The sequence below is a fragment of the Microbulbifer sp. ABE4_465 genome (assembly GCF_056160765.1).
This window is the reverse complement of record NZ_JBSWXV010000010.1, coordinates 1-57,671: the sequence shown is the minus strand read 5'-3', so window position 1 is coordinate 57,671 and position 57,671 is coordinate 1. Positions and strand designations below refer to the sequence as shown.

General features: G+C 58.0%; 47 protein-coding genes and 1 riboswitch (1 of these 48 running past the window's edge). Of the genes, 14 read left to right on the top strand and 33 right to left on the bottom strand.

From position 1 onward, the window contains the following. Positions 1–834: the 5' portion of a DUF2066 domain-containing protein gene (locus ACXAG1_RS14715; RefSeq protein ID WP_475120113.1), read on the bottom strand. The gene continues 273 nt to the left of window position 1, outside the view; the window shows 834 of its 1,107 coding nt (coding positions 1–834); it begins with the start codon at positions 832–834; its stop codon lies off the left edge, out of view. Between the two features lie 247 nt (positions 835–1,081). On the opposite strand from ACXAG1_RS14715, the gene purM reads away from it, so the two are divergent. From purM to ACXAG1_RS14670, 9 genes are all read left to right on the top strand, one after another. After that, positions 1,082–2,140 (top strand): phosphoribosylformylglycinamidine cyclo-ligase, encoded by a 1,059-nt coding sequence (gene purM, locus ACXAG1_RS14710; RefSeq protein WP_475093534.1) that lies wholly within the window; start codon positions 1,082–1,084, stop codon positions 2,138–2,140. A 6-nt stretch (positions 2,141–2,146) separates the two neighbouring features. Beyond that, positions 2,147–2,830: a phosphoribosylglycinamide formyltransferase gene (gene purN, locus ACXAG1_RS14705; RefSeq protein WP_475120112.1), complete on the top strand. Its 684-nt coding sequence runs from the start codon at positions 2,147–2,149 to the stop codon at positions 2,828–2,830. 142 nt (positions 2,831–2,972) lie between these two features. Beyond that, entirely contained in the window at positions 2,973–3,668 is a 696-nt protein-coding gene (locus ACXAG1_RS14700; protein ID WP_475120111.1) for a DUF3108 domain-containing protein, read from the top strand. A gap of 228 nt (positions 3,669–3,896) precedes the next feature. Beyond that, positions 3,897–5,312: an OmpP1/FadL family transporter gene (locus ACXAG1_RS14695; RefSeq protein WP_475093537.1), complete on the top strand. Its 1,416-nt coding sequence runs from the start codon at positions 3,897–3,899 to the stop codon at positions 5,310–5,312. Positions 5,313–6,021: 709 nt separating this feature from the next. After that, complete coding sequence (locus ACXAG1_RS14690; protein WP_475120110.1) at positions 6,022–7,398, top strand: CmpA/NrtA family ABC transporter substrate-binding protein; 1,377 nt, start codon at positions 6,022–6,024, stop codon at positions 7,396–7,398. A 29-nt stretch (positions 7,399–7,427) separates the two neighbouring features. Then, entirely contained in the window at positions 7,428–8,432 is a 1,005-nt protein-coding gene (locus ACXAG1_RS14685) for an ABC transporter permease (RefSeq protein WP_475120109.1), read from the top strand. Between the two features lie 52 nt (positions 8,433–8,484). Further along, positions 8,485–9,366 (top strand): ABC transporter ATP-binding protein, encoded by an 882-nt coding sequence (locus ACXAG1_RS14680; protein WP_475093541.1) that lies wholly within the window; start codon positions 8,485–8,487, stop codon positions 9,364–9,366. Positions 9,367–9,418: 52 nt separating this feature from the next. Further along, a complete protein-coding gene (locus tag ACXAG1_RS14675) occupies positions 9,419–10,642 on the top strand; it encodes an alginate export family protein (RefSeq protein ID WP_475120108.1) in 1,224 nt (407 codons plus the stop codon). Between the two features lie 129 nt (positions 10,643–10,771). Next, positions 10,772–11,602, top strand: a complete 831-nt coding sequence (locus ACXAG1_RS14670) for a type IV pili methyl-accepting chemotaxis transducer N-terminal domain-containing protein (protein WP_475120107.1) — start codon at positions 10,772–10,774, stop codon at positions 11,600–11,602. A 153-nt stretch (positions 11,603–11,755) separates the two neighbouring features. Here ACXAG1_RS14670 and ACXAG1_RS14665 read toward each other — a convergent pair whose 3' ends face one another. The 20 genes from ACXAG1_RS14665 to ACXAG1_RS14570 form a co-directional block, all read right to left on the bottom strand. Beyond that, positions 11,756–12,181: a c-type cytochrome gene (locus tag ACXAG1_RS14665; RefSeq protein ID WP_475093544.1), complete on the bottom strand. Its 426-nt coding sequence runs from the start codon at positions 12,179–12,181 to the stop codon at positions 11,756–11,758. 54 nt (positions 12,182–12,235) lie between these two features. Further along, positions 12,236–13,000, bottom strand: a complete 765-nt coding sequence (locus tag ACXAG1_RS14660; protein WP_475120106.1) for a HesA/MoeB/ThiF family protein — start codon at positions 12,998–13,000, stop codon at positions 12,236–12,238. A 40-nt stretch (positions 13,001–13,040) separates the two neighbouring features. Beyond that, positions 13,041–14,591: a thiamine phosphate synthase gene (gene thiE, locus ACXAG1_RS14655; protein ID WP_475120105.1), complete on the bottom strand. Its 1,551-nt coding sequence runs from the start codon at positions 14,589–14,591 to the stop codon at positions 13,041–13,043. Next, positions 14,588–15,421 carry a thiazole synthase gene (locus ACXAG1_RS14650; RefSeq protein ID WP_475093547.1) on the bottom strand — a complete coding sequence of 278 codons (834 nt, stop codon included), beginning with the start codon at positions 15,419–15,421 and terminating at the stop codon, positions 14,588–14,590. Before ACXAG1_RS14650 ends, thiE begins: the two co-directional genes overlap by 4 nt. A gap of 13 nt (positions 15,422–15,434) precedes the next feature. Further along, complete coding sequence (thiS, locus tag ACXAG1_RS14645; RefSeq protein ID WP_475120104.1) at positions 15,435–15,635, bottom strand: sulfur carrier protein ThiS; 201 nt, start codon at positions 15,633–15,635, stop codon at positions 15,435–15,437. Beyond that, positions 15,635–16,714, bottom strand: coding sequence for a glycine oxidase ThiO (thiO, locus tag ACXAG1_RS14640; RefSeq protein ID WP_475093549.1), 1,080 nt, complete (start codon positions 16,712–16,714; stop codon positions 15,635–15,637). Before thiO ends, thiS begins: the two co-directional genes overlap by 1 nt. Positions 16,715–17,032: 318 nt before the next feature. Continuing rightward, positions 17,033–18,958, bottom strand: coding sequence for a phosphomethylpyrimidine synthase ThiC (thiC, locus tag ACXAG1_RS14635; protein ID WP_475120103.1), 1,926 nt, complete (start codon positions 18,956–18,958; stop codon positions 17,033–17,035). A 114-nt stretch (positions 18,959–19,072) separates the two neighbouring features. Continuing rightward, positions 19,073–19,171: riboswitch (TPP riboswitch) on the bottom strand. A 284-nt stretch (positions 19,172–19,455) separates the two neighbouring features. Then, positions 19,456–20,823 carry a sulfoacetaldehyde dehydrogenase SafD gene (safD, locus tag ACXAG1_RS14630; protein ID WP_475120102.1) on the bottom strand — a complete coding sequence of 456 codons (1,368 nt, stop codon included), beginning with the start codon at positions 20,821–20,823 and terminating at the stop codon, positions 19,456–19,458. A 25-nt stretch (positions 20,824–20,848) separates the two neighbouring features. Further along, positions 20,849–21,628 (bottom strand): sulfite exporter TauE/SafE family protein, encoded by a 780-nt coding sequence (locus ACXAG1_RS14625; protein ID WP_475120101.1) that lies wholly within the window; start codon positions 21,626–21,628, stop codon positions 20,849–20,851. Positions 21,629–21,862: 234 nt separating this feature from the next. Continuing rightward, positions 21,863–22,819, bottom strand: a complete 957-nt coding sequence (locus ACXAG1_RS14620; RefSeq protein ID WP_475120100.1) for an acetyl-CoA carboxylase carboxyltransferase subunit alpha — start codon at positions 22,817–22,819, stop codon at positions 21,863–21,865. A gap of 370 nt (positions 22,820–23,189) precedes the next feature. Continuing rightward, on the bottom strand, positions 23,190–26,720 hold the full coding sequence (gene dnaE, locus ACXAG1_RS14615; RefSeq protein WP_475120099.1) for a DNA polymerase III subunit alpha: 3,531 nt from the start codon (positions 26,718–26,720) through the stop codon (positions 23,190–23,192). Positions 26,721–27,117: 397 nt separating this feature from the next. Further along, a complete protein-coding gene (locus tag ACXAG1_RS14610) occupies positions 27,118–27,360 on the bottom strand; it encodes a DUF1289 domain-containing protein (protein WP_475120098.1) in 243 nt (80 codons plus the stop codon). A gap of 3 nt (positions 27,361–27,363) precedes the next feature. Next, positions 27,364–27,885 carry a gamma carbonic anhydrase family protein gene (locus ACXAG1_RS14605; protein ID WP_475120097.1) on the bottom strand — a complete coding sequence of 174 codons (522 nt, stop codon included), beginning with the start codon at positions 27,883–27,885 and terminating at the stop codon, positions 27,364–27,366. A gap of 116 nt (positions 27,886–28,001) precedes the next feature. Continuing rightward, positions 28,002–28,484 carry a methylated-DNA--[protein]-cysteine S-methyltransferase gene (locus tag ACXAG1_RS14600; RefSeq protein ID WP_475093556.1) on the bottom strand — a complete coding sequence of 161 codons (483 nt, stop codon included), beginning with the start codon at positions 28,482–28,484 and terminating at the stop codon, positions 28,002–28,004. Continuing rightward, positions 28,481–30,007 carry an AlkA N-terminal domain-containing protein gene (locus tag ACXAG1_RS14595; RefSeq protein ID WP_475120096.1) on the bottom strand — a complete coding sequence of 509 codons (1,527 nt, stop codon included), beginning with the start codon at positions 30,005–30,007 and terminating at the stop codon, positions 28,481–28,483. Before ACXAG1_RS14595 ends, ACXAG1_RS14600 begins: the two co-directional genes overlap by 4 nt. A gap of 149 nt (positions 30,008–30,156) precedes the next feature. Beyond that, complete coding sequence (locus ACXAG1_RS14590; protein WP_475093558.1) at positions 30,157–31,896, bottom strand: dipeptidyl-peptidase 3 family protein; 1,740 nt, start codon at positions 31,894–31,896, stop codon at positions 30,157–30,159. 202 nt (positions 31,897–32,098) lie between these two features. Beyond that, positions 32,099–33,919, bottom strand: a complete 1,821-nt coding sequence (locus ACXAG1_RS14585) for an ABCB family ABC transporter ATP-binding protein/permease (RefSeq protein ID WP_475093559.1) — start codon at positions 33,917–33,919, stop codon at positions 32,099–32,101. A gap of 84 nt (positions 33,920–34,003) precedes the next feature. Continuing rightward, on the bottom strand, positions 34,004–34,615 hold the full coding sequence (locus ACXAG1_RS14580) for an NUDIX hydrolase (RefSeq protein ID WP_475093560.1): 612 nt from the start codon (positions 34,613–34,615) through the stop codon (positions 34,004–34,006). Between the two features lie 73 nt (positions 34,616–34,688). Continuing rightward, positions 34,689–37,868, bottom strand: coding sequence for an efflux RND transporter permease subunit (locus tag ACXAG1_RS14575; RefSeq protein WP_475093561.1), 3,180 nt, complete (start codon positions 37,866–37,868; stop codon positions 34,689–34,691). A gap of 33 nt (positions 37,869–37,901) precedes the next feature. Beyond that, complete coding sequence (locus tag ACXAG1_RS14570) at positions 37,902–39,290, bottom strand: efflux RND transporter periplasmic adaptor subunit (RefSeq protein WP_475093562.1); 1,389 nt, start codon at positions 39,288–39,290, stop codon at positions 37,902–37,904. Between the two features lie 75 nt (positions 39,291–39,365). On the opposite strand from ACXAG1_RS14570, the gene ACXAG1_RS14565 reads away from it, so the two are divergent. Further along, positions 39,366–39,902: an NUDIX hydrolase gene (locus ACXAG1_RS14565; RefSeq protein ID WP_475093563.1), complete on the top strand. Its 537-nt coding sequence runs from the start codon at positions 39,366–39,368 to the stop codon at positions 39,900–39,902. Between the two features lie 96 nt (positions 39,903–39,998). On the opposite strand, the gene ACXAG1_RS14560 is transcribed toward ACXAG1_RS14565, so the two are convergent. From ACXAG1_RS14560 to ACXAG1_RS14540, 5 genes are all read right to left on the bottom strand, one after another. Next, entirely contained in the window at positions 39,999–40,316 is a 318-nt protein-coding gene (locus ACXAG1_RS14560; protein ID WP_475093564.1) for a YqfO family protein, read from the bottom strand. 17 nt (positions 40,317–40,333) lie between these two features. After that, a complete protein-coding gene (gene trxA / locus ACXAG1_RS14555) occupies positions 40,334–41,188 on the bottom strand; it encodes a thioredoxin (RefSeq protein ID WP_475120095.1) in 855 nt (284 codons plus the stop codon). A 130-nt stretch (positions 41,189–41,318) separates the two neighbouring features. Beyond that, on the bottom strand, positions 41,319–41,996 hold the full coding sequence (locus ACXAG1_RS14550) for an SOS response-associated peptidase family protein (RefSeq protein WP_475093566.1): 678 nt from the start codon (positions 41,994–41,996) through the stop codon (positions 41,319–41,321). Between the two features lie 16 nt (positions 41,997–42,012). After that, entirely contained in the window at positions 42,013–43,398 is a 1,386-nt protein-coding gene (locus ACXAG1_RS14545) for a hypothetical protein (protein WP_475120094.1), read from the bottom strand. A 6-nt stretch (positions 43,399–43,404) separates the two neighbouring features. Continuing rightward, on the bottom strand, positions 43,405–44,325 hold the full coding sequence (locus ACXAG1_RS14540) for a LysR family transcriptional regulator (RefSeq protein ID WP_475093568.1): 921 nt from the start codon (positions 44,323–44,325) through the stop codon (positions 43,405–43,407). Positions 44,326–44,506: 181 nt separating this feature from the next. Between ACXAG1_RS14540 and ACXAG1_RS14535 the strand changes: the two genes are divergently transcribed. Continuing rightward, positions 44,507–45,106, top strand: coding sequence for an NADPH-dependent FMN reductase (locus tag ACXAG1_RS14535; protein WP_475093569.1), 600 nt, complete (start codon positions 44,507–44,509; stop codon positions 45,104–45,106). Between the two features lie 33 nt (positions 45,107–45,139). Here the strand turns inward: ACXAG1_RS14535 and ACXAG1_RS14530 are convergent, their stop codons facing one another. The 5 genes from ACXAG1_RS14530 to ACXAG1_RS14510 form a co-directional block, all read right to left on the bottom strand. Next, a complete protein-coding gene (locus ACXAG1_RS14530) occupies positions 45,140–45,574 on the bottom strand; it encodes an ion channel (protein WP_475093570.1) in 435 nt (144 codons plus the stop codon). A 1-nt stretch (position 45,575) separates the two neighbouring features. Continuing rightward, a complete protein-coding gene (tadA, locus tag ACXAG1_RS14525; RefSeq protein WP_475120093.1) occupies positions 45,576–46,004 on the bottom strand; it encodes a tRNA adenosine(34) deaminase TadA in 429 nt (142 codons plus the stop codon). Between the two features lie 76 nt (positions 46,005–46,080). Next, positions 46,081–46,920 (bottom strand): 23S rRNA (guanine(745)-N(1))-methyltransferase, encoded by an 840-nt coding sequence (rlmA, locus tag ACXAG1_RS14520; protein ID WP_475120092.1) that lies wholly within the window; start codon positions 46,918–46,920, stop codon positions 46,081–46,083. Beyond that, on the bottom strand, positions 46,917–48,545 hold the full coding sequence (locus tag ACXAG1_RS14515) for a GMC family oxidoreductase (RefSeq protein WP_475120091.1): 1,629 nt from the start codon (positions 48,543–48,545) through the stop codon (positions 46,917–46,919). The genes rlmA and ACXAG1_RS14515 overlap by 4 nt, the downstream gene beginning before the upstream one ends. Positions 48,546–48,955: 410 nt before the next feature. Further along, positions 48,956–51,688 (bottom strand): family 20 glycosylhydrolase, encoded by a 2,733-nt coding sequence (locus ACXAG1_RS14510; RefSeq protein ID WP_475093574.1) that lies wholly within the window; start codon positions 51,686–51,688, stop codon positions 48,956–48,958. A gap of 607 nt (positions 51,689–52,295) precedes the next feature. Here ACXAG1_RS14510 and ACXAG1_RS14505 point away from each other — a divergent pair. Together ACXAG1_RS14505 and ACXAG1_RS14500 are read left to right on the top strand one after the other, a co-directional pair. Further along, a complete protein-coding gene (locus ACXAG1_RS14505) occupies positions 52,296–52,802 on the top strand; it encodes a hypothetical protein (protein ID WP_475120090.1) in 507 nt (168 codons plus the stop codon). Between the two features lie 68 nt (positions 52,803–52,870). Continuing rightward, a complete protein-coding gene (locus ACXAG1_RS14500) occupies positions 52,871–53,368 on the top strand; it encodes an RDD family protein (protein WP_475120089.1) in 498 nt (165 codons plus the stop codon). A 179-nt stretch (positions 53,369–53,547) separates the two neighbouring features. Here ACXAG1_RS14500 and lptG read toward each other — a convergent pair whose 3' ends face one another. Both lptG and lptF read right to left on the bottom strand, forming a co-directional pair. Beyond that, positions 53,548–54,609 (bottom strand): LPS export ABC transporter permease LptG, encoded by a 1,062-nt coding sequence (gene lptG, locus ACXAG1_RS14495; protein WP_475093577.1) that lies wholly within the window; start codon positions 54,607–54,609, stop codon positions 53,548–53,550. After that, entirely contained in the window at positions 54,596–55,735 is a 1,140-nt protein-coding gene (lptF, locus tag ACXAG1_RS14490; RefSeq protein ID WP_475120088.1) for an LPS export ABC transporter permease LptF, read from the bottom strand. Before lptF ends, lptG begins: the two co-directional genes overlap by 14 nt. Positions 55,736–56,037: 302 nt before the next feature. Between lptF and ACXAG1_RS14485 the strand changes: the two genes are divergently transcribed. Continuing rightward, the gene (locus tag ACXAG1_RS14485; protein WP_475093579.1) at positions 56,038–57,507 is read left to right on the top strand and encodes a leucyl aminopeptidase; all 1,470 of its coding nucleotides are present in this window, start codon (positions 56,038–56,040) and stop codon (positions 57,505–57,507) included. Positions 57,508–57,671: the final 164 nt, after the last annotated feature.

The following is a 57,671-nucleotide window of genomic DNA, read 5'->3' as shown; positions in this document are numbered from 1 at the left end:
CACCATAACCGCACTGGCCACCCCGGTATCGGAGCTGTGCACCGCGTAACGCTCTGCCAGCAGGTTCGCTGCCTCGTTCACCCCCCGCAGGGCCACTTCTTCCATGGAGATACCGCTGGCATCAAAAGCGTAGCTGCGGCCACCGTGGATCAGCAGCCAGTTCGCCTGCCAGCGCTGCCCGGAGGTCTGTAACAGGCGGCCCATCAGGGTAGCATCCGGACGATAGCGTACGCCGGCACGCTCCGCCGCACTCTCATCCTGGGCCCACAGGCTGCCCAGGGGCATATTGCGCTGGTCATTCAGGTCCATGACCGGAAAGTCGAGGGGCAGACCCCGCTCCATGGCGAGACCGTCCAGCAGTCCAAAAAGCTCGGGGTAATCTTCCTGACGCAGGGAGTCACGGCCAGATTGCAGGGTGTCCACCGCCATCCACACCAGTGTGCCCGGACGGTTGTTCGGCCACAGTGGCAACTGGAGCTTGTGCACCAGGTCGTTCACCGCCTGCGGATCGAAGGTCAGGTGCAGGTACAACTGGTTGTTGTCGCTGTCGTAACGGTAGCTCTGCACAAACTTCTGGGACTGTGCAAGAACTGGCGCGACCTTGGGGTTGTTGGCGATGTTCTGGTCACCAGTGACTCGCACGAAAACACGCTCGAGGCCACGCACCGTGGCAGCAGTGCGGTCGGTTGTGCCGCGGCTGGCAACGGCCTCACTCACATCGTAGAGATCCGGCATTACCCGCGCACTGGCGGGCGGGGTCATCAGCGTTGCCGACATTACTGCCAACAACAGCGCAAAACAGAGCAGTGCGCGGGGGGTTATGGTCAATGGCATTGGCTCTCAGTCCCCTTTTACCTCTTTTATATGTATCTGACGCCCGGAGAGACCTGGTTCGGCCGGGCATTACGGCCGGCAGCGGTCGATGACACGGTGCGTTCCTGCGCCGGAGACGGACCCCCGACAGTCAATTACCGGCTATTGTATCAGTGTCGGCTGTTTCTCCCAGCCTTCAGTTCGCACATTCAGGTAATTTTCTACTAGAATACGCGCCCTTCCAATTAGGCCCTTATCAGGTTGAACCATGAGCGACTCCAAGCCGAACTCCTCCAGCCCCTCCCTCAGCTACAAAGACGCCGGTGTCGACATCGACGCAGGTAATGCCCTGGTTGAGCGTATCAAGCATGTGGCCAAGCGCACCACGCGCCCGGAAGTCATGGGCGGATTGGGCGGTTTCGGCGCCCTGTGCGAACTGCCCAGCGGCTACAAGCAGCCGGTTCTGGTAAGCGGCACCGATGGTGTGGGCACCAAACTGCGCCTGGCCATGGACCTGGGCATCCACGACACCATCGGAATCGACCTGGTGGCCATGTGTGTGAACGACCTGGTGGTTGCCGGTGCCGAGCCCCTGTTCTTCCTCGACTACTACGCCACCGGCAAGCTGAATGTGGACATCGCCGCCGACGTGGTAACCGGCATCGGCAAAGGCTGTGAGCTGGCGGGTGCGGCCCTGGTGGGCGGTGAGACCGCGGAAATGCCCGGCATGTACGAGGGCGAAGATTACGACCTGGCGGGCTTCTGCGTGGGCGTGGTGGAAAAATCCGAGATCATCGATGGCAGCAAGGTCCAGACCGGCGACAAGCTGATCGGCCTCGGCGCCTCCGGCCCCCACTCCAATGGCTACTCCCTGATCCGCAAGGTTCTGGAGATCAGCGGTGCCGACCTGAACAAAGACCTGGAAGGCAAAACCCTGGCCGAGTCACTGATGGCACCGACCCGCATCTATGTAAAGAGCCTGCTGGCGCTGATGAAGGAAGTGCAGGTCAACGCGCTGAGCCACATCACCGGTGGCGGCCTGCTGGAAAACCTGCCACGGGTACTGCCAGACAACGCCCGTGCAGTGATCGATACCAAGAGCTGGGACTTGCCACCGGTATTCCGCTGGCTCCAGGAAGCAGGCAACATCGAAGGCCGCGAAATGTACCGCACCTTTAACTGCGGTGTGGGCATGGTGATCTGTGTGCCCGCGGCCGAAGCCGACAAAGCCGTGGCCAAACTCAAACAATTGGGCGAAGACGCCTTTATCGTCGGCAGCATTGAAGCCGCTAACGGTGGCGAAGCTGTCGAGCTGGCGGGCCTGTAATCCCCGATGCCCAGCAGCACCATGTCGCCCACCGACAAATCAACTCCACCGCAGAAATGCCGCGCCGTTGTTCTCATCTCCGGCAGCGGCAGCAACCTGCAGACGTTTCTCGATGCCGCGGCCGGCGGTGACGCCGACTATTCCGTGGAAGCCGTCATCAGCAACAAGGCCGACGCTTACGGGCTGACCCGCGCGCAGAACGCCGGTGTACCCACCGAGGTGCTGAGCCACCGGGATTTCAGCGACCGCGACAGCTTTGATCAGGCAATGGTCAAGCTGATTGACGGCTATGCGCCCGATTTGGTGATTCTCGCCGGCTTCATGCGCATTCTGACACCGGAATTTGTTCGTCACTTCAGTGGCCGCCTGTTGAACATTCACCCCTCTTTGTTGCCCAAGTACCAGGGCCTGCACACCCACCAGCGCGCGCTGGACGCCGGCGACGAAGAGCACGGTGCCACCGTGCACTTTGTTACCGAGGAACTGGATGGCGGCCCACCCATTTTGCAGGCCGCAGTCCCCATTGAGGCCGGTGACACCGCGGAAACCCTTGCACAGCGCGTGCTGGTGCAGGAACATAAAATCTATCCGCTGGTAGCAAGCTGGTTTGCCCAGGGGCGCCTGCGCATGGTGGGTGATCGCACCGAGCTGGATGGTGAACTGCTCCCGCGCAGCGGAAAACGGTTGTAGGCCGGACTGCTAGACTTCCGGCCTGACACCCAATCCCGAAAGAATGGAAGTCGAAAATAAGGCCGGAGGTTGTCCCTTGAATCGTATCGCCGCTGTTACTGCTTCAATTTCATTATTTGTTTCTGCCCTTTTTTACAGTCTGTTGAGCCACGCCGAAAGTGGACAGGGTGCCGCCACCCCGCCTGCTCCCCAGGTACTGACTCCCTTTACTGCCATCTACGAAGCCGAGTTCAGCGGCTTTGCCGTTAAAGCCGAGCGCAAGTTAAGCGGTAGTCCACAAAGTTGGCGCCTGGATTTCTCCGCACACTCCATGTTCGCAAAGATCGAAGAGTACTCCCGCTTCGCACAGCAAGGCACACAGCTCTCCCCACAACACTACGACTATCAGAAATCCGGTTTGGGCCGCGATCGTCACACTGCGCTGAGCTTTGAGGACGGTGGCAAACGCATCCTGAACATCTACGACAAATCCCGCAGCATCGAAAATGCCCCGCTCCACACTCAGGACAAAATCAGTTACCAGCTGCAGCTGGCAATGGATGTCGCCGGCGGAAAAACGCCATTGAAATACCAGGTTGCCGATGGCAAGAAAATTCGCGACTACGAGTTTGAGGTGGCGGGCGAAGAAACCATCAACACCCCGATGGGCAAGGTAAGAACGGTGAAGGTTCAGCGAGTGCGTGGCAAAGATGCGGATCGCGTCACCAATATCTGGTTTGCGCCGGAATGGAATTACGCACTGGTAAAACTGATGCAGCGTGAAGAAAATGGCAAAAGCTACCAGATCACCCTGACCAAATTATCCATCGACGGAAAAGAAGTCAGCGCAAAAAAATAATTAGAAAATTTTTTCACATCTCCTAAAAAAATTTACGACAACCCGTAGATTTTTCCGCTACAGGCCACTATAAAGTCGTCGCATTCTCCCCGTGCGTAAAATTCGCACTGCTAGAATCAAGCTACTGGGAATTTGTTTGCTTGAAGCAAAAACTTTCTGGAAAAGCTTCTTCGCCAGTATTGGGCCAAATTCCCGCTGGCATAATTTTCAGCAAAAGAGTGGGATCTCATGACTATCAAAACTCTGCGCAAGGCCGCGTTAGCGGCAGCAATCTGTTCCGCATCCAGCGGCGCCATGGCTGCTGGCTTTGCACTTCAGGAATCCAGTGTCAGCGGCCTTGGCCGCGCTTATGCCGCCGAAAACACCGTCGGCGACAACGCCGCCATTCTCGCCCGTAACCCTGCAGGCTCAGCACTGTTCGACCGTATCACCATCACTGGTGGTTTCAACTACGTTGACCCAAATATCGATGCCGCAGGCTACACCCAGTTTTTCGCCCAAACGCCCAATGGCGAGTTTCCTCTGACTGAACCGCTCTACCAACAGGCCAAAGACTACGCCACCGATGCATTCGTGCCATTCGCTTACATTGCGGTACCTTTTGATGACTGTTGGTCATTCGGTTTTGCAATGAACGCCGATTACGGTCTTGAAACCGACTTCGATTCCGACTGGCTGGTAACGCACATTTCCGACAAAACGGAACTGCTGACCGTTAATCTCGCGCCGTCTGTGGCGTACAACTACCGTGACGTATTCAGCGTGGGCGTATCTGTAAACTTTCTGTACGCGGACGCCACGCTGAACACCAAAGTTCCTAACGATTTTCCTGTGGATCCATCACTTTCCAATGCCAAGATCCTTCATGCCAACGGTAATGACTGGGATACCAGCTGGGCAATCGGTGCTCTATGGAACATTACCGATCGCACCCGCGTCGGAATATCCTATCAAGGCGAGTTCAATCCCAAGCTTGATGCAAATGTCGATTCAGATCTTCTGCCAGCCTTGGACAACGCCGGTAATATTATCGGTACGTTCGACAACGAGCCTGCTGACCTGACCCTGGACCTTCCAGATGTCGCAGAAATTGGTCTTTACCACCGCTTCAACAACGAGTGGGGCCTGGCAGTAGGCGCCACCTGGACCGACTGGGACGACTTCGAACGCCTGGAAGCCTTCTTCCCCGATCAGACCGTTGGCGGCGAGCCCTATCTGCCGTACAACCCACTGCACATCAAGGAAGAAAACTTCAAGAGCGGCTGGCGCTACAGCGTGGGCCTGGAATACTACCCGTGCGAAGAAGTGACCTGGCGCATGGGCTACGCCTATGACGAGGGTGCCGCTCGCGACGGTCTTTACACCGAAGAAAGCGAACTGGTGGGCCGCGACATCACCTGGCGCACCCTCTCCATCCCGGACAATGATCGCCAGTGGGTGACCTTCGGCGGTACTTACGAATTCAACAATCAGTTGAGCATCGACGGTGGTCTCGCCTATATCTGGGGTGACGACGCGCCCATTCAGGAATTCTCCAGCTTGCCGGTACCGGCACTGGGTGGTGCACTCAACACCTACTTTGACGGTGGCACCACCAATCTTGAAGCCTGGATTGCAGGTGTAGGCCTGAACTACAGCTTCTGATCCGAAGCACTGGATTAGAAACGCTGCAGAAAAGGCCGGGTGGCGACACCCGGCCTTTTTTGTTGCTTCACGGTAATGCCTGCGCACCAAAACGAACCCGGTTCGCGCACTGAATGTGCACTCTGGCAGATGCTCGCACTATCGCAACCCGTGCTGATTTGCCATCAGCCGGACGAAATCACCACCCTTCCGGCGTCAAAAACAACTCCTGACAGTAAAGGACTTACCACTGTGTGAAAAACGACAACGGTCACACCTGACACACTTCCTGATACTTCGCACAGAGACAAAAGCACATTGAAATACAACAACTTACATTACCCTCATGTGCTCTTTCCCCCTGCCAACACCTTACATCCCGGACGCGAGATCTACACCGCATCCCACAGCCACGTCAGAAAAGTTGGCACGGACCCTGCAATACGACATTCAACAGCGATCAATTCCGTCAGCACGACGCCGCACCAGGAAAGATCGCCAAAATAGAATAATTTCCGTTGATTGATTAAGCCGGCAACGGCCTTACAGAAAACAGTCTGGCAACGCGTAAGCGTGTGCCCTTGAGCAGAGGCGCTCACCAACCCCGTCATTAGCGACAGGATGTTGGTGAGCGCTTTTTTTTGCGGTGCAATTTTTCACTCGCCGCATCCACTGCTCCAAACGGAAGAAAAAAGACCAAATATCTCGTTAAAACTTGGAGCAAATAATCATGAACTGGAACAAGCCGTTTAAAACACTTGCCGCCTCGCTGGTACTGGCCGTGGGCTTCAGCATTGCACCCGCTACAGCGGAAGAACTGGGCTATCCGGAAAAAGAAGAACTCACCTTCGGTTTTATCAAGCTCACGGACATGGCCCCCATCGCCATCGCCTACGAAAAAGGCTTTTTTGAAGATGAAGGCCTGTACGTCACCATCGAGGCCCAGGCCAACTGGAAAGTGCTACTGGACGGCGTGATCGACGGCCGACTTGACGGCGCACACATGCTCGCGGGCCAGCCCATTGCCGCCACCATGGGCTTCGGCACCAAAGCCGACATCATCACCCCCTTCTCCATGGATCTGAACGGCAATGGCATCACCGTATCCAATGCCATCTGGGAAGAGATGAAGCCGAATATTCCCAAGATGGAAGACGGCCGCCCGGTGCACCCGATCAAGGCCGATGCACTGAAGCCCGTCGTGGAAAAATACAAAGCCGATGGCAAGCCCTTCAAAATGGGCATGGTATTCCCGGTATCCACCCACAACTATGAGCTGCGCTACTGGCTGGCCGCGGGCGGTATCCACCCCGGCTTCTACGCACCGCACAAGGGCGACACCTCAGGACAGATTGATGCCGACGCCCTGCTCTCGGTAACCCCGCCACCGCAAATGCCGGCCACCCTGGAAGCCGGCACCATCTACGGCTACTGCGTGGGCGAACCCTGGAACCAGCAGGCGGTATTCAAGGACATCGGCGTTCCGGTGGTGACCGACTACGAGATCTGGAAAGACAATCCGGAAAAAGTCTTCGGCATCACCAAAGAGTTCGCCGAGAAATACCCCAACACCACCGTACGTGTCACCCGCGCCCTGATCCGCGCCGCCATGTGGCTGGATGAGAACAACAACGCAAACCGTCCGGAAGCCGTGAAGATCCTGTCCCAGTCCAACTATGTGGGTGCGGACTACGACGTGATCGCCAACAGTATGACCGGCACCTTCGAATACGAGAAAGGTGACAAGCGCGAAGTGCCCGACTTCAACGTCTTCTTCCGCTACAACGCCACCTATCCCTACTACTCCGATGCCATCTGGTACCTCACTCAGATGCGTCGCTGGGGCCAGATTTCTGAAGACAAGCCGGACGAGTGGTACAAGGAACTGGCAGCGAAAGTGTACCGCCCGGACATTTATGCCGCCGCCGCCAATTCCCTGATCGAAGAAAAGCTAGCCTCTGCGGAGCAGTTCCCGGACTTCAATACCGAAGACGGCTTCCGCAACCCGCAGACCCACTTTATCGACGGCATCGTCTACAACGGCCAGAAGCCCAATGAATATATCGAGAAGTTCCCCATTGGCCTGAAGTCCGGACAGAAGCTGTAAAACTCAACCTGTGTGCAGAGGGAACAGGAATGAATACCACCACTGTGAATGCCGAAAAATTACCGGGCTTCAAACTGCCGCCGCCGAGCGAAGTCTTTAACGGAACCCTGGTCAGCGGCGCCATTCGGCTGGTCGCGCTACCGCTGGCCGGCATCCTCGCTTTCCTGCTGCTGTGGTCCATTACCGCACAGAATATCGATACCTCCCTGGGTAAATTCCCGGGCCCCGCCGCCGTAATGGAGCAGTTCAACTCCCTGCACGACGAACATCAACGTTCGCGGGAAAAGGAGCAGGCGTTTTACGAGCGTCAGGAAAAACGCAACGCAGAGCGTGTGGCGAAAGACCCGAGCTACAAGCCGAAGATCCGCGCTTACACCGGCAAGGAAACCTTCCTCGACCAGATTTTTACCAGCCTGGTAACCGTGATGAGTGGCTTTCTGCTGGCCGTCGCCATCGCCATCCCACTGGGTATCGCCATCGGTCTCAGCAAAACCCTGAGCAGTGCCATCAATCCGATTATTCAGGTGTTCAAGCCGGTTTCACCTCTGGCCTGGCTGCCGCTGGTCACCATGGTGGTTTCCGCTTTATACGCGACACCTGATCCAGTGGTGGCCAAATCCTTCCTGGTGTCTCTGATCACCGTCACCCTGTGCTGCCTGTGGCCCATGGTGATCAACACCGCGGTGGGTGTAGCCGGTATCGACAAAGACCTGGTGAATGTGAGCAAGGTACTGCGTCTGCCGGCCCTGCGCCATGTGCAGAAAATTGTGTTGCCCGCTTCCGTACCGATGATTTTTACCGGTATGCGCCTGTCCCTGGGCGTGGCCTGGATGGTACTGATCGCTGCAGAAATGCTGGCGCAAAACCCCGGCCTCGGAAAGTTTGTGTGGGACGAATTCCAGAACGGCAGTTCCAATTCCCTCGCCCGCATTATGGCCGCGGTACTGGTAATCGGCTTTATCGGCTTCCTGCTGGACCGCGGCATGCTCGCCCTGCAGAAAGTGGTCTCCTGGGACAAATCGGCCAATCAGTAAGACAGTCCGCGAGCGTAAAACGGAACGAATTTAAATTACGGAGAAAGAACCCATGAGCGTACTTCTCGACATCAGCCACATCGATATGGAATTCCCAACCCCCAAGGGCCCGTTTACCGCCCTGCGGGATGTAGACCTGAAAATCGCCCAGGGGGAATTTGTCTCCCTGATCGGCCACTCCGGCTGCGGCAAATCCACCGTGCTGAATGTGGTTGCCGGCCTCTACCAGGCCACCCGCGGTGGGGTCATCCTGAATGGAAAAGAGGTAATCGAACCGGGACCAGAGCGCGCGGTGGTCTTCCAGAACCATTCCCTGCTGCCCTGGCTCACCGCCTATGAGAATGTGGAGCTGGCGGTCAGGCAGGTGTTTGGTAAAACGCAATCCAAATCGGAAATGCGCGAGTGGATCGAGCACAACCTGGATCTGGTGCATATGAGCCACGCCATGCACAAGCGCCCGGGTGAAATTTCGGGCGGCATGAAACAGCGCGTGGGTATCGCCCGGGCCCTGGCCATGCAACCCAAGGTGCTGCTGATGGACGAGCCGTTTGGCGCTCTGGACGCACTGACCCGTGCGCATATGCAGGACTCCCTGATGGAGATCCAGGCAGAGCTGAACAACACCGTCATCATGATCACCCACGATGTGGATGAGGCCGTATTGTTATCGGACCGCATTGTGATGATGACCAACGGCCCCGCCGCCACCATCGGCGAGATTCTCGACGTTGATCTGGAGCGCCCGCGCCACCGCCTGGAACTGGCAGACGACCCGCTCTACAACCAGTATCGCTCCAAGGTACTGAAGTTTCTGCACGAACGACACAGTAAGCCCGACGTCCCCGTCAAAAAAACCGCTGCCAAAACCGTGCAGACGACAGAAAACACCACAGCAGGCCACACGCAGAAAGAAGCGCTAGAAGACGCCGCCTGATGTTACAGCGCCTTGCTGACTCAACTTTTAATCTCCGCAACAGGAAAACGACATGAAAAACCTAAAGCAATTTTCCCATGCTTCCCTGCGCAAAAACCTGCTGGCACTCACCGTTGGCGCCATTGCCACAGCGCCCGCCTTTGCCCAGGAAATGTCCGGGCAGCAGGCACCCGAAGTCACCAGTATCGCCGACGCACTGTCTCAGGGCGATGTAACCCTGGGCTTCCGCGCCCGCTCGGAATTTGTGGATGTAAACGGTAGCGATGTAGACCTCACCAGCCTGCAAACCCGCCTGACCTTCACCTCCGCCGCCTACGAGGGTTTCAGCACCCTGATCGAAATGGACGACGTTACCCACATCACTGAGTTTGAAGGTGGTGTCGGCGACCCGGAAGGCACCGAAGTGAACCAGGCCTACCTCGCCTACGCCACCGGTGCCACCACCTTCAAATACGGGCGCCAGCGCATTCTGCTGGACAATCAACGCTTCGTCGGTGGTGTCGGCTTCCGCCAGAACGAGCAGACTTACGATGCTTTCAGCGTGACCAATACCAGCCTCGCCGATACCACCCTGTTCCTGGCCCGTGTCAGCAACGTAAACCGCATTTTTGGTGAAGACAGCCCGGTGGGTGATCACACCAACGATACCTACCTGCTGAACGGGAAATACGCCGGTCTTTCCGCCGGTACCCTGAGCAGTTACGCCTACCTGATCGACAACGAAGACGCCGCGGCTTTCTCAACCGACACCTACGGCGTGCGCTTTGCCGGTGGCCAGGGTGGTCTCTCCTACGCGCTGGAATATGCCACACAGTCCTCAGCGGCAAATAACCCTGCAGACTACGATGCGGATTACCTGCTGGCCGAAGGTAGCTACAAGCTGGGCACCGTCACTATCTCCGGTGGCTATGAATTGCTGGGTGCCGACGGCGCAGACGGACAGTTCATTACCCCGCTGGCCACCTTGCACAAATTCCAGGGCTGGACCGACAAGTTCCTCGGCGGCGGTACCGGCAACATTGCCGGCGGTATTGAAGATGTTTACCTGTCTGTAGGCACCAGCCTCGGCGGCGTGAAGTTTGCGTTTAATTACCATCAGCTGAGCTCCGACGACAGCGGGGTATCCGGTATGGATAAACTGGGCAGCGAAGCGGGCTTTCTGGTTGCGGGAGCTCTGGCAGGTGTCAACTTAAGTATGAAATACAGCGCATACAGTGCCGACGACTTCAGCGTGGACACCGACAAACTCTGGCTCACCGCCGTAGCAACATTCTAACGGAAAGAAACCACTCACAGGGTTTAACCTGTATCACTCGTTGAGTATTTACCCGGCCGCAAGGCCGGGGCTTTTTCCTCTTTCCTATCACTTTATTTTCTCATTCATTTCTCAGCCTGGAGAGTGAGTATGAAATACACCTTACCCCTGTTCCTGTTGCTCCTACTCGGCACTTCACAGGTCTTCGCCGCCAAGCCGGAAACAGCAAATGATATTCGTAGCGTCGGCTTCAGTATGGGTGACGCCATCAATATCGCCGGACGTCAGCGCATGCTGTCCCAGCGGATCACCCAATCCTATATCCTGCAGGGGGTGCAACCATCGGTGGAGAAGCACCGTCAGGTTTTCGAGCGCTCCATGGTGGAGTTCGAGCGCAACCTGGGCCAGCTCGCCGATTTTGCGCTCGCGGCGCCGGTCACCAGTACATTGCGACTGGTCCAGGAAGAATGGAAAGCCTTTGCAGAAATTGCCCGGCAGCCAGTGACAAAATTTACCGCGGCCGAATTGTTTCAACGCAGTAACACGCTGCTACCGGCAGCTCACACGTATGTTATGCGCCTGCAGGCACTGGCCAATCACAGCAGTGCCGAGCTGGTAAATGTATCCGGGCGCCAGCGTATGCTGTCCCAGCGCATTGCAAAAAACTATGTGGCCCAGTATTGGGGTGTGGCGGGAAGCGACGGCACGCGCTTGCTGTATGAGGACCTGGCGGAATTCGAGCAGATGCTGACCTTCCTGCTGGAAAGCCCGCTAAACACGCCGGATATCACCCGCAATCTGCAGAAAACCCAGGGACACCTGAGTTACGCCAGTCGGGGCTTCGATGGAGAGATGCAGATGTCGGAGGCCCGGCAGATCCATGTGATCACCGGCACTACCGACATCATGCTGCGCAATATGAATGTGATTACCGGTCAGTATGCGCAGTTACTGAACGCGGTAGAAATTGCAGCCCGCTGATCGCGAGTTCGCAAGCAGGTGCCGAACAAACCACAGTACTCTTGGCGTGGTCTGAAGCGTGCAGCTGTTGTGTCTTGCCTCGACGGACAGGGTGGCCCCCTTTCCTAGAGGCAAGGCGCAGCAGATGTGCGCTTCAGACCACGCCCTACAGGACTATTTTGCGGTGGACATGTAGGTGATCAGCGCGGCGTAGTCCTCATCGGAGCAGTGGAAGCAAAGCCCGGCGGGTGGCATTGCATTGAAGCCATCCCGGGCGTGCTTGACCATGATATCCATTCCCTTGGCCATACGCGGCTTCCAGGCTTCCGCATCACCGGTGATGGGTGCTCCCACAAGACCTTTCTCATGGCAACCGCCACAGGTTTGCTGGTAGGTCTCCAGCAGTTCCGGCGAAATATGTACGGTGTCCACTTCTGTGACCGGTTGCGTCTCCACTTCCTGATCCGTCATTTCCTGAACTGCGACTTCCTGGGCCGGTTGTTCAGGCGTCGCGACTTCTGAAGACTTTTCAGTGCAACCGAAAACCAGTGCGCTAAATACGATCGCGGCAAACGCGCGGGAAAAAGTGTGTGCAGACAAAATATGCCCCTCATTCTTGTTCGATTGTTTATTTCTGGGGGCCAGTTGTACTGATTATCCACAAGCAGGGCAAGTGCTGTTTTTTGGCAGGGTCAGGGCACGCCACTCGAGGCTTGCCGCCTCGAATAGCTGTAATTTATTCAGGCTGCTTACCGGCAAACCCACAATCAGCTTGATCGCTTCCAGCGCCTGGGCGCTGCCCATCATGCCCAGTGCCGGTCCGATCACACCCACGGTGGAGCAGTTCTCGGCTTCCGGTAAATCGCTCTGCCCTGCTGCCGGCGGGAACAGACAGGCGTAACAGGGACTACCTTCCGCTCGAAAATCAAAGCTCACCAGCTGCCCGGAGAACCCTCGCACCGAAGCCATTACCACAGGTACTTTTTGCGTACGACAGGCGCGATTGATAGTGTGACGGATATTGAGGTTATCGGTGCAATCCAGTACCAGGTCGAATGGCTGTTTGGACAGCAAGTCCGTGAGCCAACCTTCGTCGGCCATGCGGCAGTGGGCCTGAATGCGGATTTCCGGATTGGCAGCGGTCAGCTGCTGCGCCGCCACCTGGGCTTTGTCCTTGTCCCGGTGATTGGTTTTGTAGAGTACCTGGCGCTGCAGATTGGAGATTTCCACCTTGTCGCCGTCCACCAGATGCAGCTCACCGATGCCCGCCGCGGCCAGATACAGCCCCGCCGGGCTACCCAAGCCACCGAGGCCAACGATCAGTACCCGCGCAGCACCCAGCTTCTCCTGCCCCGCTTCCCCGATCTGCGGCAACATGATCTGGCGGCTGTAACGCTGTAGCTGTTTACGACTCAACACGGCTCGGCTTCTCTCGGTCGGTATTCTGGCTAATCAATGACTATTGATCGATCACTGCACGCAATTGTGCCACAGCGGCGCGGTAGTCGGGGGCCTGGGTAATCGCCGTCACCACCGCAATACTACCCACACCGCTTGCGGCCACTGCCGGTGCCCGCTCAAGATTGATTCCACCGATGGCCACCAACGGATAATCCGGTAATAGTGCCGCCATACGCGCCAGCTTTTGGGGCCCCTGAAGTTGGCCGCTCATATCCTTGGTATTGGTGGCATAGATGGCGCCGATGGCCAGGTAGCTCGGCCGGTACTGGTAAGCGTACAGCAGCTCGAAAAAGCCGTGGGTGCTGATGCCGAGTTTGAGCCCCGCATGCTGGACCGCCTTGAGGTCTGCAGTTTGCAGATCTTCCTGCCCCAGGTGCACCCCGTAGGCACCGCACTCAATCGCAAGCTGCCAGTAGTCGTTGATAAACAGCCGCAGGTCGTAGCGGCGGCCGATGGCGACGGCGCGCTCAATCTGTGCTTTCAGATCGCTGCCCGGGTGCTTGATACGCAATTGCAGGGTGCGCACGCCCTGTTCCGCCAGTTTCTCGATCCACTCCACGGTTTCCACAACCGGGTACAGTCCGAGCTGATGAGAATCCGGTTGCGCGAACTCGGCGGCATAAGTCGCCGCCGCTTTCTCATCGAAGACTCCGAATGATTTTGCGCGCTCGCTGCCGGCAACCAGCACTTGGGGAAAGTCCTGCAGCTCTGCGGGCCAGCCGCAGTGCCCCACCGGGCCGGGGCCCGCACCGATATGATCGCAGTCGCCCAGGCGCAACCCGCGGCGCACATAGGCGTTGGCCACCACACAGGCGTCTTTCAGTGGATAACCCAACGCCAGTAACGCCGCGATGGCGGAAGACAGGGTGCAACCGGTACCGTGGGCATTGGGCGTATCGATTTTTTTGCCGATCAGCCAGTCATTGCTAGCGCTCTCACCGGCTCCTGAGCACAGCAGGTCTGCGGTGGTGCCGGGTTCTATTTCAAAGTGGCCACCGGTCACCAGCAGTGCAGCGCTGTGATTGCCTCGCACTTTATACGCAGCCTCGAGAACTGCCTCGGCGCTGTCAATGTCAGTTCCCGCGAGCCATTCCAGCTCGATGCTGTTGGGTGTGATCAGGTCGCACAGGGGCAGCAGATCCGTCAGCACGGCCGCGCCGGTGCTGTCTTCGGTCAATTGCGCGCCGCTGGTGGCAACGGCCACCGGGTCGTAGATCACCGGGATGCTCTCGCCTGCGGATTTCAGCGAGCTCAGGAATTTCGCCAGCAGGCGAACCTGCCCGGCGTTTGCGAGCAGGCCAACCTTGATGGCGGCGGGTTTGAGATCGGCGAGTAACGCATCCAGTTGCGATTGCAGCACCTCGTCGGGTACCGCATTGATCGCCGGTACCCCAAGGGTGTTCTGGGCGGTATTGGCGGTGATGGCGCTGCAACCGTGCACACCGAGGTCGTGCATGGTGAGCAGGTCGGCCTGAATGCCCGCGCCGCCGCCGGAATCACTGCCGGCAATGGTCCATACAATCGGACGACTTTGTTCCGTACCGCTCATGCCTTTTCCCCTTCGCCTTTTTTCTCACCATTTTGGGCACTGACAGTCTGTTGCCAGAACGGCATATCCAGCGTCGGTGTGCTGGGGCTGGCGGTCTGGCGCTGGAGCATCAGACCCGCGTTGCGGGCGGCGCGGCCGGACTCTACGGCGAGCTTGAAGGACTGCGCCATCAGTACCGGGTTCTGGGCCTTGGCGATGGCGGTGTTGAGCAGTACCGCATCGAATCCCATTTCCATGGCTTCGCAGGCCTGGGACGGTGCGCCGATACCAGCGTCGATAATCAGCGGGGTATCCGGCAGGCGCTCGCGCAGGGTCTGCAGATTGTATTTGTTCATCAGTCCCCGACCGGTGCCGATGGGTGAACCCCAGGGCATCAGTACTTCGCAGCCCACGTCCAGTAATTTGCGGCACACCACCAGGTCATCGGTGCAGTAAGGCAGAACCTTGAAGCCCCGCTTGACCAGTTCCCGCGCGGCTTCGATCAGGCCGAAGGGATCCGGTTGCAGGTTGTAGTCGTCGCCGATGACTTCCAGCTTGAGCCAGTCGGTGCCGAAAATTTCCCGGCTCATTTCCGCCAGTGCGATGACTTCTTTCGGGGTTTTACAGCCGGCGGTGTTGGGCAGCAACTGGCAGCCGGACTCCTGGATATAATCCCAGATCATTTTGCCCTGCTGCTGTGCCGGATTCTGGCGGCGCAGGGACAGGGTGATGATTTCCGAGCCGGAGGCGGCGACGGATTCGCGCATGATCGCGGGAGACGGATAGAGTGCGGTGCCTACCAGCAAGCGGCTATGGAATTCTTTGCCGTAGAGTTTCAGTTTATCGGCCATGTGCTCTCTCCTTTCAGCCTCCGACTACCGGGGCAACGATATCCAGGCTGTCGCCGGCGTTCAGCGCTGTCTGCTCGTAAGTGGCGCGGGGGACGAAGTCGCCGTTTAAAGCAACGGCGAAGGTCTCACCGCTATAGCCCAGTTGTTGCAGTAAATCTGACAATGATTGATCACTTTCAAAAGTGATGGGTTCGCCGTTGACCAGTAATTGCATCAGATCACCTGTTCTGTCGCTTGGGTTAATTTGGAAATTTCGTTTTCGGCCTGGGTTACCAGTGCGGGAGCTAGCAGGTAGCCGTGGCGGAAGAGTCCGTTGATTCGAATCAGGCCCGGCTCGCTTTCGACTACCGGCAGATTGTCCATGGTTGCCGGACGACAGTTGACGCGGGTTTCGATCACGCGGGCTTCGGCGAAGGCGGGATGAATCGAGTAGAGGGCGCTGGAGAGTTCCATGGTGGAGCGCAGGGATATGGGGCTCATATCTTCGCTTTCGATTTCGGTGGCGCCGATGACGGTCTGGTTGTTGGCTCTGGGTACTGCGTAGAGTTGGTATCTGGGGTGCAGCAGGCGCACGGGGCGGTTTAGTTGCACTTCCGGGGTTTCTACAACCATGACTTCGCCGCGGACGCCACGTAAGTCGCTGATCTGTTTTTTGGCACCGAGGCCGCGGGTATCGATGACCAGGTCGAAGTGTTCGCTGCCGGTTTCGGTTTGGATAGTTTCGGGGGTGCAGTCTACCGGGGTGTTTTCGCGGATTTCTATGTTGTTTTGCTGGAGTGCTTTGTGCAGCGCTGGCAGTAGTTTGCGGTTGTCGATGTCGGCCTCAGAAGAAAGGTAGAGGCCTTGGTCGAAGCGGTCTAGTTCGGGTTCGAGATTTCGCAGGGCGTTATTGTCTAGCCATTGCAGTTGGTCGCGGTTTTCTGGGCCCAGTTTTGCGTTGAGTTCCTGCTGGAATTGCAGGAGTTCGTTGCGGTCTTGTGGGTGGGCAATGAGGATACTGCCCTTCTCGCGGTAATCGACATTGGTGCCGGTGGTTTGTTCCAGTTGCGTTACCCAGCTTGGCCAGTGCTGCAGGCTTTGCATGCCCAATTGGTAGATTGGGAGTGGGCAGTGGAACAGTTCGGAAAGTGGCGAGATCATGCCGGCGGCGGTGTGGCAGGCGCCCGCAGGTTTTTCCAGGCTACCGGATTCGAACAGGGTTACTTGGTGGCTTTTTTCAGACAAACGCCAGGCTAGAAGGCGGCCCATCAGGCCGGCTCCTGCAATTCCAATCTTTAATTTGGCTTGTGCCACGTTTTAATTCCGGGGTTCGTGCTCGGGCAACTCGGGGCGGCAGCGCTACGGGTAAGCCTTTGCCAGACACGCCGTGAACCCATCCATGGGGGCTCTACTGCGAGGTCCCTCTCGCAGAAGGTCTGGCAAAGGCTTACCCGCATCACTGCCTTCGCATCAAGTTCTGCTATTTCGGAAGGAATCGCTGAAAAGCGTAGCGAGCGGGTGGCTGGTGGTGGCCGCCGGAGCGCAGTAACCGGAGCGTACTTGCAGTACGTGAGGATTACGAGCACCGCCGGACGCCGCCAGGCGCACGCGCAGTAGCTTTTCAGTGATTCCTTATCCCTTGTGGTAAATCTCTGCGCCTAGCTCTTTGAACTTGATCGACATTTCTTCCATTCCTTTGTTGGCTTCTGCTTCCTGTTTTGCCGCGTAGTCGCGAACGTCTTGGGTGATTTTCATTGAGCAGAATTTCGGGCCGCACATGGAGCAGAAGTGGGCGACTTTGCCGGATTCTTTGGGCAAGGTTTCGTCGTGGTACATGCGCGCGCGTTCGGGGTCTAGGCCGAGGTTGAACTGGTCTTCCCAGCGGAATTCAAAGCGGGCCTTGGAGAGGGCGTCGTCGCGTTTGTAGGCGCGCGGGTGGCCCTTGGCGAGGTCGGCGGCGTGGGCGGCGATTTTGTAGGCCATGAGGCCTTCTTTTACGTCTTCTTTGTTGGGCAGGCCGAGGTGCTCTTTGGGGGTTACGTAGCAGAGCATGGCGCAGCCCATGCTGCCGATCATGGCGGCGCCGATGCCGGAGGTGATGTGGTCGTAGCCGGGGGCGATGTCGGTGGTCAAGGGGCCCAATGTATAGAAGGGGGCGCCGTGACAGTGTTCGAGCTGCTCGTCCATGTTTTCCTTGATTTTGTGCATGGGCACGTGGCCGGGGCCTTCGATCATGGTCTGGACGTCGTGTTTCCAGGCGATTTCGGTGAGTTCGCCGAGGGTGCGCAGTTCGCCGAACTGGGCTTCGTCGTTGGCGTCGGCGATACAGCCGGGGCGCAGGCCGTCGCCCAGTGAGAAGCTGACATCGTAGGCTTTTAGAATTTCACAGATATCCTCGAAGTGGGTGTAGAGGAAGTTTTCTTTGTGGTGCGCGAGGCACCATTTGGCCATGATGGAGCCGCCGCGGGAGACGATGCCGGTGACGCGTTTGGCGGTCAGCGGTACGTAGCGCAGCAGTACACCTGCATGAATGGTGAAGTAGTCAACGCCCTGCTCGGCCTGTTCGATCAACGTATCGCGGAATACGTCCCAGTTGAGGTCTTCGGCGATGCCGTCGACTTTTTCCAGGGCCTGGTAGATCGGTACGGTGCCGATGGGGACCGGGCTGTTGCGCAGGATCCATTCGCGGGTTTCGTGGATATTCTGGCCAGTGGACAGGTCCATGACAGTGTCGCCGCCCCATTTGATCGACCAGACGAGTTTTTCCACTTCTTCTTCGATAGACGAAGTGATCGCGGAGTTGCCGATATTGGAGTTCACCTTACACAGGAAGTTGCGACCGATAATCATCGGTTCCAGTTCTGTGTGGTTGATGTTCGCGGGAATAATCGCGCGGCCTTCGGCGACTTCGCGGCGGACGAATTCCGGGGTGATTTGCGGCGGGATGTAGATACCTTCGCGGGCTTTTTGGTAGTCCTTGTCCGTTAGCTGTTCGACCAGCTGTGCGCGGCCCATATTCTCGCGAATGGCGATAAATTCCATCTCGGGGGTGATGATGCCCTGGCGGGCGTAGTGCATCTGGGAGACGTTTTTACCGGGCTTGGCTTTGCGCGGGGCGGGCAGGTTGTCGAAGCGGATATGGTCGAGTCCCTGGTCGGCCATGCGTTTCTGGCTGTAGGCGGCCTGACGGGTGTCGAGAATTTCGGTGTCGCCGCGGGCTTCGATCCATTGCTGGCGCAGTTTGGGCAGGCCGTCGCGGACGTTGGGTGTGTAGTCGGGGTCGGAGTATGGGCCGGCGGTATCGTACACTTGCAGGGGTTCGTTGGGCTCGAACACGGGGTTTTCTTCGTCGCCCCCGACGAGGCTCTGGCCGAGGCAGATTTCGCGTACGCCGACTTTTACACCTGCATGCTCGCCTTCCAGATACACCTTACGGGAGTTGGGAAATTGTTGGGCAGTGAGGTTGTCGAGAAACTGTTTTGCACTGTCGCGGCTGGCGGCGCGGCTTTTTTTATCGACTTTGCTGTTTTTATTTTGCGGTTCGGCGACTTGAGACATGCTAACCCCTTGCGTCATTGCTTGACGATCTAATCCATGAGTGGATTGCCGGGGGTACCAGTGAGGAGAGAGGCGTTCGGGCGCAAAGACATTTAACAAGCGCGCGAAAAAGTAGCGAATTCAGATCTTGTTCCCTACGCGGGGGTTACCCCGATCAGGTTCAACGGATCTCGCAACAGCGATCTCAGCCCAAAGGCACTCCGACAAGTTGGGGCCGAGTATAGTGGTAATTTGACCGGAAGAACAAGTCTTAGAGAATTTGAGGTGTGGTTCTGCGCCCTGAATTAGGTTTGTCGCGGCAGGGAGGTCCGTTGTACTTCGTAGCACTTCTAGTGGCGCCCGGCCACTGGGTAGTAGCTTTCAGGACCAGTGTAAATACGTCCCTGTACGCTGCGTCGGCGACGTCCATGTCGCCGACGCTCCTGAAAGCTACTACCCAGCGCCCGACCTTCGATTCAGACTTCTGACTTCGATTTCACCATCTGGCTTCGTAGTGGTTAGATCACCAGTGTTTTCTGGTAGCTCATTTCGCGGATGGCGTAACTCACACCTTCCCGGCCAACACCGCTTTCTTTTACGCCGCCGAAGGGGAAGTGCTCCGCGCGGAAACCCGGGCCGTCATTGACGGCGAGTAGGCCTACGTCCAGCTGGTTGTAGAGACGTTTGGCGAGGGCGAGGTTTTGGGTGAACACACCGGCCTGCAGGCCAAATGGAGAGCTGTTGATCAGCGAGATCAGCTCCGCTTCATCGTCGAATTTCCGCAGCGGCACTACCGGGCCGAAGGTTTCTTCCGCAACCAGTTCGGCGTCGTCGGCGACGTTGTCGAGGATGGTTGGCCAGAGGATATTGCCTTCGCGCTTGTGGCCATAAAGTACCCGTGCGCCTGCTTTCACTGCGGATTCGATGCGTGCTTCCACTTCGTCGGCAGCGGCGGTGTGAATCAGTGGGCCAATAAATGTGTCGTCCTGCATTGGATCGCCGACGTTGAGATTGGAGGTGGCGATAATGAGTTTGTTGCTGAAGGAGTCAAACACGTCGCTGTGCACGAACAACCGTTTGGCGGCGGTGCAGCGCTGACCGGCGGTGGCGAAGCGTTGGTTGATGGTGGCGTTGACGGCGGCGTCGAGGTCGGCGTCGGGCATAACGATCAATGGGTCGTTGCCGCCGAGTTCGAACAGCATTTTTTTGTAGCCGGCATTCTTGGCGATGGCGTTGGCGGCGGCGGTGCCGCCGGTGAAGTTGATGGCCTGGATTTCGCGGTGGGAGACGGCGTAGCTTGTTGCTTCGATATCGGGGATCAGCATCTGCAAAACGGATTTGTCCATGCCGGCGGCGTAGCAGAGTTCTACCAGAAGTTCCGCAGAGCGTTTGTTTTGCGGGCCCGGCTTGAACAGGATGGTGTTGCCGGCGGCGAAGGCCGGGCCAATTTTATGTACGGCGATGTTGATCGGAAAATTGAACGGGGTGATACACAGGACGGTGCCGAGCGGTTTCCACAGGACTACGCCGATTTTCTCGCGCATGGGCGGGAAGGCGTCGGAGTCGAGGGCTTCGCCGTTGATGTTGCGGGCTTCCATGGCGCTGGCGAGCGCGGTGTTGTAAGCACGGTCGATTTCGATGCGGCTGTCGCTGATGGTTTTGCCGGTCTCTTCGCAAATCAGGCGAGCCAGGTCTTCCTTGCGCTCCAGCATCAGCTGGGCAAGTTTCATCAGGATATTGGAGCGCTCGAACGCGGGCGTGGCCTGCTGGATTTTACGACCGGCAACGAGGGTCTGGATGGCCTGCTCCACCTGTTCTTTACTGTGGAAATCGTAGGCTTCGATCTGCTCGCCGTTATACGGGTTGATAATCTGGTAGTCGGCCATGTTGGGTACCTATTTTTTATTCTGCTTAAACTGTGGGGGCAATTAATTGATAGATAATGCGGGCCCCGGCGATCAAGAGTGCCGCGCGCATAAGATTGAAAAAGACTTCGCTTTTAATCCGGTTCAACAGTGCGATACCAATGCGGGTGCCGATCACCGCTGCAACGGTCAGCAGCAGAATCAGCCCCAGGTGTTCGGAAAAGGCGAAGCCAAGATAAATAAATGCAGGCACCTTGAGCGCGTGGCACCAGGCCTGCATTACGGATTTATTCGCCACGATTTCTTTGGGCGTCATATCCTTACGCACAAAGAACGCGGCCAATAGCGGATCTACGGCGCCGGCCACAATACCCAGGGTGCCGGTGGCAAGGCCTACCCAGAAAAAATTGCGCGGATTGAGGCGGATTTCCGGGAGCTTTTTCGGTTTGAACACGGTGTAAAAAATCAAAACCGCCAGCAGCACCAGTGGCAGTTGTTGCCAATCGAGATTTGCCAGTCCCAGGGTCATGGCGGCGGAACCCAGGGTGCAACCGACAAAGAACGGAATGCACTGGTCCCAGCGGATATGCTCGCGCACATAGACCACGCGCGCGAGGTTGTTCATCAGCTGTACGGCTCCGTGGATCGGCACCAGGGCGCGCAGGGGGATCACCACATTGAGCGCGGCGAACATAAGGATACCGCCGGCGCCGCCAGTCACCGCGGAGATAAACGCACTGACCACGCAGACTAGCAGCAGCAACCCGAGGGCAAGGCCGGGGCTCTGGTCTGGCATCAGGCTTAACAGCGAACCCAACTCCGCCAAGGACTACCCCCACGCTTTGAACAGTGATTATTATCGCGCCGACCTCGAGCGCTGCGAGTAATGCAAGCAGTGATTCGACCGGTTTTTGAGCGATGGCCAGTCTAGCCGTAAGGACAGCTTCAAACCCAGTAGTCCCGGGCCCGAAGCTGGTCATTTAAGGACAGGAAAAGGATGCGAGCATAAAAAAACCGGCGTGAATGCCGGTCTTTTTATATCCACAAACAGCGACGGGGTTCAGCTCACCACGTTGCCGTAGCTCATCAGGCGCTGGTAGCGTTTTTCCAGCAGTTCATCCAGAGGAACAGCGGTCAGTTTGTCCAGCTGTTCGGACAGACGATCGCGCAGGCGCCCCGCCATCAGATCCGGATCGCGGTGCGCGCCGCCCAGGGGCTCCGGCAGTGTCTCATCCACAATACCCAGTTCTTCCAACACACTGGAAGTCACCCCCATGGCCTCGGCCGCCAGCGGCGCCTTTTCCACGGTTTTCCAGATGATATTCGCGCAGCCTTCCGGCGAAATCACAAAGTAGGTGGAGTACTGCAACATATTCAGCTGGTCGCCCACACCGATCGCCAGTGCACCACCGGAAGAACCCTCACCAATTACCGTACAGATAATCGGTGTACGCAGGCGGGACATCACCGCCAGGTTCTTGGCAATCGCCTCGGAGATACCGCGCTCCTCACTGTCGATCCCCGGGTAGGCCCCGGGAGTGTCGATCAGGGTCAGCACCGGCATCTTGAAGCGCTCTGCCATCTCCATGACGCGCTGGGCCTTGCGGTAGCCTTCTGGCTTCGGCATACCAAAGTTGCGCTTCACTTTTTCGTTTACGGAGCGCCCCTTCTCCTCACCAATCACCGCTACCGGGCGGCCTTCCAGACGGCCGATACCGGCAATAATCGCCTTGTCGTCGCCGAAGTGACGGTCGCCGTGCAGCTCGTCCCAGTCGGTGAAGATCCGCTCGATATAGTCCTTGGCGTAAGGACGCTGCGGGTGGCGGGCCACCTGCACGATCTGCCAGGGAGAGAGGTCGGAATACAGAGACTCGGTGAGCTTCTCGCTCTTTTCCCGCAGGCGGGTGATCTCTTCCGCAATGTTCAGGTCGTTGTCATCCCCGACGTGCTGAAGTTCCTTGATCTTGCTTTCCAGTTCCGCAATCGGCTGTTCAAACTCGAGAAAACTGAAGTTCATTTAATTCGCGCCTTGATAAATCTGTGGGCCTGCCAAATGTTGGAAAATGCGACCAAACTACCCCGAACGGTCGCAAACAGGCCTCGTCTACTGAAAATGGCGGCTAGCTTACCGGGATAGGACCACTCAGTCGAGTGCATGCGTTCACTTGACTAGATTCCGACAGTACAGAAAGCCTGAATCGGGAGGCTGGTCGCGCAATACAAATCGCTTGGCGTAGCCTCGAGCGAAGGTGGCGATGCCGGGTGCGGTCTTGCGAGACCTTCACCGCCAAGGATGGCGGTGCAGAGCCCCCAGGGATGGGTGCACGGCGTGTCTCGCAAGACCGCACCCGGCAGCGCCACCGCCACCGAATGACTCAAGTGAAAAATTACTGCCGTTGATTGTAGTTGAGCTGCACCCGGTCCCGGCCGATCACCTCCCGCAGGGACTGGATCAGCTGGTCATTTGGCTCCACTTTCCACTCATCCGCCAGGCGAAACGTGCCGCGCGCGTCGCTACGCTCCACTTCCACCAGCACCGGGCAGGAGCCGCCCACATAGGGACGCAGGCAGGCGCTCAAACGCTGCCCCATCTTCGGCAACGCCTGGGCACTGTCGATCTTCAGGGTCACCCCGATCACACTGCCACTGCGCAGGTCATCCAGCGTGGACACACTGTTCACGCTCATCTTCAGACCGCCACTGTAATCGTCGTGAGAGATAGAGCCCTCCAGCACCAGCAGCGCGTCCTTGACCAGCTTTTCCCGGTGCTCGCCAAATGCCTCGCTGAACACCGCCGCCTCGATCCGCGCACTGCGGTCATCCAGGGTCACAATCGCCATAGAATCGCCGCGCTTGGTCTTCATCACCCGCATACCCACACACAGGCCGGCCACCTTCTGGTTTTCCCGGCCCGGTTTCAGATCGGCAATGCGCGCATTTACCAGGTGCTTGAGTTCATCCTCGTATTCATCGATGGGGTGCCCGGTGAGGTAAAGACCGAGGGTGCTCTTCTCGCCCTCGAGACGCTCGCGAATACTCCACGGGCGCGCGCTGCGAAAATCCTCGTACACATCGCCATCGGACGCCGAGCGCACCACCTCGCCAAACAGGTCCATCATACCGGCGCTGTCGTTCTTGCTCTGCTGCTCGGCGGACTTCACCGCCTCATCCAGCGCGTTAAACAGCACCGCGCGGGAATAATCCAGACCGTCGGCGCTGTTGGTATCCGGGCCAATGCTGTCCAGGGCACCGGAGCGCACCAGTGCCTCCAGCGCGCGCTTGTTCACCTTGCGCGGATCGATACGGGAACAGAAATCGAACAGATCGGTAAAGGGCCCATTCTGTTCGCGCTCGGCAATGATGTTGTCGATGGGGCCTTCACCCAGCCCCTTGATCGCACCCAGACCGTAGATGATGCGGTTATCCCCGCTCTCGGAGACAGGCACGGAGAATTGATAGGTACCCAGGTTTACATCCGGCGGCACCAGGTCCAGCTTCATGGCCCGGCACTCTTCGATAAAGGTCACCACCTTATCGGTCTTGTCCATGTCCGAAGACATGGTGGCGGCCATAAACTGTGCCGGGTAGTGGGCCTTCAGCCAGGCGGTCTGGTAAGACACCAGTGCGTAGGCGGCGGAGTGGGATTTATTGAAGCCGTAACCGGCGAACTTTTCCACAAGGTCGAAAATCTTGATCGCCAGATCCGGGTCTACTCCCTGCTCCTTGGCGCCCTGCTCAAAGGTTTCCCGCTGCTTGGCCATCTCCTCGGGCTTTTTCTTACCCATGGCCCGGCGCAGCATATCCGCGCCGCCGAGGGTATAGCCCGCGAGCTCCTGGGCAATCTGCATCACCTGTTCCTGGTAAACAATTACCCCGTAGGTGGGCTCCAGGATGGGTTTCAGTTTTTCGTGCTGGTATTTGGCATCCGGGTAAGCCACCTGCGCGCGGCCGTGCTTCCGGTTGATAAAGTCGTCCACCATGCCCGACTGCAGCGGGCCCGGGCGGAACAGGGCCACCAGGGCGATCATGTCCTCGAGGTTATCCGGCTGCAGGCGCTTGATCAGGTCCTTCATACCGCGGGATTCCAGCTGGAATACCGCGGTGGTCTCGGCGCGCTTGATCATCTTGTAGGTTTCGGGATCGTCCAGCGGCAGCGCTTCAATCACCAGCGGCTCTTTGCCCTCGATCGCGCGCTGCTCGTCCACCATCGCCTTGGCCCAGTCGATGATGGTCAGGGTCCGCAGACCCAGGAAGTCGAACTTCACCAGGCCCGCGTCTTCCACGTCGTTCTTGTCGAACTGGGTAACCAGACCCGCACCGGTTTCGTCACAATAGAGCGGGGCGAAGTCGGTGAGCTTTGTCGGAGCGATAACCACACCACCGGCGTGCTTACCCACGTTCCGCGCTACACCTTCCAGCTGCAGCGCCATCTCCCAGATTTCCTGGCCTTCCTCGTCGTTCTCGAGGAACTCCCGCAGCACTTCTTCCTGTTCAAACGCCTTGGCCAGGGTCATCCCCGGGTCCGCCGGAATCATTTTCGAGAGCTTGTCCGCAAGGCCGTAAGACTTGCCCTGCACCCGCGCCACATCCCTCACCACCGCCTTCGCGGCCATGGTACCGAAGGTGATAATCTGGCTCACCGCGTTACGGCCGTAATTGTCGGCCACGTAACTGATCACCTGATCGCGCTTCTCCATACAGAAGTCGACGTCGAAGTCGGGCATGGAAACCCGTTCCGGGTTCAGGAATCGCTCGAACAGCAAATCGTATTGCAGCGGATCCAGGTCGGTAATTTTCTGCGAATAAGCAATCAACGAGCCCGCACCGGAACCCCGCCCCGGCCCCACCGGAATATCGTGATCCTTGGCCCACTGGATAAAGTCCATCACGATCAGGAAGTAACCGGGGAACCCCATCTGGATAACGATATCCAGCTCGAAGCGCAGGCGGTCTTCGTACACTTTTTTACGCGCTTCGTAATCCGGCGCATTCTTGTCGAGGATAAATTCGAGGCGCTCGTAAAGGCCGTCGAAAGAAATTTTTTCGAAGAACTCGTTCTCCGTCATCCCCTCAGGAATCGGGAACTGCGGCAGGAAGTACTTACCCAACTGGATCGGCGCAGAACAACGACGCGCGATTTCCACCGTATTTTCCAGGGCTTCCGGAATATCCTTGAACAGCGCCTGCATCTCTTCCGGCGTACGCAGATACTGCTCGGAAGAATAGCGGCGCTCGCGGCGCGGATCATCCAGCGCACGGCCTTCACGGATACAAACCCGAACCTCGTGCGCTTCAAACTCACTATCTTCAATAAAGCGCACATCGTTGGTCGCAACCACCGGCAGATTCAGTTTCCCCGCAAGCCCAACCGCCGCGTGCAGATATTCCTCATCCCCCGGACGACCGGTACGCTGCAGTTCAAGGTAGTAACGCCCCGGAAAAATCCGCTCCCACTCCTGCGCCAACGACTCCGCCTGCGAATTCCGCCCGGCAATCAGGGCACGGCCAACATCGCCATACTTGGCCCCGGAAAGCATCAACACACCTTCGGAAGCCTGCTCAATCCACTCCCGCTCCACAAACCCGTGCCCGTGGTACTGCCCTTCCATCCAGGCGCGGGAAATCAGCTCGGTAATATTGCGGTAGCCCGTGGTGTTCATGGCATACAGCGTCAGCAGCGTAGGCTGCTCTTCCCCCCCCTCCTTCAACCAGAAATCGGCCCCGGTAATCGGCTTCACCCCGGCGCCCATACAGCCCCGATAAAACTTCACCTGGCCGTAGAAATTCGTCTGATCCGTAATCGCCACTGCCGGCATTTCCAGCTCGGCAACACGACCCACCAACGGCTTGATACGCACCAGGCCGTCGATCAGGGAATATTCGGTGTGGATTCTTAAATGTACGAAGGGTTGGGTCATATTTTTTCTATTTGATTTGATTCCGGGGCTCTTTTGCTTTGAGCTCTGTTCCGGGTACGCACCGAGGGGCGGTAAGCCCTTCCGGGACACGCCGCAAGTACATCCATGTAGCTCTGCACCGACATCCCTGTCGGTGAAGGTCCCGGAAGGGCTTACCGCCCCTCGGTGCTTAGTGCAATTCTGGTAATTTTTTGCTTCGTAAGCACGAGAAATCTTATGCGCGTTATTACTGACGAAGTAGTGCGGCCAAATGCGAAGGTGGAGTGCCGGGTGAAGGTTTTCAGGAGCGTCGCAAACAGGATGTTTGCGCCGCAGCGCCCAGGGATGGGTTCCCAGGGGGGCGCCTAGCGCGGTCCTGAAAACCTTCACCCGGTGCTCCACCACCACAAAACGAGACCTAATCGGTCCACCACACCCTCTTCAGAGCAACAGCTCGCTCATGGCACAAACTCAACACCTGTTTTTTCTGAGCGTTAGACATCCGCCCCCACTGACTGATCTCAGCCCCGGAACGAAAACACCCCTCACAGATATCATCGCGATTCAGCGCACACACGGAAACACAAGGCGACTTCACCGGAAACTCAAACGCAGCGTCCGGCTCTTTGTCCTTCACCTTGCTCCAATCACTCTCGGCCATCAATCAGACCTCGACCAACTCTTCCGCAAACCGCTTGCCGTTGGCCACATAAATCTCACTGCTCGCCTTCAGCAACTCAAACGTCGACTCATCCAGCGTCTTCACCACCTTACCCGGACTCCCCAGCACCAGCGAAAAATCCGGAATCTCCGCATTCTCCGTCACCAGCGCATTCGCCCCGATAATGCAGCAGCGGCCAATCCTGGCCCCATTCAAAACTACCGCATTCATACCCACCAGCGAATACTCACCGATCTGGCAGCCGTGCAACGTCACCTTGTGCCCCACCGTCACCCCGGTGCCCACCGTCAGTGGCACACCCGGGTCCGTATGCAACACAGAACCATCCTGGATATTCGCCCGCTCACCTATGGTGATGAGGTCATTGTCTCCGCGGATCACCGCGTTGAACCATACCGAGCTGTGGGGCAGCATCCGCACATCGCCGATCACCCGGGCACCGGGCGCAATATAATGGCCCTCGCCTTCAAGGGTCGGCTGCTTATTGCCCAACCTGTACAGCATTTGACCTCCCAGGGATGGTGTGAGTAAAAGCGGATAAAGGGTGAAATTCAGCCCGGCATTATCCCGCCCAAGGCCCCCGATTGCCACCCTAGAACCACCCTGACCAGCCGGACAGGTCAGCCAATCAACGCCCCCTCCAATGCCAGCAAGCGCGCCTTCATCTCCAGCCCGCCCGCATAGCCTGTCAGCGTACCGTCTGCGCCAATCACCCGGTGACAGGGCACCACGATCGACAGCGGATTGGCTCCGTTGGCCCGGGCCACCGCGCGCACCGCTTTGGGATTACCGATGGCCTCCGCCAGCTCCCGGTAGCTGCGGGTTTCCCCGAACGGAATGGCGCAGAGCGCCCGCCAAACCGATTGCTGAAACGGTGTGCCGGCGGCATCCATAGAAAGATCAAACGACTGTATCTCACCACCGAAGTACGCCGCGAGCTGCTCCGCCGCTGCGTCCGTCAGTTCGGTCGCGCCGCGCACCCAATCTTCCTTCACCGGCAGCGGCCGTTTGCCCCCCTGCAGATCGATCCCCACCAGCCCCGATTCACTGGCAGCGATGCCGAGTTCGCCAAACGCACTGGGGTAAATTTCATAGCAGATCATTTGATCGACCTCTTCTTGAGTTTGGGCTTGGGTTTAGATTTGGTTTTCAGGGATTGCCACAACAACAACGCAGCGTAAGCCCGCCAGGGGCGCCAGGATTCGGCGCGGGCCAGGGCCTGTTTCGGGGTTGCCTTGCGCTCGCCATCGCCCTCTTCCCTGCCAAGCGCGATCAGGATTCCAAGGTCGGACGCCGGGAAGGCATCCGGCATGGAAAGACCGCGCATAGCGGTGTAGTGAGCGGTCCAATCGCCAATACCGGGAAGAGCGGTCATCTGGGTACAGAAGCTCTCGAGATCCGCTGCATCAAAGTCGATATCGCCATTGAGCGTGGCCGCAACGAACGTTTGCAACGTCTTGGCGCGGGTGCGGGTAACGCCGATATCGGAGAAGTCCGCATCGCGCAGCTGCTCCGCGGTCGGAAACAACAGCAGCGACTCGCCTTCGGGTCCGGTAAACGTCTCGCCGTAACGGCTCGCGACCCGCCCGGCAATGGTGGTGGCCGCGGCCACCGAAATCTGCTGACCGAGAATCGCACGCAACGTGTACTCGAACGGATCCCAGGCACCGGGTAGGCGCACGCCGGGAGCTACTTTCAATACTTTTTTTAGCAGCGGATCGGCTTCCAAATGGCCGCGAATCTCATCACTGTCCGCATCCAGGTCAAACAGGCGGCGCAGTTTCTCCCGCAGGGGGTAGAGCACCGCTCCACAACCGTCTCCATACACGCTGACACGCAAGCGCCCCTTATCCGGCTCGTGCGCAACTCTCAACAAGCCACGCAGGCCCTGCAGCTCGAAACTGCGCAGGTATTCCCCCTGCTCTGGATCATCACCGGCAATGACCTGCTCCACGCCCGGCAGGGTGCGCACAGCAAAAAACGCGAGCAGCGCCGGCCAATCGAACGGCGGCCGGTAACTCAGGTAAATCTGAATGGGTTTTACACCGCGATCATGGGGCTGTGCTGTCGCCGACTCGCGGCGAACTTCACTAGGCGTTCGCTGATAGATCTCTTTAAAAACACCATTGAATCGACGCAGGCTATTAAAGCCCGCGGCGAATGCGATCTCCCCCACCGGCAGGCTGGTATCCCGCAGCAGGCTGAACGCAAACAGCGCCCGCTCGGTCTGCCAGACCTGTAGCGGACTCAAGCCAATATGCTCCGCAAACAGCTTGCGCAGATAGCGGCTGGTAATCCCCAGGCGGTCTGCCAGCTGCTCAATGGATTGGGCTTCCCGCTCCGCGCGCATCAGGTTCACCGCGCGCTGAACCGTCGTGGATACCAGCCCCCAGGCCGGACTTCCGGGAGCAGCGTCCGGCCGGCAGCGCAGGCACGGGCGGTAACCCGCGGCCGCGGCTTCTGCGGCGGTGGCGAAGTATTCGACGTTCTTCTCCAGCGGCGGACGCGCCGGGCAAATCGGTCGACAGAAGATGCCGGTGGTTTTCACCGCGGTGTAGAAACGACCATCAAACCGCTTATCGCGGGCGAGACGGGCGGAGTGGCAGATATCGGGGTCAGGTTTCACGTTTAGGTGATCTGTGGCTTGTACTGCCTCCAGTGTACGGACCGGATATCCTCCAAACTAGTCATATTCGGAACTGGCTGACTATTCGCCCCCGGAGAACGAAAAAGCGGGCCATGAGGGCCCGCTCTAGAAAAGTTAGGATCGTACGATTACTGAATACCCAGTACTTCCTTACCCTGGATAAAGGTCACATCCACCGGAATACTGGCATCTTTCAGTCGATCAAGATCCGCCTGAAGCTCTGCGCCAACCACGCCCATATTGTCGAGCAAGTCTTTGGATTTTTTGTAGTCGCCGTCGCCCTGGATGGTCAGGATCAGGTTCGACAGTTTGGTCATCGCCGCCTGCATCTTGTCGAAGTCGACACTGTACTGGCCGGTGGCTTCGTCGCGGGTGAAGGCGCCTTCCTGCTTGAAGAAGTTGAAGCGCATCATGTTCGCCTTACCGTGGGCACTGGCGGCACCGAAACGGACACTGCGGAAAATACCGGCGAGGAAGGTGACGTAGTTGTCCATCAGCTCGCCCTCTTCAATCTCACCCTTGCCGTGCAGCTCGGTGATCATGTACAGGCCGAGGATATCCGCCTTGCCCTCTTCCAGCGCGGAGGAAGTCTCTTTCAGTGCCTGACGCACATTGGCACCGTCGGTAACGGTTTTCTTGATACCGAGACCGTGGGCCACTTCGTGGAACATGGTGTTGCCGAAGAAGGCATCGAAGGTGATGTGCTTGCGCTGGTCTTCCGCGATCAGCACGCCGCTGATGGGCACCAGGATCTGGTCGAACTTCGCGCGCATGGCGTTTTTCAGCTGCAGGCGACGGGTGCCCTTTTTCAGCTGTACTTCTTCGTCGTTCGGCAGGTTGATGGCGATGGTTTTGGAGCCGGCGTTGCTGTGGCCCGCGTAGTAGAGCACATCGTAAGCGTTCAGATCGGAATCGGTTCCCGGGGTTTCCGCCTTGTACTTGTCACCCACCGGCAGGCCGCGCTGCAGTTCCGGCAGGAAGGCGGCGAACTTGGACAGCTTTTCGCTCCACGCCATATCTTTCAGCAGCACATAGGATTCGTAGGCGGTGCGGTAGGCAAACAGCTGGTCTTCGTAGTTTTCGATAGGACCGATCACCACGTCGATGCGGTTGTCTTTCATATCCATCCACGCCATATCGCTGTCGCGGAACTGATCGTTAAGCAGGGCGTCGGCACGGAGTTTCAGGTAACCGGCGAAATCCTGATCTTCTGCCAGCTCCGCCGCTTCGCGCAACAGTGCTGAGGCTTTTTCCAGCTGCGCTTTGTAGGCCTCGCTGTATGGCACCAGTTCAAGATTGCCTTCGCTGTCGCGGCGCACCAGGGAATAAAGACCTTCTTTACCCGGCTGTTTCCAGGCTTCAAATTCCTGCTTGGTCATGTCTTCCGGGTAGAACTCGGCACCCAGGGGCTTGTCGCTGTACCCTTCGATAAACGGCTTGTTGTCGTTCAGGCGATCCCAGGGGCCGTAGTTGATATCGGCGAACTTGCGTGCGGCGCTGTCATCGATTCCGCTCAACAGTTCCTGGGCGGGACCGTAGGATTGCAGCCAGAACAACTGATCCATAATTTTACTGGCATCGATCAACTTGCCGATCATCTGGCGCTGGTTGTCGGACAGGGAGGAAAGGTCTGCATTCAACTCCACCGGCGCATAGATATCGAACCGGGATGGGTCCACACCTTTTGCAATACCACCCGCCTGGGGGCCAGTGGCCGGCTGGGCGGTTTGTTGCTCAGCCTCGGCGCCCGGTTGCGCAGTATTTTCGACGGGCGCGGATTCTGAGTTGATGGTGGTTTTTTCATCAGAAGAGCAGCCGGCAACAATGGCAAGTGCCAGAGCCGATACGGCAAAGAGTGCAGATTTCATTCAGGTTCCTGCCTGTTGTTTTATTGAATAGCGCGAGCCACATTAATTGCGGGCACGAAAGATGTCCAGATACCCCGCAGTGCGCAAGACGTGCCGGATATTTGACTGCAATTATGGGCAAGGATAGAAAAATACGCGGTGCAATTCCGGCCAGAAAAAACAAATCGCGCCAGAGTGTATAGAAACCTGCCGGCAGTACGCATCAGGACAGCAGCTGCGGATCTTCTGTACCAGTTTCTCGCGCGCGCTCCTGCTGCTGCATCCGCCACAGCCCGGCGTAATGGCCATCCGCGGCAATCAGCTCCCGGTGACTGCCCTGCTCCACCACGCGCCCCTGATCCATCACCAGAATCTGATCCGCATCCACCACAGTGGACAAACGGTGGGCAATCACCAGAGTGGTCTGCTCCCGGGATATTTCCTGCAGGGCGCGCAGGATCCCCTGCTCCGAGTGGCTGTCCAGGCTGGACGTCGCCTCGTCAAACACCATGATGGGTGGGTGTTTGAGAATGGCACGGGCGATGGCCACGCGCTGCTTTTCGCCACCGGATAATTTCAGGCCGCGCTCGCCAACGGTGGTGTGCACACCTTCGGGCAACTGCGCGATAAAACCGTCCAGTTGCGCGTGGCGAATCGCCGCCATCACCTCTGCGTCGGTGGCATCCACGCGCCCGTAACGCACGTTTTCCAGAATGGATTGATTGAACAGAACTGTGTCCTGGGGCACCACACCAATGGCCGCACGTAACGAGTCCTGGCTCACCTCGCGTACATCCTGCCCGTCCACCCGGATACTGCCGCCGTTCACGTCGTAAAAACGGAACAGCAACTTGAACAGGGTGGATTTGCCGGCGCCGCTGGCGCCGACAATGGCGACCTTTTGCTTCGGGGCGACAGAAAAACTGACGCCCTTGAGGATTTCCCGCTCGCTGCTGTAACCAAACTGCACATCGCGAAACTCGATGGCGCCCCGCTTGATACCCAGGGTGCCCGCGGCCTCCGCATCTTCAATGGCCGGCTTCACATCGAGAATCGAGAACATTTTTTCGATATTGGCGAGGGAGCCTTTCATCTCCCGGTATACGAAACCGAGGAAATTGAGCGGGATAAAAATCTGCATCATCACGGCATTGATCAGCACAAAGTCGCCGATGGTCATGCTGCCCCTGGTCACATTGACCGCAGCCATCACCATGGCGCCGCACATGGCGGTGGCGATGATCACCGCCTGCCCCGCGTTTAACCCGAACAGCGACAGGCGGTTTTTGCGCCGCGCCTGTTCCCAGGTGGCCAGTTCGCGGTCGTAGTGCTGCGCCTCGTGCTGCTCGTTGCCGAAGTATTTGACGGTTTCGTAATTCAGCAGACTGTCGACCGCGCGGCTGCTGCTCTGGGATTCCGCCTGATTCAGCTCCCGAACGTAGCGGGTGCGCCATTCGGTGGCCACCACGGAGAAGCCGATATAGGCGGCCACGGCGCCGAGCACCAGCAGTGCGAAACTGACGCTGTAATTCCACCACAGCAACCCGACCACCATCAGGATTTCCACCAGGGTGGGGACGATGTTAAACACCATAAAGCGCATCAGAAATCCGATGCCAGCGTTGCCGCGCTCGATATCCCGGGACAGGCCACCGGTGCGCCGATTGAGGTGATAATCCAGATCGAGCTTGTGCAGGTGCTGGAAAACCGCGAGCCCGACTCTGCGCTGGGCGCGTTCAGTGACCCGGCCGAAAATCGTGTCCCGCAGTTCGCCAAACAGCACCGAGGAAAAACGCACAAATCCGTAGGCCAACAACAGGCCCAGTGGCAGGGCGATGGCCGCCGCGGCACCACCGGCCTGATCCAGATCATCGACAATGTGTTTAAGCAGGAACGGCAAGCCAACACTGGCGGCCTTGGCGCCGATAAGACACAGCAGAGCCAGAATTACCGGGCGCTTGAATTCGAGCAGATAGGGAAACAGGGTTTTGAGGGCGCTCCAGTGGACATCTTCCAGAGCGACGGCGGATTTGGGTCTGGGCATGGTCAATCTCGGTGAATCAGGTGCGCAGTATACCTGACCAGACCGAGTTACCTGCGCGGGAAATCGCAGACCCGACCGTTCGGATCAGGACAGCGCCCTGACTGGAACGTCATCCCTGCGCCCGATCGGTGCGTCCAGAACACGGACCAGGAATTCCGTCAGCACCCCGGCGGTGAATCCCCAGATCTCGTAACCTTCGTACTCATAGGCGGGCAGATAGATACGGCGCTGGTCGATGGTGATACGGTCTGTGCGGACGCGCGGATCATCGAAAAACCAGGCCAGCGGCACCCGGAAGATGGCGTCCAGCTCGCCGGGGTTGGGCGTCAGCGGCGCATCGGCGGGCACAATCCCCAGCCATGGAGTCACTTCCACCTGCCAGCGTGTAGTGCGAGTCCACAGGGGGCCGAGCACGCGTACCTGGTCCGCGGGCAGGCCGATTTCTTCGTGGGTCTCGCGCAAAGCGGTGTATTCGAGGGAGGGATCGGTATCGTCCCAACGGCCACCGGGAAGGGAAACTTCCCCAGAGTGACTGGACAGTTGCTGCGAGCGCAGCGTCAAAATGACCTGAGGGTCTGGCTCGTCCGTCAACGCCAGCAGCACCGCCGCGTGGCCGTGTAAATCCGGGCCCTGCGGCACCTGCGCCTGCAATTCATCTCTGACTGCAGAGAACTTCTTTTCTATGGTTTCCAACATGGCTGTTTGATTGCTGCCTCCAGCTCACGGTACCTGTTTCACTATACACCTTCTCCAAAAACGGTTCAGGGGATCAGGTCGCATCCGGCTTCAGCTCCGGTTTGCTTGCTGCTTCCCCCTTGTCCATCGGTTGATGGCCACCTTTCACTCTTTCCCGCAGGGATTGCACCAGCGCGTAATAGATGGGCACCAGAAAGGTGGAAAAAATACTTGCAGCAAGCATGCCACCAAAGACTGCCAAGCCGAGGGAGATACGGCTGGCGGCACCGGCACCGGAGGCAATTACCAGCGGGAAAATACCCAACACGAATGCCAGCGCGGTCATCAACACCGCACGAAACCGCAAGCGCGTGGCCTGTAGTGCAGATTCCTCGATGGACAGTCCACTGTCCCGCTGCAGTACCGCAAACTCCACCATTAGAATGGCCGTTTTCGCAGACATCGCGATCAGCAATACCAGGCCAATCTGAGTGTACAGGTCACTGTCGCGCCCCATAACAAAACAGGCCAGTAAGCCACCGCCGATGGCAATCGGAATTGCCAGCAACACCGCGATGGGAATACTCCAGCTCTCGTATTGCGCTACCAGAAACAGGTACGCAAATAAAATGGCCAGCGCGAACAAAATCGGTGCCAGGTTCCCTGCACTGATTTCTTCCAGGCTGGCGCCGGTCCACTCATAACCATATCCTTCCGGCAAATGGTTTCCCAACAGCTCCATCGCCTGCATGGCCTCACCACTGGAGTAGCCCGGCGCCGCGGCCCCATTAATGGTGACGCTGTTGTACAGGTTGTAGCGCTGCACCGTTTGCGGGGCCACAATAGGCTTCACCTCGGCAACTGAGCTGACCGGTACCAGCCCGCCGCTGTTGGCGCGTACAAAAAAGCCGCTGAGGTCTTCTTCACTGTCCCGGTACTCTGCATCCGCCTGGGCAAGCACCTGGAATACCTTGCCAAAACGATTGAAGTCGTTGACGTAATAACTGCCCAGATACGTCTGCAGAGTGAGATAGACATCGGAAAGCTGCAGGCCGAGGATATGTGCCTTGTCTTTATCCAGCTCCAGCTCCAATTGCGGCGAGGCCGCCTGATAAGTGGTAAATGCCTGGGCAATTTCCGGGCGCTGATTGGCCGCGCCAAGCAGTGCATACAGCACTCCAGCGAGTTCCTGAATTTCCCGCCCCTGCAGATCTTCCAGCACAAACTCAAAACCGCCAATGGTTCCCAGCCCGGGCAACGCGGGCACCGGGAAGGCCCGCACCTGCGCTTCCGGGACCGCAGCCCCAAGTTTCTGTACCTTATTCAAAATGGCAAACTGATCGAGTTCCGGAGTCAGCCGTTCCTCCCAGGGATGCAGTATCACGATCATAAACGCGGTGTTGGATGCGAGACTGTTGGACAGCAGACTGAATCCCGGTACCGCCATCACATGGGCAACACCTTCCAGTTTTTTGATGTCACTGCTCAGTTTTTCCACCACCGGCGCAGTGCGTTTCAACGAGGCGCCATCAGGCAGCTGAACATTCATCATGAAATATCCCTGATCTTCATCGGGGATAAATCCCGTGGGCACCACTTTGAACAAAACAAAACAAAGTGCGCCGACGCCGATAATGGTGGCCAGGCCGAGCAGTGGAATACGTACAAAAAAGCACACCACGCTCATATACAAACCGGTAGCACGCTGCAAAAAGCGATTGAAAAAGCCAAATACCCCGGTCAGCTTTTCACCGTGTTCTCCCTCTCCCTGAGGTGGCCGTAACAGAACTGCACTGAGAGAGGGGCTCAGGGTAAGCGCATTCACCGATGAAATAAGAACCGCGATGGAAATGGTCAGGGCGAACTGTTGGTACATTTTTCCGGTCAGCCCCGGCATCAGCATTACCGGCACAAAGACCGAGAACAGCACGGCGGTGGTGGCGATTACCGGGCCGGTGACCTCGCGCATAGACTCCATCGCCGCCTCTTTGGGCTCCAGCCCCTCGCCCAACAGCCGTTGGGTGTTTTCCACCACGATGATCGCATCGTCCACCACGATGCCAATGGCGAGAATCAGGGCAAACAAGGTGACCGTATTGATGGTCATCCCCAGTGCCAGCATTACCGCAAAAGTACCGATCAGCGACACGGGAATGGCAATGGCCGGAATCAGAGTTGCACGCCAGTCCTGCAGGAATACGAACACCACCAGAATCACCAGTAGCAAGGCGATGATCAGTGTTTCTACGACTTCTGCGATGGAGGCTTTTACAAAACCAGTGGTGTCGTAAATAATTTCCGACTCCAGCCCTTCTGGAAAATGACGTCCCAACTGATCAACCTTTTCGCGAATATTGTTTGCCACGTCCAGTGCGTTAGCATCCGGTAGCTGGTAGATCGCCATCACCGCAGACGGCTGGCCATCCAGTTCCCCGTAGGCACTGTAACTCTGGCTACCCAACTCGACCCGCGAAATATCCCGCATGCGTACGATGCCACCATCCGGCCGGGAGCGGATGCTGATGTTTTCGAACTCTTCCACGCTCTCCAGGCGCCCCTGGGCGAGAATACTGTATTGAAACTGTTGTTCCTGCTTGATTGGCGGCGCACCGATTTTTCCCGCGGCCACCTGCAGGTTCTGCGCGCGAATCGCGGCGATCACATCATTGGCGGTGACATCCAGCGCGGCCATCTTGTCCGGATTCAGCCACAGGCGCATGGCGTAGTCCTGGGCGCCGAGGATCTGCACATCGCTGACGCCGTCGATGCGCGACAGCTCGTCTTTGAGAAAAATATCTCCGTAGTTGGCTAGAAAAAGAGTGTCGAATTTATCGTCCTTCGACAGCAGATTGACCACCAGCAAAATGGTGTTGGATTTCTTCTCTACGGTGACCCCGCTGCGGGTCACCTCATCCGGCAGACTCGGGGTGGCCTGCTGCACCCGGTTCTGCACATTCACCTGAGCGATATCCCCGTCATAGCCACTTTCAAAAGTCACCGTCAGGGTATAGGTGCCGTCGTTACTGCTGGTGGAAGACATATATTTCATGCCCTCCACCCCGTTGACCTGAGACTCAATAGGTTCCGCCACACTGTCGCGCATGACTTCCGCACTGGCACCGGGGTAGGAAGCCGTAACCACTACCGTCGGTGGGGTAATGTCGGGAAACTGGGCAATGGGTAATAGCGGCAGGGACAGCACGCCCGCAAGGGTGATCAGAATAGAGATCACCAGAGCAAAACGCGGCCGTCGGATAAACGTCGCGCTGATCATCGCATCACGCCCTGCACCCAGGGACCGCGGATATCATTTGCCATCAAAATAGGCATCCGGTTCCTTTTCCTGGCCCAGGGGCTCGCCGCGCTCACTATTGGGATCGGGCAGTTTTTGTCCGCTGCCATCGTGCATTTCCGCCTCAATCTGCTCCAGATCGGAACCGGTACCAGAGGCCCCGGACTGACGGCGCTCCTCGGGCGAGACATCGCCTTCGCGGAACTCTGTGACGGGGCTGGTCTGCGCGGGAGGGCGCTCGGTCTTGATACCTTTATAGGGATCCAAAGCGACATTCTGCGGTGCGACTGGCTGCCCATTGGTCACCCGTTGCAAGCCGTTAACGGCAATTCTTTCACCGGGCTTGAGTCCATCTTCCACCGCCCACAAGGCGTTTTCCCGCTGCCCGAGCTTGAGGAAGCGCTTCTCGGCAATATTCTTGTCGTCGACGACATACACGAAATGCCCCTGCATATCCTCGAGTACCGCCGCTTGCGGAACCAGCGGCTTTATCGCTTCAGCACCGGCAAACACACTGATGACAACGCGGGCAAACTGCCCCTGTACCAGCAGGCGCTCCGGGTTTGGGAAGCGGGCACGCACCAGCGCAGACCCGGTCGCCTGGTCGATCTGGTTGTCCACAAATACCACGATGCCAGGATACGGATAGAGTTTTCCATCCGGCTGCTTGATGCGCACTTCCCTCTTTACCGGCGCCATGCCCTGCTGACGACGCCGCTCCGTCTCCTCCTGTACCGCAAACAGGCGATTTTCCGGCACCTCGAAAGTGACGTAGATCGGGTCCATGCGCACGATGGAAGTCAGCGGGTCGGTTCCCGGGCCGACCAGTGAGCCCTCGGTATATTCCGAGCGGCCGATCAGGCCGGTGAGCGGCGCGCGGATTTCGGTATAGGAAAGATTGAGCTGGGCGGTTTCCACATCTGCCTGCATGGCGGCAACTTTGGATTCCGCCTCTTCGAAATTGCCGGTCAGCTCGTCCATCTGCATTTTGCTGATGGCACCGGTTTTAATCAGTTCGCTACCGCGCCGGTAGTTGCGCTGTGCGACCTGCAGCGCGGAGCGTGCCTGCGCCAGATTGGCGCGCTGGTTATCCAGTGCGGCAATAAACGGTTTCGGGTCGATCTGATACAGCAGCTCGCCCTTCTGAACCAGCTGCCCCTCGACGAAATTGCGCGTCTCGATATACCCCTCCACCCGTGGGCGCACCTTGTATTCATCCGTAGCTTCTACCCGCCCCACATATTCGTAGCGCGGTACCACCTGGTGCGCGCGCACCGCCAGAACCTCAACCGGCGGCGGTTTGGGCTTGGCCTGCTCTTCTTGCTTACTGCAGGCCATCGCCAAAATGGCAATTACTAAAACGAGAATACGCGCCATGGAAAACCAGCCATCGCTACTGCACAAAAATCCTACTTACCACTATAGAAGGAAGATGGCTGGCAGACTGGCGCTCACTGCGACCGCGGGTATACTTGCGCCATGAAATTTTGCAGCCATTGCGGCCACACCGTTGTTTTCGAGATCCCCGCCGGGGACGACCGCCCCCGCCACCTGTGCCACGATTGCGGTGCCATTCACTATGTGAATCCCCGTGTCATTGTCGGTACTCTGCCGTACCTGGGCGATCAGGTTTTACTGTGCAAACGTGCCATTGAGCCCCGCCACGGACTTTGGACCCTGCCTGCGGGGTTTATGGAAAATGGTGAAAGCAGCGAGCAGGGGGCGCTCAGGGAGTCTTGGGAAGAGGCCCGCGCCAACCTGCGTGTGGACGAGCTGTTTTCCGTTTACGACATTCCCCATATCAACCAGGTGTACCTGATTTACCGTGGCGAACTCACCGACACCAACTTCGGTGCCGGGCCGGAATCACTGGAGGTGGCACTGTTTGACGAGGGGGATATCCCCTGGGACGAGATGGCATTTCCGGTGATGACGCAGACGCTGAAACACTATTTCAGCGACCGGGAAAAAGGGGCCTTTGGGCTGCACCGGGGGGTGATTGAGCGCAAGCTGTGAGCTTGCGCCCTGGAACTGGATCCCGGCCTTCGCCGGGATGACGGGATGACGGGATGACGGGATGACGGGATGACGGGATGACGGGATGACAGAAAGCTAGTTACAGCGGTCGTCCAGCTTCCACAGATCAAACGCCGGTTCCTCGTAGGGATGGGCGCCGCGCATCGCCGCGAGCACTCCATCCACCACCTCATCCGCACACACGGTTTCCACCCGGAACTCGGGCACGTTTTCCACTTCACCCTGCTGCCCGATAAAGGGCTGACTGCCGTCCAGCGGGCGGAACTGGCCGGTGCCGAGGACCTGCCAACAGCAGCTGTCGTAGTCACCGATACGCCCGGCGCCGGCAGCGAAGATCGCCTGTTTGACCGGCTCCAGATGGGTTTCGGGGATGTAGATACAGAGTTTGTACATGGCGCCTGCGTTGACGATCAGAACATCAGGGTCATCAGCTTGCGCTGGTAAGTGGTCGCCACCGGGTCGCCGGCACCCAGCGCCTTGACGATATCCAGGTAGGCCTGTTTGGCTGCGCCGTCGGCAAAACCCAGGTCCTTGCGCAGCAGGTTCAGCAAAATCTCCAGCGCCTCTTCGTGGCGATCCGCCTGGCTGAGTTGCACCGCCAGCTTGTAAGCGGACTCACTGTCTTCGGGGTTTGCCGCCAGTGCCTGTTGCAGGGCCTTGATTTCGGGAGAGTCAGCCGCGGCCTGCTTCAGCTCGAGCTGTGCCATCAGTTGCTGATAATCCGAATCCTGATCGGCCATCAGGATCTTGCCGAGTATCTCTTCTGCATCATTGGTGCGGTTTTTCTCCAACAGAACGGCGGCGTATTGCTTGGCAATATCCGCGCGCTCACCGGAATCCCCGTAAGCCTGGCGCAGTAACGGCAGCGCTTCGTCCAGCTCGCCCTCACCCACCAGTTTCTGCGCCTGCTGGAACTGCAGCTCCCAGGCCTTGGGCAGGTACTTGTCCAGCATCTCGCGGATTTCTTTTTCCGGCTGGGCGCCTGCGAAGCCGTCCACCGGTTGGCCGTCTTTGAGCACCATGACCGTGGGCAGGCTGCGCACACCCAATTGGCCTGCAAGCGCCTGTTCGGTATCCGCATTGAGCTTCGCCAGCAGGAATTGGCCGGCGTACTCGTTGGCCAGTTTTTCCAGTACCGGCATCAGCTGTTTGCAGGGCTCACACCACTCGGCCCACACGTCTACCACCACCGGGCGCTTCATGGACTCTTCAATCAGTACCTGCTGCGCATTCTGTGCCGTCACATCGACGATAAACTCTTCCACGTCTACTCCTCGTATTCTGCTGTCGGGTCGCAGGGTTCAGTCGAAAGCCGGGGCGACCATAAATGGGCGCATGATACCCGATTCCGGGAAGTTTGCGCTTCCCGCCCGACACTTCCCGATCACTTTTCGCTCAATCACCCTGCGCCCCCTTGGGAGGAACATACTGATCCACTCGCTGCGCGTCGCCCGTGTACTCCATCTGCATGGCTTTTTTAAGTGGTTGCACCAACAATTCCGATTGACCAAGGCAAATATCCGGGTGCAGATATGGCTCGAATGGTTCGGTCTCTTCTCCGCCGAATAGCCACTGCTTAACAAACCCGGAGTCCAGTGGCGCGATCATTGGGAAGCTCTTTTCATGGAAGCGCTCGGTCTCCGGATGTGAAGCCAGAGTAATGATCGAGCAGCTCAGTAAATCTCCCCAAGTTTTGTACAGGCCACAAAAAAAGAACGGGCGGTCGAAACGAAACTCTACCGGGTTCCTGCCGCGCTGGCTTTCCACCCAGGCGGTCGCGGGTATCAGGCAGCGGGACTTGCGATACTCCGGGCGCTGGCCAAGCTTTTTCCAGTTGCTGTTGATGGACCAGTATTTTTTGTGTGGCTTCCAGCCGTCACCGGACTTTTCCAGATACAGGTGCCAGATGGCATTTTCCACCTCCGGCTCACCGTGGCGCCCGGTGACGATACTGACCTTGCTGGTGGGGCGCCGACGGCGCCCGAAGATCATATTCTGCGGGTGATGTACACCGTACTCATCGAGAAAGCGCTCGATACCCGCATCGTCGTCGACATCGAATACGCTGCACATGGGTTGTTGCGTCCTGTTACCAGTTCAGTGAGGAAGGCAGGCGGGGCGAGGACAACAGCTGGGAGAATTTTTGCCAGCGCTGTTCCTGCGAGCCCGCATCTTTTTCCACGTAGTCTTTGACCAGCTGTTTGCCCCAGTTGTAGTTGATAACGTAGGCACCGTAGGTATCCACAAACTGCACACGCTGGGCCGCTTTTTCCGGGCTCATAGCGGTGTATTTCTGAAAACGTTCGATGGCTTCGTCGCGGTCGATGTCACCATCAATATATTCCCGGGCGACAATGTTCTCTGCAAACTTCAGCTGCGCCAGTAAATCCAGAACCTGTTGATACTTTTCTGCACCGGCGGGATCCAGCCCTGCCAGCGGATAGAGGGTTTCTTTTTCAAAGCGGGTTTTCTCATCCCCGGGAAAGGCCAGTTCAATACCGTAATTGGCACTGCCTTCGGCAATCAGCGACTGGGGGCTGAATAGTGGATAGACACTGTATTCGACCCAGCCCTGATCATTGACCAGTTTCTCTTCCAGAAGCGCATTGTAGGTATGGTGACCGGGATAGCCTTCATGGCAACCGAGGTCCACGGCGCGATCGATATGAATGGGGAGGCCGCTGTTGATCTGAATCAGACTGTGGGCCTTACCCTGATACCAGTTGTAGCCGCTCCAGGGTTTGCCCTGAACATATTCCAGCCGAAAACTTTCATTCTTCGGCAACTGGATTTGGGCCTGAGTGCGTTTTTTACATTCGTCAATCGCAGCTTTGAACACGCTGTCCAGTTTGTCTTCGGGAATCCGGTACTGCTCACGGAATGCCTGCACACGAAGATGGAGCGGCTCATCACCGGGGAGCGCCTGATTCAGCGCTGCCAGTACCGGGTCAAAGTCTGCATATTGCTGCACCGGTGGCTCGGTGTCGTAGAGTGCGCGAGCTTCTTTCTGGAAATTCCGAAAACCCGCGTCGGCGATATGGTGCGCATGGGCAACGACGGCCTTCAGCTGGGTTTTCAGGTAGTGCTGGCGCAGGGTGTTCAGGTCTCCCGCGGGCTCAACGCTGTCCGGTAATTGGGCGAGCAGGCGCTCCGCACGGTTGGCCAGTTCTGCCGGCGAGGCACTATCCTCTGCCGCTTCGGCCTTCCAGGGGGCCGGGCCGTAGTAGGCATCCACGTAGCTTTTATCGTGATTCCCGAGCGCTAGGACCAGGCGCACATACTGCTCCGCCAGTGCGTCCAGCGCGGCATCGCTGTGCGACTCCGGTTGCAATTCTGACTTTTCAGCTCCGGAAGCCTCCACCGGATGCTGCTCCGATGTCTTTTTTTCCGTGCCGCCGTCACAGGCGAACTGAAAAATGGCCAGCAGGAATACAACCGCGGCACCGATTCGTCTATCCACAATAGTCTTTCCCATGGTGATTTATCTTTGCAATTCCACCCGCCCGATTTCCGGCGAAAGCCCGGCGAGTGACTGTTTGATCCAGTCGAGAAACAGTTGCACCTTGCGCGTGCGGTGCATATCCCGGTGGGTAACCAACCACAGGTTAGTGCACCACTCCGGCGGCGGTTCAATTAACCGCTGCAGTCCTGGGCGCGCTTCCGCACACCAGTGGTTCAGGGCAGCGATACCCACACCACAGCGAGCCGCATCTTCAAAACCGGAGAACTCATTGCAACGAAATACGATCTGCTCGTCCGGAACCTGTCGGGTAATCCAGTGGAGGCTCGGGATAAAGTCGTAGGCTTCGGTGGGCCCGATAAACCGGTGCCCGGCCAGGTCGTCCAACCCATTGAACGGCCCACACTCCTGCAGGTACTCGGCCGAGGCGTATAGTGCGCTGTTCAGGGAAGTGGCCGGTTGCACCACATAGTCGGGCTCGGTGGGCCTGGCGCCTGGACGGATTCCGATATGCGCCTCGCCATGATCCAGCCGCAGGTGCCGCCGGTCTGCCACCAGCTCCAGGCGCAGGTACGGGTTTTCCCGCTGAAAACCGCGGATCACCGGCATCAACAGCGGAATCAGGGTATTCACCGTGGTAATTACCAGAGACCCCTGCAGTGTTTCCTCGGCGCCCTGCATTTTACCCACCAGCAGATCCAGCTGGTCCTGCATGTTCTCCGCAGCCCCCATTAGCATCTGCCCCGCCTCGGTGGGTACATAGCCCCGCGGGTGGCGGATAAACAGGCGGGTTTTCAACGCCTTTTCGAGCGCATCGATACGTCGCAACACCGTGGAGTGGGACACTTCCAGCTCAAGCGCGGCACCGGACAGGGTGCCCGCTTTGGCGACGGCCAGAGCGTAATGCAGATTGTTCCAGTCCTTGACCGAGTTCCCCGCCACAAGCGGCCCCCCTAGGTTATCCAGCCCAACGCCCATTCACGGCAGACTCTAGCCCGACCAGGACTTCTGTGCAAATTTGCACAGAAACATTGCGCTCACGGCATTTCTGTTCCTTTGTGGCTTCCCCAGAATAGCCCCATACCCCAGCACCCAAGCGGGATCACCTTTCGGAGGAACGAATATGAGCACCCCACGTAAACCCCACCTGCTGGCCCTGGCCGGCAGTCTGCGCAAGGATTCCTGGAACCGCCAGCTGGCTAGCGCTGCAGCCAGGCTGGCTCGCGAGGCCGGCGCCGAAGTCACCGAAGTTGACTTGCGCGAGTTCCCGCTGCCGCTGTTCGATGAAGACATCGAGGCAGCGGCCATACCCGAGGCGGCGAGCCGCTTGAAAGCCCTGTTCGCTTCTGCGGACGGTTTGCTGATCGCAAGCCCGGAGTACAACGGTTCGGTAAGCGCGGCATTGAAAAACCTGATTGACTGGGTCTCCCGCCCGGACGGACAGTTTGGGCGAGCCGAGGTATTTCAGGGCCGCCGCGCGGCACTCTTCGCCACCTCGCCAGGCGGGCTCGGCGGCATGCGCGGACTGAATCACCTGCGCGACATTCTGCAGCCACTGGGTACCTGGATTGCCCCGACCATGCTGGCGGTACCTTCATCGATGACTGCATTTGTCGACGGCAAACTGGTGGACGAGACCGCAATAGCGCAATTACGCGCACTGGTACACGACACGTTGCACGCGATCGAGGTTACCCGCCTGGGCGCAACCAGCGCCGCCTGATCGCAGGATATGCCGCACCCTTGCGGCATTCGATTACTCGTCTAATTGCCTCGTCCAAAAGCGCTGCATTTTCAGGAACAGGAAAGAAGCGGTCCAGGTAATCATGACCAACCCGGTCAAAGCCTCCAGTCCTGCGGTAAAACGCAGGGCGCCGTGAGGCTCGATATCACCGAACCCGAGCGACGTATAATTAGTAAAGGAGAAATAGACGCAATCCAGCATGGCGCCGTCGAAATTCCCGGTTAGGGTGCCAAACAGCGGTGAGTGATACATAAAGTAGTAACCCACTGCAAACATCCAGATCTCGAGAATATGGGCAATCAGCGCACCGAACACCCCGATCAGTACTGCCACGTTACGGCGAAACTTCCATCGATGTGATACCCAGAACAGCGCATTGAGCGCCTCGTGGTGAATCACCACCGCGAATGCCACCAGGAACATATTGATCAGGATTGCTACCAGCATCTCAGCGCCGCTTCTGAAAAAAATCTCGCACCAGAGAAGCCGCCTGGTCCTGCATCACACCACCTTCCACCTGTACCTTGTGGTTAAAAAATGTCTGCTCGGGTAACTGTAACTGGCTGGCAACCACGCCGGCACGGGGCTCGGTGGCGCCGTATACCAGCCGGGCGATTCGCGCGTGCACCAGGGTGCCAAAGCACATGGTGCAGGGCTCGATGGTTACGTACAGCGTGGCCCCGGGCAGGCGATAATTCTGCTGATGTTGCGCAGCGGCGCGTATAGCCATGACTTCTGCATGGGCGCTGGGGTCGTAAGCAGAAATCGGCTGATTAAAGCCCTCACCGATAACCTCACCCTCCAGCACCACTACTGCGCCAACAGGTACTTCGCCCAATTGAGCAGCCTGCTCGGCCAGGGCAAGGGCTTGCTGCATAAATATAAAATCGCGCGGTGTCGCCACGGTTCACTGTCCTGATAGTTACTCTGTTCTGGTGGTATGCATAATTGTATTACTGACCCCGCTCCCGAACATCGCCCGGATCCATGATCAGGCGGCGCAAAAGAAAGTCCGCCTCCAGATGCAGCTCGCTTTGTGACTCCAGTTGCTGGCGGGCCTCGCGCTTACCCTTCCACGCAAACGGCGTCATGGTAAGAAAATCTTTGACCGCTTCGTTGTCGTTCATGTGTAGCGGAAATTCACAACGCATTTCGCTTTCGGGGACCAGCCCGGAAATAGTCGCCGGAGCGCTGTGTTGTTGCGGATGCGCGTAGAGCCGGGATTTAAGGCTCCACAGGTGATCAGGGCCGGGAGATACATCGAGCAACACGCCACCCGGTTTCAAAACACGTACCAGCTCTTCCGCAGGACCGGGCGCAAATACGCGTAATACCGCGTCCACACTGGCATCGGCCACCGGCAGATGAAAACTGCTGGCAACCGCAAACTGAGCGTGCGGCTGTTTTTTTGCCGCGAGCCGCACACCCGCTTTCGCGATATCAATACCGTAAATCAAGTTTTCGGGCCAGCCGCCGCTCCCCAGTTGTCGCGCGTAATAGCCCTCGCCGCAACCGATGTCCAGCAATACGGGGGCTTGCACGCCCGCGGTAACGGGCCGCAATTGGGCGCAGATCGCTTCCACCAGCGGCCGATAGTGGCCGGCCTCGAGAAACCGGCGGCGCGCGCTCAACATTTCCGCGGAATCCCCCGGTTCACGGCTGCGTTTTTGCTGCACCGGCAGCAAATTCACGTAGCCCTCCTTCGCCCGGTCAAAACTGTGGCCGTTGGCACAACGCCAGCTTCGGCTTTCCAATTGAAGGGATTCACTGCAATGGGGGCACTGCCAGATCATGCGTTTTCGCTGATTTCCTGTAATTGCTGTACTGCGGATTTGTTCAGAATCAGATCTGCCGCTTTTTCAGCGATGGCAATCACCGGTGCGTTGGTGTTGCCGCTGATGAGGGTGGGCATTATGGAGGCATCCACCACACGCAGTCCATCCACACCACGCACGCGCAATTCACTATCCACTACAGCGAGCTCGTCCTGGCCCATCTTGCATGTCCCCACCGGGTGATAGATGGACTCCGCTTTCTGGCGAATAAAATTGGCGATGGCGTCTTTACTGGTGAGCGACTTTTCTGGCAGCCACCGGCGCTTTTGCAACTTATTCAGTGCGGGTTGCTCGATGATGTCCCGCGCCATTTCAAAGCCCTCTATCAGTACCTGCAGATCTTCCGGCTCTGCCAGATAGTTGGGTTGAATCGCGGGTAGCGCGCGCGGGTCACGGGATACCAGACTGATCTGGCCTCGGCTCTTGGGGCGCAGGGCGCAAGCGTGCAGTGAATAACCGTTACCGGGACGCTTGTCGAGGCCGTGATTAAATAGTGGCGCCGCGCTCAAGTGGAACTGGATATCCGGATGCTCTCCAGCAAGACCAGAACTGGCAAAGCCTCCCGCTTCCGCCACATTGTTGGTCAGCTTTCCTCGGTTGAGCAAAAGGTACTCGGGAAAATGCATTGCCGCGCCCAGCTTGGACAGAAACGCATCGTTAAAGCCAACAGGGCGATTAGTTTCCACCACCTGGGTAATATCGAGGTGATCCTGGAGATTGCGTCCCACACCGGGGAGGTGGCACTGGGGAACAATCCCCAATTTTTTTAGTTCATCCTCGGGGCCAATACCTGAGAGCATCAGTAGTTGAGGCGACTGAATAGCACCTGCACAGAGAATGACTTCCTTATTCGCCACCACGCGCTGACCATTGACCAGCGTGACGGCACTCACCCGATCGCCCTTGAATTCCAGTCCTGCCACCGGAGAGCTGGTGTAAATGCTTAAATTGGGGCGCGCTTTAGCCGGATACAGATAGGCCGTGGCCGACGAGCAGCGGCGTCCGGCCTTTTGCGTTACCTGGTAAAAACCAACACCGTTTTGCTGGTAGCCGTTGAAATCGTGATTGTGGCGGTGCCCGGCCTCCTGCGCGGCACTTACAAAGGCGCGCCCCGCCGGCGATTTCCATTTCAAGTCAGAAACAGACAGCGGTCCAAAGCCACTGTGCCAGGCATCACTCCCTCTCTGATTCCCTTCCGCCAGCAAAAAATACGGCAACATCGCATCCCACCCCCACCCGGGGTTACCCGCGTGCTCCCAGGCGTTGTAGTCACCGGCGTTACCGCGGATATACAGCATGGCGTTGATGGCGCTACTGCCCCCGAGGACTCGGCCGCGGGGCCAGAACAGGCGGCGGTTATCGAGGTTAGCCTGCGGCTCGGTGTAGTGGTGGAGATTGAACCGCTTGCCCGGCACCAGATAACCGATCCCCACTGGCATCTGAATCAACAGGTTGTGATCTGAGGGTCCGGATTCCAGCAAGCAAACCCTGTTTTGCTCGTCTTCGCTAAGTCGGTTAGCCAGCACACAGCCCGCCGATCCTCCTCCGACAATCACGTAGTCGTACACTTTGCTTCTCGCCATGATCTTCTCTCGCTGAAATTTATGCTTGTTATCGTGAGCGGCAGGACGAACTTGTGGCCTGCGGCGCCCAATCTAGCACTGAACTTTCACTGAACTCTTGTCAAAACGTGGCAAACCCCGCGCCTTTCCGCCCATTAAACGCGCGATTTCGAAATCCGTTAGAGATAAGCCGCTATTCGCGGCCGTCGCCCCAGCAATTGTAGACCTGAGCCGTGCAAGTCCGATGATTGCCCGAGACAGACGATGGCAACGTAAGCGCCAGTCAAATCAGCAGGAAAAGGCGGTCGGGAAGGAGGATCAAAAAGAAGGAAGAAAGAACAAATAGCAGAGAAACGAGATGTCAGCGGAGAGGTAAATCGGGCGCCCGAACTTCGAGCACCCGACTTTACCCGGTCATGTCTCCGGGAAGCTTACAGCGCCACCGCGCGGCCAGCGCGCTGCCCATCGGCACTGCGCGCGCGAACGGACTGTACGGACTGAGGCGCCACATCCGCAGACAGCGGCAGCCACTGCTCGCCGTCAAAGTACTCCAGTGCCAGACCCGGGTACGGCAGAGCGGTCTTCACACTCTCACCATCCACTACGGCTCCGGGCACCGGCACCCGATAGCCGATCCCCGCACGATCCAGCTTGAGCAGCTCCTTGTTGCCCAGAGCGGCGGAAAAGCCTGACCAGTCTGCGGCAACGGCCGACTTGTCCACAAAAGTGGTTTCACCGTTAAAGCTCTGACCTTTCTGCAGCGGCAGTTCCCACTCGGCCTGATGCCAGGCGCGCTCCGCCAAGGCCAGCAAGCGCGGGAAGACCTGATACTCGACCGCTTCATCGGTCCGCACCACCTCACTCCACAGCTGGCCCTGTATGCCGCGCACCTGACTGGCAAATTCCATTCCCGGCGAGGTAGCTTCCCAGCTTTGGCCATCGCGATTGGGGTAGAGCTCCGCCAGCTGGGCAGTATTTACAGGCGCATAGCTAAACGTCTTGCGCGTATCGGTATAGCGAGAGGCCCAGTAGTAACCGCGCTCTTTCGGGTCCACTTCCTGAGGCATATCAAAGTACAGGTAGTCCGAGTGTGACTGAACCAGGTCGAAGCCGGTTTCCGCAAAGTGCACACTCTCGTCACCACCACCCCAGAACAGGGGCGCCCAGGAATTCACATAGTTGTTCGGTGTCGCCAGCTCTTCGCCCGCGTCACTGATTTTTTTCACGCCGTCGTTCCAGGCTGCCATGGTCGGGATACCCGCATCCGCCACCAGCTTGCTGACACGTTTGGCGTAGAGTTCACCCAGCTCATCAATGGCCTTTACTTCACCACTGGCGACCAGTTTCTGGCACTGGGGGGAATTGGTCCACGGCTTACTGCGCTGCTCTGCACCGACATCGCCCTTATCGGGGTTCTCGCCGGGACCTACCTCAAAGGCGTCGGCCGCGAGAATATTCACCGCTTCATCTCCACCAAAGTGCCAGGTTTTCAGCGGGTGGCCGGCGCGATCGTGCATGGCCTTCACTTCACCGATCAGCTTGCCGACGAAGTTATAGGTTGAGTCCACGCAGGGGTTGATGTAGCTGTCGTCGTAAAACTGAACGGAGAGATATTGAGTGTCGTCCTGTGGATCGATCAGGCGATAGGCGTTTGCTGCTTCCGCATCGGAATCTTTCAGCTTGCGATACCGCGCCTCCATCGCCACGACCGCAGAGCGCGCGTGGGCCGGCATATCAAACTCAGGGATCACTTCGATATGGCGATCTGCCGCGTAGCGCAGGATTTCTTCGTAGTCTGCAACGCTGTAGAAACCACTGCCGAAGTTGTCCGCAAAAGGACCGGACCCCAACTGTGGCAGCAGACAGCGATTCTCTTCCAGATCGAAGCAGCGCTGACTGCCAATCTCAGTCAGTTCCGGCAGGCCCGGAATTTCCAGGCGCCAGCCCTCGTCATCAGACAGGTGGAAGTGGAATCGGTTGAGTTTGTAGGCCGCCATCTGGTCCAGCAGCTTGATGATCACTTCCTTACTGTGGAAGTTACGACCCACGTCCACAAACATGCCCCGGTGCGGGAAGCGCGGTGCATCTTCCACAATTGCCTGAGGCAGGCTGGCACTGTTCAGGTCCACCAGGGCAAGCAGGGATTGCACACCGTAAAAAGCACCGCTGGCATCGGCACCCACAACCTCGGCACCCTGCTCGCCTACGTTCAGGCGATAGGTCCCGGCGGGAGGTAAAGAGGCTCCGGCGGGACGGTCATTAAACGCCGTCGCATCCACCTTTATGGATACCGGATAGGCAGCGTCGCCATTGGCGGACAACTGCAAGGTTGCGAGGCGCTGTTCCAGCGCATTCACACTGCCCGCATCCAGGCCTTCTGCCCGCAGTTCGATACCCGCGTTCAGCTGGATAGCCGGCGCTTCCGACAGCTCGACCGAGGCAGGCTGGGGGATAATGCGACCGCGCCAGTCCTGCTCATCGACAGGCTGTACATCGGCGGTGAACTGCTGGAAGCGACTGCCTGCAGTGGCCAGGGTATTGGCGTCGTCTGCGGCCCGCTTCCAGTTGTCTGCGTCATTCTTGTTAATGGGAAGAACAATGTCTGACAGGTCATCGGTATCCGTGGAGCGAATCACATGAGGTTCGCCAGCGGCATCCACCACGAACAGGCGCGGCTGGAAATCCGACTCGAATTGCATCCAGCTTTCCGCCAGCAGGTCGAGTTCGACGGTTTCCCCACTGCCGATACCGGCAAACTGTTCGTTGGGAATCAGGCGATGCAGATCGCCATTCACTCTTTCCAGGGTAAACGCATCGGTATTCAGCAGCGCCAGAGAGCGGCGCACACTGTGGAAATAGAGAGTCCAGTCACGCTCGTCGGCAGCCACGGCCGGACCGTTATTGATCAGGCTGATGCGATAAGTGGAGCAAGTCGCGCCACTGCCACCGGCCTGTTTGCACTGGGCTCGCAGGGCGTCATCCACCCCCTGGAAATTGAGCAGTACTTCCTGAGTGACATCGAAATTCGCGGCGATACGTTCGGGCGCAGGTACATCAGCGCCCGCCAGAGTCTCGGCGGCCGGGGCTCGGGAGGACTCCGGGTCCGCACAGGAGGCAATAAAAGCTGACAGGGCCAGGCTGGCAAAGAGTGGGATCCGTCTCATGGATGATCTCTGTTTTTGGTGGGTGCCCTGCGTCCAACATAATCAGACAGCGCACTCGTGGATTCTTATGTTGTATGCGCGGATTTCAGAATCCGGCCAGCGCAACACAATAGCGGAAAAGACAGCGCTGTCAACCGCGGGTACTCAGCGAACGGGTAACCGTAAAGGTCAGCTACACAATTGCAGATCCGATTACCCAGCGAGCGCCCGGAACTCGACACTGAACGACCTTCACAAACATGACCAAACCTGTGCCAAAAGTCTGCGACCAGGAAACCACGATCACTTTTGCCCCCTCTCAATAATGAATCAGCGCAGCGGTCACTAGACAATGTTTTTATAACCAGCACGGTGACCATACAGTTTTTATATTAAAAAACATTGGCAGAAACATCCCCGCAGGCCTCGCAAACTGGGCAAAACTCAATACATTCAGCACTGACGGGGCTCGCAGCGTAATGACTGAATCTGGCACAATTTTCACAACCAGCATTGGCACTTTTCCGTTTTTTGTGAGATACAACGTCATGTTCAGGGTGAGCCATAATAAATTCAGTGGTTGTTCAGTAGCCAACTGAGCCAAGTAAATACTCCCCGGGGTGGAAAAATGGATTCTCGCAGCACTCGGTATCTTCCCACTAAGCGCCTGGCCAGAGCCGTGCCGGCAGCGCTTGGTCTCATTCTGCTCCCCATTTCCTCCACTCTCCTGGCTGACGAAATTTTCATCCCCGATTCCAATGGTGCACTGAATCTCCAGGCCGACAACGCCTTCTTCATCGACAGTGCCTTTGGCATGGACAACAACGCTCTATACGAATCCGCAGAAAACCTCCGCAACAATTCCATGGGCATGATCCACCGCCGCCTAAATCACCAGTGGCTGGAGCAGCACACCCGCCCCAGTGAGTACGCGGACAAGACCGGCGGCCGCGCGGTAAATGAAATCCTGAAAATGGGCTTTAAAACCTACATGGAACAGCACAAGCGCAGCAAGCAGCACCCGCTCCTGCGCTACACCCAGGGCGAAGGCAAATTCAACTTCAACAATGCTCTGGACTACGACTTCCGCCTGTCAGACGACAAATTCAAGATCTCGGTTGAATACGAGTTCTGAAGTCCGGGCTTCTTCGCACTGCTAACCTGCTAAAATCTCCGCCACTTATTCCACAGGCGGAGAATCCCGTGTCCGACACCGTCAATACACCAACCCAATTCAATCAACTCCCCCACGCCGGCGTGCTGTCGAAGCTAATGGCGCTGCTCTACGATGCCCTGATCGTGGCAGGCCTGTGGATGGTTTACGGGTTCTTCGCCATGCTGGTGGCATCGACATTTGGCGGCCTGCACTGCCAGCCGGAACACGTGGATTACACCCCTTGCGTGGGCGGCCCCGTGTATCAGCTCGGCCTGGCACTTGTCACAGCGGGCTATTTTTTCTGGTCGTGGCGTGCGGCGGGGCAGACCATCGGTATGCGCGCCTGGCGCCTGATGGTGGCCAACAATAACGGTATGCAGTTGAGCTGGTACCAGTGCTGTATTCGCGCAATAGTGGGCCCGATCTCGTTAGCGTGTTTTGGCCTGGGTTACTTTTGGGGATATTTCCGCGCAGACCACGCCAGCTGGCACGACCTGGCATCCGACGCCGAAGTGCGCCAGCTGCCGAAAAAGAAAAAGAAGTAAGACACGAGACCCGGACGGTAGCGAATTGCGAAGGTGCCAAAGCCGGGTGCGTCTCCGAGAGGCCTTCAAAAACAGGATGTTTTTGCAGAGCCCCCAGGGATGGGTTCACGGCGTGCCTCTCGGGGACGCACCCGGCAGCGGCACCGCCACCAGGCTGGAAATTGTTACACCAGCGAGGCTTACCTCGCTCGCTTCAATAGCGCCCATCCCAGCAGAAAACTGGCCAGAATCGGCACGATCACCGCCACAAATGGTGGGAAACCGAATACCACCGAAGACGGGCCCAGCATATCCTGCACCGTTTGAAACACGATGCCCACGATCACCCCGGTAAACACCCGCAGGCCAGTGGTCACTTCCCGCAACGGACCGAAAATAAACGAGATGGCCATCATCACCAGGCCGGCGATCGTGAGCGGCTGCAATATCTTTTTCCAGAACGCCAGCCAGTAGCGCGCTGACTCCTCTCCCTTTCGGTCGAGGAATCGACCATAGGACCAGAGGTTGCGCGGTGACAGATCCGACGGCAGTGGCACTACCAGGGAAAACAGATTCGGAGACATGTCCGAATCCCAGGTTGACTCGACCTGGGTGGTGCTGCTTGCGCGCTCCGGGGTCAGGCTTGTCTGGCGGCTGTTCTGCAATTCCCAGCGGCCTCGAACGTAATAACCGCGCTCGGAAAAAACCACCTGCTCCAGCTGGTAATCCTGATCGAATTTGTAGCGAGTAACTCCGAACAAGGTGCCGCCGGGCAGTGCGGCATTGAAATGCACAAACTCGCCTCCCTCGAACAACCACAGCCCCTGCTCCAGGCCAGAATTCTCAAACTCCCCTAATGCAATCGCGCGTTCGCTCTCCGCCGTTTGGTTAGTATAAGGAATCACCAGCTCAGCAAGAGCGAGCCCGAGCACTATTACTACCAGAACAGGCTTCATTACCGCCCAGGCGATACGGCCTATGGATATTCCCGCTGCACGCATGACCGTCAGCTCGCTGGTTCCGGCGAGCGTGCCGAGCCCCACCATGCAGCCCACGAGAGCCGAAAAACCGAGCTGGCTGTATATACGCTCTGGCAGCGTCCACACCACATATTCGATCATATCGGTGAACTGGTAGTTACCGCCGAGATCTCCGAGGCCGTCAACAATGGCCGAGATCACATCCAGCCCAAGGATCACCATGAGCACCGCAAGGATCGCCAGAGTAACTGTACGGGCGATGTAACGATCAAGCAGGGACATGCTCACCTCCTTTATTCGCGCCACCACCTCCGCGCTTGCGCGGTTTCTTGAGTTTGCGACCGCCCAACAGGAATAAGCCGAGGATCAGGAACGGTGGGTGTACCAACCAGATCGCCCAGGCCTGCTCAATCTTGCCGTCTTCAATAGCACCGCGAACCCCCTGCAGCGCAACGAGATAAATAATGTACAGCAGCACCGCCGGGATCATCTTGGCGTAACGGCCCTGACGCGGATTGGTACGGCTCAGGGGAACCGCGAGAATCGCCACCACCAGCACCAGTACTGGCAAGCTCAAACGCCAGTGCAGATTCACGCGCTCACGAGGGTCTTTACTTTTCCACAGCGCGGCGGTAGACATGGATTGCAGTTTTTCGCTGGCCTTGGAGCGCAACCTCGGCACCTCCAGTAAAACCTCGTAACTGGAAAAGGCCATCTGGCGATAATCGCTTTGCCCCGGCACGCCTTCGTAGCGGTAGCCGTCACGCAGTACCAGGTAGCGCAGGCCGGTTTCCGGGTCTATCTGCTGCACCCCTTCGCGGGCCACGGTAACGATCTGGTGATCGGTCTCAGTGTCACCGCGGGAATTGCCCAGCTCTGCCAGAAACACGTTGTGCATGGTGGAACGGTCGTCGCTCAGCCCCTCGGCGTAGTACACCGCGCGACCGCCGCCGGTGGCGACAAATTTCTTCGGCACCAGGTGATCGAATTCATTGCGTGTCTTGTCGGCAGTAAGCAGGTGGGAGGTCCGCTCGATCCCGGTGGGCGTGAGATACAGGCTCATGGCCGCCACAAACGCCGCCACCATCAGCGCCGGTACCAGCGTATACCGCAACAGCTGGCGCTCGCTGAATCCGCAGGCGTGCAGCACTGTCATTTCGCTTTCGATATACAGACGGCCGTACGCCAGCAGAATGCCGACGAAAAAGCCCAGAGGAATGACGAGCTCGAGGAAGCCCGGCAGGCGGAAGCCCATCAGAGAGAACAGGATTCCGGCGGAAAGATCGCCCGCCGCAGCTTCCGCCAGATACTTCACAAAACGGCCACTCATGACCATCAGCAGCAACACGGCGCTGACAGCTAAAGTTGCACCGAGCAACTCACGGCAGAGGTAGCGGAAAATAATCACTGAACGACCAGCTTCCCTGATTGCACTGTAAGAATTGAAGCGATTGGAAATGCGATTCCAGCTTATCGGTCTTGGTGGATGTCAGAGTAGAACATCCCTTCAGAGGTTCCCGAGCAAACTAATCCTTCTCGGGTTAAACTTGTGCGGCGCATTATCACCAAAAAGCCCGGCAATGTCTCGGTCCGCCATCGTTTCTCTGGATTACCGACAGCAAGACACCCCCGAGCCCGCATCATCCGGCTCCAGGCGCTCGTCTGCATCCACGCCGCGGCAAGCGACAAAACCATCAAGGAACCTATTACATGCAGTTTACCGCCAAGGTCACCGACATACTGAAACAGCGTACCGCGTGTGCGATCATCGCCGTTGACAACAAGAACCGCTTCACCGACAGCGGCAGCGCACTGGACAAGGCAGCCGGTGGCAACCTGGCCAAACTTCTGAAGCGCGGCGACCTGGGCAGCGCCACCGGCAGCACCCTGATAGTGCCGAACCTGGAGGGCGGCGCCGAGCGTGTACTACTGGTGCGCAGCAGTAAAGCTCCAGTCTCCCAGGTCGAGTTCCGCAAACTGGCCAACAACAGCGCCCGCGCTGTCAAAAACCTGAAAGACGCCACCTCTTTCCTGGCCGAAGTCACCGTAAAAGACGCCGACGCCACCTGGCAGGGTGCGCAACTCGCCCTCGCCGCCGGTCTCGCCACCTACAAATTCACGCGCTGCCACAGCGACGCCAAGCCCAACCCGCTTGCCAAATTCACCGCCCACGCCCCGGACAAAAAGCAGCTGAAAGCCCTGCAGAAAGGTGTGGAGTTCGGCGGTGGCCAGGCGCTCGGCAGCAACGTCGCCCGCGAACTGGGCAACCTGCCAGGCAACATCTGCACCCCCAGCTACCTGGCAAGTGAAGCCAAAGCACTGGCGAAAAAACACGCAAAGCTCTCCACCACGGTGATGGACAACAAGAAGATGGAATCCCTCGGCATGGGCGCATTTATGAGCGTGGCCAAGGGCAGCGACGAGCCGGCGGCGATGATCGCCATGAACTACAAGGGCGGTAAAGCCGGCCAGAAGCCGATTGTGCTCGTCGGTAAAGGCATTACCTTTGATACTGGCGGCATCAGCCTGAAGCCCGGCGCCATGATGGACGAAATGAAGTTCGACATGTGCGGCGCGGCCAGCGTGTTCGGCGTGATGAACGCCCTGGTGGAAATGAATGCTCCGGTCAATGTGGTGGGCGTAGTCGCTGCGGCAGAAAACATGCCCAGCGGCCGCGCCAGCAAGCCGGGGGATGTCGTCACCTCCATGAGCGGCAAGACCATCGAGATTCTCAACACCGATGCGGAAGGCCGTCTGGTACTGTGTGACGCCCTGACCTGGGCTGGCAAATTCAAGCCCAGCGTAGTGATCGACGTGGCCACCCTCACCGGCGCCTGTGTAATCGCCCTCGGTCACCACGCCACAGGCCTTTACGCCAACCAGGACAAGCTTGCTGAAGAGCTGATCGCCGCCGGCGAAACCACCGGTGACCGCGCCTGGCGCATGCCGCTGTGGGACGAGTACCAGCCCATGCTGAACTCCAACTTTGCCGACATGCAGAACATTGGCGGCCGCGAAGCCGGCTCCGTGACCGCCGCCTGCTTCCTCGCCCGCTTCGCCGAAGACTACAACTGGGCCCACCTGGATATCGCCGGCAGCGCTTGGAAATCCGGTGCCGCCAAAGGCGCGACCGGACGCCCGGTACCTCTGCTGCTGCAATACATCCTGAATAAAAAATAATCAGGACTTATTCGACACCCCAAACTTCGGGCGAAGGTCCTGATACCGGCAACGGTTCGCAGGACCTTCTGCGAGAGGGACCTCGCAGAAGAGCCCCCAGGGATGGGTTCACGGCGTGTCCTGCGAACCGTTGCCGGTAGCAGGACCGCCACCTACCCAGGATC

Excerpts from the sequence above, each read along its gene's own strand:
- purM (WP_475093534.1), top strand. The coding sequence starts at position 1,082 with ATGAGCGACTCCAAGCCGAACTCCTCCAGCCCCTCCCTCAGCTACAAA.
- purN (WP_475120112.1), top strand. The coding sequence starts at position 2,147 with ATGCCCAGCAGCACCATGTCGCCCACCGACAAATCAACTCCACCGCAG.
- ACXAG1_RS14695 (WP_475093537.1), top strand. The coding sequence starts at position 3,897 with ATGACTATCAAAACTCTGCGCAAGGCCGCGTTAGCGGCAGCAATCTGT.
- ACXAG1_RS14690 (WP_475120110.1), top strand. The coding sequence starts at position 6,022 with ATGAACTGGAACAAGCCGTTTAAAACACTTGCCGCCTCGCTGGTACTG.
- ACXAG1_RS14685 (WP_475120109.1), top strand. The coding sequence starts at position 7,428 with ATGAATACCACCACTGTGAATGCCGAAAAATTACCGGGCTTCAAACTG.
- ACXAG1_RS14680 (WP_475093541.1), top strand. The coding sequence starts at position 8,485 with ATGAGCGTACTTCTCGACATCAGCCACATCGATATGGAATTCCCAACC.
- ACXAG1_RS14675 (WP_475120108.1), top strand. The coding sequence starts at position 9,419 with ATGAAAAACCTAAAGCAATTTTCCCATGCTTCCCTGCGCAAAAACCTG.
- ACXAG1_RS14670 (WP_475120107.1), top strand. The coding sequence starts at position 10,772 with ATGAAATACACCTTACCCCTGTTCCTGTTGCTCCTACTCGGCACTTCA.
- thiE (WP_475120105.1), bottom strand. The coding sequence starts at position 14,591 with ATGAGCGGTACGGAACAAAGTCGTCCGATTGTATGGACCATTGCCGGC.
- ACXAG1_RS14650 (WP_475093547.1), bottom strand. The coding sequence starts at position 15,421 with ATGGCCGATAAACTGAAACTCTACGGCAAAGAATTCCATAGCCGCTTG.
- thiS (WP_475120104.1), bottom strand. The coding sequence starts at position 15,635 with ATGCAATTACTGGTCAACGGCGAACCCATCACTTTTGAAAGTGATCAA.
- thiC (WP_475120103.1), bottom strand. The coding sequence starts at position 18,958 with ATGTCTCAAGTCGCCGAACCGCAAAATAAAAACAGCAAAGTCGATAAA.
- safD (WP_475120102.1), bottom strand. The coding sequence starts at position 20,823 with ATGGCCGACTACCAGATTATCAACCCGTATAACGGCGAGCAGATCGAA.
- ACXAG1_RS14620 (WP_475120100.1), bottom strand. The coding sequence starts at position 22,819 with ATGAACTTCAGTTTTCTCGAGTTTGAACAGCCGATTGCGGAACTGGAA.
- dnaE (WP_475120099.1), bottom strand. The coding sequence starts at position 26,720 with ATGACCCAACCCTTCGTACATTTAAGAATCCACACCGAATATTCCCTG.
- ACXAG1_RS14610 (WP_475120098.1), bottom strand. The coding sequence starts at position 27,360 with ATGGCCGAGAGTGATTGGAGCAAGGTGAAGGACAAAGAGCCGGACGCT.
- ACXAG1_RS14605 (WP_475120097.1), bottom strand. The coding sequence starts at position 27,885 with ATGCTGTACAGGTTGGGCAATAAGCAGCCGACCCTTGAAGGCGAGGGC.
- ACXAG1_RS14600 (WP_475093556.1), bottom strand. The coding sequence starts at position 28,484 with ATGATCTGCTATGAAATTTACCCCAGTGCGTTTGGCGAACTCGGCATC.
- ACXAG1_RS14590 (WP_475093558.1), bottom strand. The coding sequence starts at position 31,896 with ATGAAATCTGCACTCTTTGCCGTATCGGCTCTGGCACTTGCCATTGTT.
- ACXAG1_RS14585 (WP_475093559.1), bottom strand. The coding sequence starts at position 33,919 with ATGCCCAGACCCAAATCCGCCGTCGCTCTGGAAGATGTCCACTGGAGC.
- ACXAG1_RS14580 (WP_475093560.1), bottom strand. The coding sequence starts at position 34,615 with ATGTTGGAAACCATAGAAAAGAAGTTCTCTGCAGTCAGAGATGAATTG.
- ACXAG1_RS14575 (WP_475093561.1), bottom strand. The coding sequence starts at position 37,868 with ATGATCAGCGCGACGTTTATCCGACGGCCGCGTTTTGCTCTGGTGATC.
- ACXAG1_RS14565 (WP_475093563.1), top strand. The coding sequence starts at position 39,366 with ATGAAATTTTGCAGCCATTGCGGCCACACCGTTGTTTTCGAGATCCCC.
- ACXAG1_RS14560 (WP_475093564.1), bottom strand. The coding sequence starts at position 40,316 with ATGTACAAACTCTGTATCTACATCCCCGAAACCCATCTGGAGCCGGTC.
- ACXAG1_RS14550 (WP_475093566.1), bottom strand. The coding sequence starts at position 41,996 with ATGTGCAGCGTATTCGATGTCGACGACGATGCGGGTATCGAGCGCTTT.
- ACXAG1_RS14545 (WP_475120094.1), bottom strand. The coding sequence starts at position 43,398 with ATGGGAAAGACTATTGTGGATAGACGAATCGGTGCCGCGGTTGTATTC.
- ACXAG1_RS14535 (WP_475093569.1), top strand. The coding sequence starts at position 44,507 with ATGAGCACCCCACGTAAACCCCACCTGCTGGCCCTGGCCGGCAGTCTG.
- ACXAG1_RS14530 (WP_475093570.1), bottom strand. The coding sequence starts at position 45,574 with ATGCTGGTAGCAATCCTGATCAATATGTTCCTGGTGGCATTCGCGGTG.
- tadA (WP_475120093.1), bottom strand. The coding sequence starts at position 46,004 with ATGCAGCAAGCCCTTGCCCTGGCCGAGCAGGCTGCTCAATTGGGCGAA.
- rlmA (WP_475120092.1), bottom strand. The coding sequence starts at position 46,920 with ATGATCTGGCAGTGCCCCCATTGCAGTGAATCCCTTCAATTGGAAAGC.
- ACXAG1_RS14515 (WP_475120091.1), bottom strand. The coding sequence starts at position 48,545 with ATGGCGAGAAGCAAAGTGTACGACTACGTGATTGTCGGAGGAGGATCG.
- ACXAG1_RS14510 (WP_475093574.1), bottom strand. The coding sequence starts at position 51,688 with ATGAGACGGATCCCACTCTTTGCCAGCCTGGCCCTGTCAGCTTTTATT.
- ACXAG1_RS14505 (WP_475120090.1), top strand. The coding sequence starts at position 52,296 with ATGGATTCTCGCAGCACTCGGTATCTTCCCACTAAGCGCCTGGCCAGA.
- lptG (WP_475093577.1), bottom strand. The coding sequence starts at position 54,609 with ATGTCCCTGCTTGATCGTTACATCGCCCGTACAGTTACTCTGGCGATC.
- ACXAG1_RS14485 (WP_475093579.1), top strand. The coding sequence starts at position 56,038 with ATGCAGTTTACCGCCAAGGTCACCGACATACTGAAACAGCGTACCGCG.